This is a genomic window from Chitinophaga varians (assembly GCF_014529945.1).
Classification (GTDB): Bacteria; Bacteroidota; Bacteroidia; order Chitinophagales; family Chitinophagaceae; genus Chitinophaga; species Chitinophaga varians.
This window is the reverse complement of record NZ_JACVFB010000003.1, coordinates 576715-634385: the sequence shown is the minus strand read 5'-3', so window position 1 is coordinate 634385 and position 57671 is coordinate 576715. Positions and strand designations below refer to the sequence as shown.

54 protein-coding genes and 3 tRNA genes (2 of these 57 only partly in view) are annotated in these 57671 nt (G+C 48.9%); 29 read left to right on the top strand and 28 right to left on the bottom strand.

Annotation, left to right across the window (positions count from 1 at the left end):
• The 8 genes from hemL to hemA form a co-directional block, all read right to left on the bottom strand.
• A protein-coding gene (hemL, locus tag ICL55_RS16990) for a glutamate-1-semialdehyde 2,1-aminomutase (RefSeq protein WP_188099379.1) crosses the window boundary here: on the bottom strand, positions 1-721 show its 5' portion. Its footprint begins 575 nt before the window's first position; 721 of the gene's 1296 nt are visible here — the first part of the coding sequence; the start codon lies at positions 719-721; its stop codon lies off the left edge, out of view.
• Positions 722-777: 56 nt separating this feature from the next.
• Positions 778-1752: a porphobilinogen synthase gene (hemB, locus tag ICL55_RS16985; RefSeq protein WP_246496410.1), complete on the bottom strand. Its 975-nt coding sequence runs from the start codon at positions 1750-1752 to the stop codon at positions 778-780.
• 13 nt (positions 1753-1765) lie between these two features.
• Positions 1766-2149 carry a four helix bundle protein gene (locus ICL55_RS16980; protein ID WP_188099378.1) on the bottom strand — a complete coding sequence of 128 codons (384 nt, stop codon included), beginning with the start codon at positions 2147-2149 and terminating at the stop codon, positions 1766-1768.
• 144 nt (positions 2150-2293) lie between these two features.
• Positions 2294-3208, bottom strand: coding sequence for an oxygen-dependent coproporphyrinogen oxidase (gene hemF / locus ICL55_RS16975; RefSeq protein WP_223151480.1), 915 nt, complete (start codon positions 3206-3208; stop codon positions 2294-2296).
• A gap of 7 nt (positions 3209-3215) precedes the next feature.
• Positions 3216-4244 (bottom strand): uroporphyrinogen decarboxylase, encoded by a 1029-nt coding sequence (hemE, locus tag ICL55_RS16970; protein ID WP_188099376.1) that lies wholly within the window; start codon positions 4242-4244, stop codon positions 3216-3218.
• Entirely contained in the window at positions 4241-4990 is a 750-nt protein-coding gene (locus tag ICL55_RS16965; RefSeq protein ID WP_188099374.1) for a uroporphyrinogen-III synthase, read from the bottom strand. The genes hemE and ICL55_RS16965 overlap by 4 nt, the downstream gene beginning before the upstream one ends.
• Positions 4980-5900, bottom strand: a complete 921-nt coding sequence (hemC, locus tag ICL55_RS16960; RefSeq protein ID WP_188099372.1) for a hydroxymethylbilane synthase — start codon at positions 5898-5900, stop codon at positions 4980-4982. Before hemC ends, ICL55_RS16965 begins: the two co-directional genes overlap by 11 nt.
• A gap of 5 nt (positions 5901-5905) precedes the next feature.
• Positions 5906-7159: a glutamyl-tRNA reductase gene (gene hemA / locus ICL55_RS16955; RefSeq protein WP_188099370.1), complete on the bottom strand. Its 1254-nt coding sequence runs from the start codon at positions 7157-7159 to the stop codon at positions 5906-5908.
• A gap of 297 nt (positions 7160-7456) precedes the next feature.
• Here hemA and hemH point away from each other — a divergent pair, with 297 nt between their 5' ends.
• From hemH to ICL55_RS16920, 7 genes are all read left to right on the top strand, one after another.
• On the top strand, positions 7457-8500 hold the full coding sequence (hemH, locus tag ICL55_RS16950) for a ferrochelatase (RefSeq protein WP_188099368.1): 1044 nt from the start codon (positions 7457-7459) through the stop codon (positions 8498-8500).
• Positions 8501-8510: 10 nt separating this feature from the next.
• Complete coding sequence (gene hemG, locus ICL55_RS16945; protein ID WP_188099366.1) at positions 8511-9860, top strand: protoporphyrinogen oxidase; 1350 nt, start codon at positions 8511-8513, stop codon at positions 9858-9860.
• 62 nt (positions 9861-9922) lie between these two features.
• Positions 9923-11068 carry a Re/Si-specific NAD(P)(+) transhydrogenase subunit alpha gene (locus ICL55_RS16940; RefSeq protein WP_188099364.1) on the top strand — a complete coding sequence of 382 codons (1146 nt, stop codon included), beginning with the start codon at positions 9923-9925 and terminating at the stop codon, positions 11066-11068.
• Positions 11069-11107: 39 nt separating this feature from the next.
• On the top strand, positions 11108-11419 hold the full coding sequence (locus ICL55_RS16935) for an NAD(P) transhydrogenase subunit alpha part 2 (protein WP_168872109.1): 312 nt from the start codon (positions 11108-11110) through the stop codon (positions 11417-11419).
• Positions 11420-11439: 20 nt separating this feature from the next.
• Complete coding sequence (locus ICL55_RS16930) at positions 11440-12972, top strand: NAD(P)(+) transhydrogenase (Re/Si-specific) subunit beta (RefSeq protein WP_188099362.1); 1533 nt, start codon at positions 11440-11442, stop codon at positions 12970-12972.
• 191 nt (positions 12973-13163) lie between these two features.
• On the top strand, positions 13164-14567 hold the full coding sequence (locus ICL55_RS16925) for a methyltransferase RsmF C-terminal domain-like protein (protein WP_188099360.1): 1404 nt from the start codon (positions 13164-13166) through the stop codon (positions 14565-14567).
• A gap of 212 nt (positions 14568-14779) precedes the next feature.
• Positions 14780-15751: a DPBB and LysM peptidoglycan-binding domain-containing protein gene (locus tag ICL55_RS16920; protein ID WP_188099358.1), complete on the top strand. Its 972-nt coding sequence runs from the start codon at positions 14780-14782 to the stop codon at positions 15749-15751.
• 156 nt (positions 15752-15907) lie between these two features.
• Here ICL55_RS16920 and fmt read toward each other — a convergent pair whose 3' ends face one another.
• Positions 15908-16834: a methionyl-tRNA formyltransferase gene (gene fmt, locus ICL55_RS16915; RefSeq protein WP_246496408.1), complete on the bottom strand. Its 927-nt coding sequence runs from the start codon at positions 16832-16834 to the stop codon at positions 15908-15910.
• A gap of 20 nt (positions 16835-16854) precedes the next feature.
• A complete protein-coding gene (locus tag ICL55_RS16910) occupies positions 16855-18027 on the bottom strand; it encodes an exo-beta-N-acetylmuramidase NamZ family protein (protein WP_188099356.1) in 1173 nt (390 codons plus the stop codon).
• A 101-nt stretch (positions 18028-18128) separates the two neighbouring features.
• Here ICL55_RS16910 and ICL55_RS16905 point away from each other — a divergent pair, with 101 nt between their 5' ends.
• Positions 18129-18557: an FKBP-type peptidyl-prolyl cis-trans isomerase gene (locus tag ICL55_RS16905; RefSeq protein WP_188099354.1), complete on the top strand. Its 429-nt coding sequence runs from the start codon at positions 18129-18131 to the stop codon at positions 18555-18557.
• Between the two features lie 61 nt (positions 18558-18618).
• Here the strand turns inward: ICL55_RS16905 and ICL55_RS16900 are convergent, their stop codons facing one another.
• The 3 genes from ICL55_RS16900 to metE are packed head-to-tail and all read right to left on the bottom strand — an operon-like array spanning position 18619 to position 21551.
• On the bottom strand, positions 18619-19011 hold the full coding sequence (locus ICL55_RS16900) for an acyl-CoA thioesterase (protein WP_188099352.1): 393 nt from the start codon (positions 19009-19011) through the stop codon (positions 18619-18621).
• Positions 19012-19019: 8 nt separating this feature from the next.
• Positions 19020-19229 (bottom strand): cysteine-rich CWC family protein, encoded by a 210-nt coding sequence (locus tag ICL55_RS16895; RefSeq protein WP_188099350.1) that lies wholly within the window; start codon positions 19227-19229, stop codon positions 19020-19022.
• 33 nt (positions 19230-19262) lie between these two features.
• Positions 19263-21551 (bottom strand): 5-methyltetrahydropteroyltriglutamate--homocysteine S-methyltransferase, encoded by a 2289-nt coding sequence (gene metE, locus ICL55_RS16890; RefSeq protein WP_188099347.1) that lies wholly within the window; start codon positions 21549-21551, stop codon positions 19263-19265.
• Between the two features lie 195 nt (positions 21552-21746).
• On the opposite strand from metE, the gene pepT reads away from it, so the two are divergent.
• From pepT to ICL55_RS16875, 3 genes are all read left to right on the top strand, one after another.
• Positions 21747-22994: a peptidase T gene (gene pepT, locus ICL55_RS16885; protein WP_188099345.1), complete on the top strand. Its 1248-nt coding sequence runs from the start codon at positions 21747-21749 to the stop codon at positions 22992-22994.
• Positions 22995-23156: 162 nt separating this feature from the next.
• A complete protein-coding gene (locus tag ICL55_RS16880) occupies positions 23157-23870 on the top strand; it encodes a MotA/TolQ/ExbB proton channel family protein (RefSeq protein WP_188099343.1) in 714 nt (237 codons plus the stop codon).
• A gap of 12 nt (positions 23871-23882) precedes the next feature.
• Positions 23883-24278 (top strand): ExbD/TolR family protein, encoded by a 396-nt coding sequence (locus ICL55_RS16875; RefSeq protein ID WP_078667353.1) that lies wholly within the window; start codon positions 23883-23885, stop codon positions 24276-24278.
• A 419-nt stretch (positions 24279-24697) separates the two neighbouring features.
• Here ICL55_RS16875 and prmC read toward each other — a convergent pair whose 3' ends face one another.
• Positions 24698-25558, bottom strand: a complete 861-nt coding sequence (gene prmC, locus ICL55_RS16870; protein ID WP_188099341.1) for a peptide chain release factor N(5)-glutamine methyltransferase — start codon at positions 25556-25558, stop codon at positions 24698-24700.
• A gap of 106 nt (positions 25559-25664) precedes the next feature.
• Between prmC and ribD the strand changes: the two genes are divergently transcribed.
• Together ribD and ICL55_RS16860 are read left to right on the top strand one after the other, a co-directional pair.
• Complete coding sequence (ribD, locus tag ICL55_RS16865; RefSeq protein ID WP_188099339.1) at positions 25665-26708, top strand: bifunctional diaminohydroxyphosphoribosylaminopyrimidine deaminase/5-amino-6-(5-phosphoribosylamino)uracil reductase RibD; 1044 nt, start codon at positions 25665-25667, stop codon at positions 26706-26708.
• 43 nt (positions 26709-26751) lie between these two features.
• Positions 26752-27351, top strand: coding sequence for an IMPACT family protein (locus ICL55_RS16860; RefSeq protein ID WP_188099337.1), 600 nt, complete (start codon positions 26752-26754; stop codon positions 27349-27351).
• A 422-nt stretch (positions 27352-27773) separates the two neighbouring features.
• On the opposite strand, the gene ICL55_RS16855 is transcribed toward ICL55_RS16860, so the two are convergent.
• Positions 27774-28658, bottom strand: coding sequence for a 3-hydroxyacyl-CoA dehydrogenase family protein (locus ICL55_RS16855; protein ID WP_188099335.1), 885 nt, complete (start codon positions 28656-28658; stop codon positions 27774-27776).
• Between the two features lie 150 nt (positions 28659-28808).
• The gene (locus tag ICL55_RS16850) at positions 28809-29465 is read right to left on the bottom strand and encodes a carboxypeptidase-like regulatory domain-containing protein (protein ID WP_168872125.1); all 657 of its coding nucleotides are present in this window, start codon (positions 29463-29465) and stop codon (positions 28809-28811) included.
• Positions 29466-29593: 128 nt separating this feature from the next.
• Here ICL55_RS16850 and ICL55_RS16845 point away from each other — a divergent pair, with 128 nt between their 5' ends.
• Both ICL55_RS16845 and pyrF read left to right on the top strand, forming a co-directional pair.
• A complete protein-coding gene (locus ICL55_RS16845) occupies positions 29594-30691 on the top strand; it encodes an Mrp/NBP35 family ATP-binding protein (protein WP_188099333.1) in 1098 nt (365 codons plus the stop codon).
• 306 nt (positions 30692-30997) lie between these two features.
• A complete protein-coding gene (gene pyrF / locus ICL55_RS16840) occupies positions 30998-31819 on the top strand; it encodes an orotidine-5'-phosphate decarboxylase (protein ID WP_188099331.1) in 822 nt (273 codons plus the stop codon).
• 85 nt (positions 31820-31904) lie between these two features.
• Here pyrF and ICL55_RS16835 read toward each other — a convergent pair whose 3' ends face one another.
• Positions 31905-32342, bottom strand: a complete 438-nt coding sequence (locus ICL55_RS16835; RefSeq protein WP_188099329.1) for a YciI family protein — start codon at positions 32340-32342, stop codon at positions 31905-31907.
• A gap of 189 nt (positions 32343-32531) precedes the next feature.
• Between ICL55_RS16835 and ICL55_RS16830 the strand changes: the two genes are divergently transcribed.
• Positions 32532-33710: an acyl-CoA dehydrogenase family protein gene (locus ICL55_RS16830; RefSeq protein ID WP_188099327.1), complete on the top strand. Its 1179-nt coding sequence runs from the start codon at positions 32532-32534 to the stop codon at positions 33708-33710.
• Positions 33711-33850: 140 nt separating this feature from the next.
• Positions 33851-34864 (top strand): FAD:protein FMN transferase, encoded by a 1014-nt coding sequence (locus tag ICL55_RS16825; protein ID WP_188099325.1) that lies wholly within the window; start codon positions 33851-33853, stop codon positions 34862-34864.
• A 178-nt stretch (positions 34865-35042) separates the two neighbouring features.
• Here the strand turns inward: ICL55_RS16825 and ICL55_RS16820 are convergent, their stop codons facing one another.
• From ICL55_RS16820 to ICL55_RS16795, 6 genes are all read right to left on the bottom strand, one after another.
• Positions 35043-35663 carry an outer membrane beta-barrel protein gene (locus ICL55_RS16820; protein ID WP_188099323.1) on the bottom strand — a complete coding sequence of 207 codons (621 nt, stop codon included), beginning with the start codon at positions 35661-35663 and terminating at the stop codon, positions 35043-35045.
• Positions 35664-35696: 33 nt separating this feature from the next.
• Positions 35697-36338: a DUF4136 domain-containing protein gene (locus ICL55_RS16815; RefSeq protein ID WP_188099321.1), complete on the bottom strand. Its 642-nt coding sequence runs from the start codon at positions 36336-36338 to the stop codon at positions 35697-35699.
• Positions 36339-36570: 232 nt separating this feature from the next.
• Positions 36571-37200: an HAD family hydrolase gene (locus ICL55_RS16810; RefSeq protein ID WP_188099319.1), complete on the bottom strand. Its 630-nt coding sequence runs from the start codon at positions 37198-37200 to the stop codon at positions 36571-36573.
• A 32-nt stretch (positions 37201-37232) separates the two neighbouring features.
• Complete coding sequence (locus ICL55_RS16805; protein ID WP_246496406.1) at positions 37233-38486, bottom strand: DUF2130 domain-containing protein; 1254 nt, start codon at positions 38484-38486, stop codon at positions 37233-37235.
• A gap of 334 nt (positions 38487-38820) precedes the next feature.
• Positions 38821-38907: transfer RNA gene (locus tag ICL55_RS16800), tRNA-Leu, on the bottom strand.
• A 106-nt stretch (positions 38908-39013) separates the two neighbouring features.
• Positions 39014-40162, bottom strand: a complete 1149-nt coding sequence (locus ICL55_RS16795; protein ID WP_188099315.1) for a sensor histidine kinase — start codon at positions 40160-40162, stop codon at positions 39014-39016.
• Between the two features lie 117 nt (positions 40163-40279).
• On the opposite strand from ICL55_RS16795, the gene ICL55_RS16790 reads away from it, so the two are divergent.
• The 4 genes from ICL55_RS16790 to ICL55_RS16775 all read left to right on the top strand — a co-directional run bounded on the left by ICL55_RS16790 (position 40280) and on the right by ICL55_RS16775 (position 43531).
• Positions 40280-41299: a glycosyltransferase family 2 protein gene (locus ICL55_RS16790; RefSeq protein ID WP_188099313.1), complete on the top strand. Its 1020-nt coding sequence runs from the start codon at positions 40280-40282 to the stop codon at positions 41297-41299.
• A 578-nt stretch (positions 41300-41877) separates the two neighbouring features.
• A complete protein-coding gene (locus ICL55_RS16785) occupies positions 41878-43104 on the top strand; it encodes a PepSY-associated TM helix domain-containing protein (protein ID WP_223151479.1) in 1227 nt (408 codons plus the stop codon).
• Positions 43105-43329: 225 nt separating this feature from the next.
• Positions 43330-43405, top strand: a tRNA-Gly gene (locus ICL55_RS16780).
• A gap of 53 nt (positions 43406-43458) precedes the next feature.
• Positions 43459-43531 (top strand) — tRNA-Gly (locus tag ICL55_RS16775).
• A 197-nt stretch (positions 43532-43728) separates the two neighbouring features.
• On the opposite strand, the gene ICL55_RS16770 is transcribed toward ICL55_RS16775, so the two are convergent.
• Entirely contained in the window at positions 43729-44898 is a 1170-nt protein-coding gene (locus tag ICL55_RS16770) for a hypothetical protein (RefSeq protein ID WP_188099311.1), read from the bottom strand.
• Positions 44895-45863: a DUF2157 domain-containing protein gene (locus ICL55_RS16765; RefSeq protein WP_188099308.1), complete on the bottom strand. Its 969-nt coding sequence runs from the start codon at positions 45861-45863 to the stop codon at positions 44895-44897. Before ICL55_RS16765 ends, ICL55_RS16770 begins: the two co-directional genes overlap by 4 nt.
• A 132-nt stretch (positions 45864-45995) precedes the next feature.
• On the opposite strand from ICL55_RS16765, the gene ICL55_RS16760 reads away from it, so the two are divergent.
• Together ICL55_RS16760 and ICL55_RS16755 are read left to right on the top strand one after the other, a co-directional pair.
• Complete coding sequence (locus ICL55_RS16760; protein WP_188099306.1) at positions 45996-46868, top strand: SMP-30/gluconolactonase/LRE family protein; 873 nt, start codon at positions 45996-45998, stop codon at positions 46866-46868.
• A gap of 185 nt (positions 46869-47053) precedes the next feature.
• The gene (locus ICL55_RS16755; protein WP_188099304.1) at positions 47054-47347 is read left to right on the top strand and encodes a GNAT family N-acetyltransferase; all 294 of its coding nucleotides are present in this window, start codon (positions 47054-47056) and stop codon (positions 47345-47347) included.
• Between the two features lie 182 nt (positions 47348-47529).
• On the opposite strand, the gene ICL55_RS16750 is transcribed toward ICL55_RS16755, so the two are convergent.
• Positions 47530-48027 carry an OmpH/Skp family outer membrane protein gene (locus tag ICL55_RS16750; RefSeq protein WP_188099302.1) on the bottom strand — a complete coding sequence of 166 codons (498 nt, stop codon included), beginning with the start codon at positions 48025-48027 and terminating at the stop codon, positions 47530-47532.
• A 269-nt stretch (positions 48028-48296) separates the two neighbouring features.
• Here ICL55_RS16750 and ICL55_RS16745 point away from each other — a divergent pair, with 269 nt between their 5' ends.
• The 4 genes from ICL55_RS16745 to ICL55_RS16730 all read left to right on the top strand — a co-directional run bounded on the left by ICL55_RS16745 (position 48297) and on the right by ICL55_RS16730 (position 52963).
• On the top strand, positions 48297-48941 hold the full coding sequence (locus ICL55_RS16745; protein WP_343067806.1) for an RNA polymerase sigma-70 factor: 645 nt from the start codon (positions 48297-48299) through the stop codon (positions 48939-48941).
• 10 nt (positions 48942-48951) lie between these two features.
• Complete coding sequence (locus tag ICL55_RS35580) at positions 48952-49932, top strand: FecR domain-containing protein (protein WP_188099300.1); 981 nt, start codon at positions 48952-48954, stop codon at positions 49930-49932.
• Between the two features lie 14 nt (positions 49933-49946).
• Positions 49947-51752, top strand: coding sequence for an LA_2272 family surface repeat-containing protein (locus ICL55_RS16735; RefSeq protein WP_188099298.1), 1806 nt, complete (start codon positions 49947-49949; stop codon positions 51750-51752).
• A gap of 74 nt (positions 51753-51826) precedes the next feature.
• Positions 51827-52963, top strand: coding sequence for a hypothetical protein (locus ICL55_RS16730; RefSeq protein ID WP_188099296.1), 1137 nt, complete (start codon positions 51827-51829; stop codon positions 52961-52963).
• 154 nt (positions 52964-53117) lie between these two features.
• Here ICL55_RS16730 and ICL55_RS16725 read toward each other — a convergent pair whose 3' ends face one another.
• Entirely contained in the window at positions 53118-53978 is an 861-nt protein-coding gene (locus ICL55_RS16725) for a hypothetical protein (RefSeq protein ID WP_188099294.1), read from the bottom strand.
• Between the two features lie 61 nt (positions 53979-54039).
• Complete coding sequence (locus ICL55_RS16720) at positions 54040-54906, bottom strand: helix-turn-helix transcriptional regulator (protein WP_188099292.1); 867 nt, start codon at positions 54904-54906, stop codon at positions 54040-54042.
• 111 nt (positions 54907-55017) lie between these two features.
• On the opposite strand from ICL55_RS16720, the gene ICL55_RS16715 reads away from it, so the two are divergent.
• Together ICL55_RS16715 and ICL55_RS16710 are read left to right on the top strand one after the other, a co-directional pair.
• Positions 55018-55434: a hypothetical protein gene (locus ICL55_RS16715; RefSeq protein ID WP_188099291.1), complete on the top strand. Its 417-nt coding sequence runs from the start codon at positions 55018-55020 to the stop codon at positions 55432-55434.
• 172 nt (positions 55435-55606) lie between these two features.
• Positions 55607-57671, top strand: partial view of a phosphocholine-specific phospholipase C gene (locus ICL55_RS16710; protein WP_188099289.1) — the 5' portion only. The gene runs 467 nt beyond the window's last position; 2065 of the gene's 2532 nt are visible here — the first part of the coding sequence; it begins with the start codon at positions 55607-55609; its stop codon lies beyond the right edge, outside the window.

Below are 57671 nucleotides of genomic sequence, written 5' to 3'. Positions count from 1 at the left end.
CATCAAAGATGAGCAGGATACCATTGGCATCGCACAGTTGGCGCAGCCCTTCCAGGAAGCCCGGCTGGGGCAGGATACAGCCCATATTGCCAGCCACTGGCTCTACGATAATGGCGGCGATCTGCTCCGGATTGTCGGCGATCAGCTGCTCTACCGCAGGGAGGTTGTTGTACGGCGCCGTCAGCGTGTCATCGGCCACCGTAGCGGTGACACCGGGAACGGACTGGATACCGAGCGTGGCTACGCCGCTGCCGGCGCTTACCAGGAATGCATCAGCATGACCATGATAACAACCTTCAAATTTGATGAATTTGTTGCGGCCGGTATAGCCACGAGCCAGCCGGAGGGCTGTCATACAGGCTTCGGTACCGGAGTTCACCATACGGACCATGTCGATATTGGGGACCATGCTCACAATGAGCTCCGCAATTTTTATTTCCAGTTCTGTAGGCGCGCCAAAGGAAGTGGAGAAGGCGGCATATTCCTGGATGGCTTTTACCACTGGTTCATAAGCATGGCCGAGGATCATAGGACCCCAGGAATTGATATAATCAATATACCTGTTGCTGTCCACATCATACATGAAGGGACCCTGGGCGCGCTGCATGAATACCGGTACACCACCTACGCTTTTGAATGCACGCACGGGGGAGTTTACGCCGCCGGGGATGACCTCTTTGGCTTTCCCGAATAACATTTCACTTTTGCTGTAGCTGTACATGAAAGGAAACTATTTTATGTAGTTATTTTTTTATTTTCTTATTGCAAGATACTGAATTAAGCGTTCAGCAGTCTTACGGCATCTTTTGCGAAATAGGTGGCGATCAGGTCGGCGCCGGCACGTTTGATGCTGGTCATGCTTTCCAGAATGGCCTTGTTCTCGTCGAGCCAGCCGTTGGCTGCCGCTGCCTTGATCATGGCATATTCGCCGCTGACATGATAAGCGCTAACGGGAACGGTCGTACGGTCTTTGATAATGCGCATGATATCCAGGTAAGCCATAGCAGGTTTCACCATCACGATATCGGCCCCTTCTTCAATGTCCATCAGTGTTTCCTTGATCGCTTCGCGGGAATTGGCGTAGTCCATCTGATAGGTCTTTTTATCGCCGAAGCCGGGAGCGGAGTCCAGCGCGTCACGGAAAGGACCGTAGAAGCAGGAGGCGTATTTGGCGCTATAGGCCATGATACCTGTTTTATCGAAACCGTTTTCTTCGAGGATGTTGCGGATAGCGAGGATGCGACCGTCCATCATATCGCTGGGCGCCACGAAATCGGCGCCGGCCTGTGCATGGCTGAGGCTCATGCGGGCCAGTACTTCCACGGTAGGATCGTTCACGATTTCTGTGCCTTCCACGATACCATCATGGCCGTAGGAAGAGTAAGGGTCCAGCGCTACGTCTGTCATCACCACCATATCCGGAACAGCATCTTTGATGCCGCGGATAGCACGTTGCATTAATCCGTTCGGATTCACTGCTTCGGTGCCTTTGTTGTCTTTAACACTATCGGGTGCTTTCACAAAAAGCAATACACTTTTGATGCCGAGGCTCCATAATTCTTTGGCCTCTCTGATAGTGAGGTCCAGTGAATACCGGAAATAGCCGGGCATCGAGCTGATCTCTTCCTGCACATTTTCTCCTTCAGTTACAAACAGCGGGGCGATGAAATCGCTCGGCCGCAATATTGTTTCTGCTACCATTGCGCGAATGGCAGGGGAGGTGCGTAATATTCGGTTTCTTCTTAACATCATATTTTCAATTTTTTTATTTGGCTATTTTGATATTTTGTTTCGTTAAGGTGTCATTTGCTTTTTTTCTTGAAGCACTGAATATGAACACCAATTCTTTAGCCTCTGTTAGCAAAGGATTAATTAACGATATATGATCTGCAATACCAGTTTCTTTTAAGATCTCCAACCAATACAAAGATTCATCCGCTTCTTCCAGTACGACTTTAATTTTATAAACAAAGTCGGTTTGTGATTTAGATAGACAGACTGCTCTATAATTGGCTCCGACACTACCCGCTGATCTTATCAGCTGTTTTGCTATTTCATAAGCAGCGATATTTTTGGGTAATACTTCACAAAGACGTATCACATCAATATGAAATTTTTTCGTCCTCTCCTGGAGTTGATATTTGTTCATTTGGTTGGGTTTTGGTTAACAAACTTGTTATTGACAAATCTATCAATAAAACCCTAACCAGAGACCATATCTATCCATATCCAATTTCACCGCCTCAATTTATCCGCTTCAATCAAATAAGCAAATAATCAAATTTCTAAATGATTAAATGTTAATCCAGTCGCGTGGCTTCAGCCATTCCACGAGTTGTGCCTCGGGACTGCCGGGGGCCGGATGGAAATCGTATTCCCAGCGGGCTACAGGCGGAAGGCTCATGAGGATCGACTCTGTACGGCCATTGGTTTTCAGCCCGAACAAAGTGCCCCGGTCGTGGATAAGATTGAATTCCACATAACGTCCACGTCTATACGCCTGCCAGCTTCTGTGGGCTTCTGTATAGGGGATGTCTTTGGTTTTCTCCACAATGGGCAGGTATGCTTTCAGAAAAGCGTTGCCATTGGCTTTGGAGAAGGCGAAGAGCTCTTCGGCAGTTTTTTCCGCATTGGGACGGAGGTAATCGTAGAAGATACCGCCGATACCACGGGCTTCGTTATGGCGGTGTTTATTCACGAAATATTCATCGCAATGTTGTTTGTATTTCGGGTAGAGGTCTGTGCCGAAGGCGTCACAGGCTTCTTTGAAGGTGCGGTGGAAGTGGCTGCCGTCTTTTTCTTCGAGATAGTACGGCGTGAGGTCGGCGCCGCCGCCAAACCAGCTGTCTTTCAGCTGTCCTTCCTGATCGTATAATTCGAAATAGCGGAAGTTGGCGTGTACGGTAGGCACGAACGGGTTGAGCGGGTGTATCACGAGGGAGATGCCGCAGGCCATGAATTTGCTGTTGGTCACACCAAACTGTTGCGCCATCACTTCGGGAAGGTCGCCATGTACTACGGAGGTGCTGACGCCGCCTTTTTCAAACACGTTGCCATCGGCGATCACGCGGGAGCGGCCGCCGCCACCGCCGGGGCGTTCCCAGTGGTCTTCCCGGAAGGTGGCTTTCCCATCTATTTTTTCAAAGGCGCTGCATATTTCGTCCTGCAGGCCCCGTATAAAGGTGATGAATTCGTTTTGGATGCTCATGGTATGTTTAGCCGTGTGCTTTAACAGTTTCAACAAATGCTTTGGCATGATCTACCGGTACATTCGGCAGGATGCCGTGGCCGAGGTTGGCGATATGGCGCTGACGGCCGAAACCTTTCAGCATTTCCTTCACTGATTTTTCAATTTCAGGAATGGGCGCCAGCAGTTTAGCCGGATCGAAGTTGCCCTGCAGGGTGATATGGTCGCCGGCAAACTGGCGGGCCAGTTCCGGTTTGATGCACCAGTCGATGCCGAGGCCATGGGCGCCGGTGGCAGCCATGTCTTCGAGGGCGAACCAGGCGCCTTTGGCGAATACGATAGTCGGACAAACATCTTTCATCGCCGCCACGATCTGACGGATGTATTGCAGGGAGAAGACTTCAAAGTCCTGCGGGCTGAGCAGGCCTCCCCAGGAATCGAATATCTGTACAGTGTCTGCACCGGCTGCTACCTGTGCTTTCAGATAAGCGATGGAAGTATCGGTGATCATCTGCAGCAGCTGATGGGCTACAGCAGGTTGCTGGTAACAGAAAGCTTTGGCTTCATCAAAAGTTTTGGAGCCTTTGCCTTGTACCATATAACAGAGTAATGTCCAGGGCGCGCCGGCGAAACCGATCAGCGGCACGCGGCCGGCGAGGGTTTGTTTGGTGAGCTTCAGGGCATCGAATACATAATGCAGCCTTTCGTGTACATCGGGAACGCATAAACGTTGAAGGTCCTGCGCGCTTTTTACCGGTTGTGGCAGCAGGGGACCTACTTTTTCCACGAGTTGTACTTCCATGCCCATTGCCTGCGGCACCACGAGGATATCGGAGAAAATGATAGCGGCATCAACACCAACCTGGTCAACCGGCATCACGGTAATTTCAGTGGCCAGTTCAGGATTTTCACAGCGTTCAAAGAAGCTATATTTATCACGCAGTTTGATATAATCCGGTAAATAGCGGCCTGCCTGACGCATCATCCATACGGGGGTGCGGGAAACAGTTTCGCCTCTAAGGGCCTTCAGCAATAAATCATTCTTCAATGCGCTCATTCGTAGCAGTTAATGTTGTTAAAGTAAAATATAGCTGTTTGCATCATGTGGTCTTCCCCGGTAGCGGGCGACATGATGATTTTGTTATCGGTATATTCCCTCAGCAGGGTGGCGGTTGTGCTGCCAATCGCAAAACAAACGGTTTTTAGCGGTAACCTGTTGGCTGAAAAGTAGCTTTTTACCGCACTGGGACTAAAGAACAGGATCCCATCGTATTCATCGGCCACTACTGTAGGGGTGGCAATGTTTTCGTAGATCACGTACTCGTTGACTGTGATGCCGGCGTCGCGTAAACTTTGCGGTAGTTCATCCCTGCGCTGGTTTCCACAGAAAAAATGCACTTCGTTTACATTGCCTAATGCAATGATGGCGGCTGCCAGATCTTTGCCGTAAGAGGCTTCTGCCAGTATTTTATTATTGGGCAGCTTTTGTTGAAGCAGTTTTTTGGTGTTGCCGTCTATACAACAAATGGGATTGGCGATGATATAAAAAGTAGCGTACTGATGAAGGTAGTATTTGGTAAAAATATTTACCGCATGTGCACTGGTAAAGACAAGCGGTGTATCGGTATGATGACCGAATATGCGCGAGATGTTTTCATCCCCCACAAGGTCATTGTTGATCAGTGGTTTTATCTGAATAAAATCCTGTACATCGACAGCAATACCGTGATCACCGGCTTCGGTGATCAGGTTGCCAGACAAGGGCCTGGTACACAATACACGGTATTTGACATTATTTGGCATTTCTGATTTCAGCTACTACTTCAGCGCCACCCTGGGCCATGATTTCTTCCGCGGCGGATTGGCCGAGGTGTTGTGCCTGTTCTGTTGCCACTTCGCGGCTGATGCTAAAGAACCGGGAGCCATCGAGGCTGCAGAGTTCTCCGCTGAAGTGTACGGTGTTGTTTTGTATTTGAGCATATGCGCTGATAGGGGTGGTGCATCCGCCCATCAGGGTGCGCAGGAATTCACGTTCAATATGAGTGGACAGGGCTGTTTCCGCATCGTTAAAGGCGGCACAGGCTTCCCGGCAGAAAGTATCGTCTTCACGACATACGGCCACCACCGCGCCTTGTGCGGGAGCGGGCAGCATCCAGTCGAGATCGATGGAGTTAGCAGGGCGTACATTGATCCTTTCCAGTCCGGCTACAGCGAAGATAGCACCGTCCCAGTTTTCAGCTGCGAGCTTTTGCAGGCGGGTGTTGACGTTGCCGCGCAGGTTGTGCAATTGGTGTTGCGGATATTTCCGCAGCCACTGTGCTTTGCGGCGTACGCTGCTGGTGGCGATGTGGGCCACATAGTCCGGCTGATCGAGGAAAGACGTATCGTTTTTATATACCAGCAGATCTTTTACCGGTCCGCGCTTCAGTACGGCGGCCTGCACAATTTGTTGCGGCAGCTGTGTGGGCACGTCTTTGAAAGAGTGAACGGCAATGTCGATGCGGTTGTTCAATAACGCCAGATCGAGGCTTTTGGTGAAGATGCCTTGTACACCGATTTCGTACAGGGGAGTAACGAGGTCGATATCGCCTTCGCTTTTGATGGGCACCAGCGTTGTTTTATAGCCCTGTGCGGTAAGCAGGTCATTAACCTGGTGAGCCTGCCATAAGGCCAGCTGGCTTTCTCTTGTGCCTATCCTGATAATTTTGTCCATGATGATTAGTCCTGCTTGACTCCTGCCTCAAAAATATCATTGATCATGGCGATATACAGGTCGCTTTTGTCAGTTTCCTTGCGGACCTTACCTGCCATGAGATTGATCATTTTCTGGATAATACGGGAGGACACTTGTTCCATGTCTTCCACTTTATAGCCGGAGCCGTTTTTCTGTTGTTGTATTTCGCGGGTATGTATCTCCTGCAATTTGTCTTTGACCGCCTTGAGTACTACGGCATGTTTGCGCATTTTGTACCAATACAGGAATTCGGCCATGTGCTCATCGATGATGGCAAGGGCCTTGGGAACTTCACCCAGCCTGTTTTGCAGGGTTTCGTCCTGTACTTTCGACAGCTCGTCGACGTTGATCAGGGAGATATGTTCCAGATCGCCTACTGCCGATTCCACATTGAAAGGAATGGAGAGATCGACGATCAGTTTGGGAGAGGACTGATGGAAGTGGGATGCCAGTACCGTAGGTTCGGGGGCATTGGAGGCTACGAGTACCACGTCAGCAGCCTGCATTTCAGCGACCATATTTTCATAAGGCGCATAACGCAGTCCGTGCTGGTTCGCAAAATCGGCTGCCACCTGGAGGGTGCGGTTAATGAGGGTCACCTCTTTTACGCCCAGGTATTCTATCATGTTCTTGCAGGTGTTGCGGCCTATTTTGCCTACACCTACCAGTACAACTTTTTTATCGCGGATGTCCGGGCATTGGCGTTCGAGCAGGCGTACCGTAGCAAATGCCACTGATACGGTGCCTTTGCTAAGGCCGGTTTCTGTCTTGATCAGTTTGGAGACTTGTAATACGCTGTTGACCAGTCTTTCCAGGAAACTGCCGAGGCACTGTTGTGCTTTAGCGAATTTGGCGGCATTGCGTATCTGGCCGATGATCTCATAATCACCGAGGATCTGGGAGTCGAGACCAGTGCCTACCTGATACAGATGACGAATGGCTTCTTCACCGGATTTGATGTACGCCAGTTCTTCCAGCTGTACACGATCGCCGTTGGTTTCACGGGACAACAAATCCAACAGGTCACCAGGTGTATTGGCGAACCCGTATATCTCGGTTCTGTTACAAGTGGAGAGTACAAAGAGATCATCTAATTGCACAGTCCTGGCATGCTCCAGGAGTTGTTGGTATTGGGCCGGATTAATGGCGTATAATCCCCTGATAGCAGCGTCTGTTTTCTTATAGTTGATCCCAACGATATGAAAATTTGCTATTTCTTTTGAGTGACTGACCTGCATGTTCTTGAATAAGCTTCCGGCTGCAAAAATACTTGGATACGCCGCAAACAAAAGGGTTTAGGCTGTCATTAGTGTGTCATTTCTCCTACTGGTGTTCTGTACGACGAAAAAATGATTTTTATCAGGTTTTGCATGCTTTGGGTACTGTGGCGGATGACCGCACGAATATACGAAAAATACCACCGCATTCATTACAAACACATGACATTTGGGCCGGGAGCAGGGCTTACAGGCCCCTTTCTGAAAAAGCATTTTATGTGGATTTGTTATTTACTTTTGCAACAATTTATAAAGCACATGGTATCTAAATCTGAAGTTGGCATTATTCTGATGAACCTGGGGTCACCCGATAGCACGGCAGTTCCTGATGTAAAACGTTATCTGCTGGAGTTTCTGATGGACAAGCGTGTGATTGACTATCCATGGCTGTTCCGTAAAATACTGATAGAAGGGATCATTGTCCCGCGCCGTGCTGAGAAGTCCGCCGAAGCTTATTCTTCTATCTGGTGGGAAGATGGCTCTCCGTTGATCGTCCTGACCAAACAATTGCAGGCGGCTGTGCAGCATGATATGGACGTACCGGTGGAGATAGCCATGCGTTACGGTAATCCGCATCCGGAAGAGGCATTTGACAATTTGCTGAAAAAGAACCCACAGCTCAAAGAGGTGATCGTGCTGCCTTTATATCCGCATTACGCAATGTCTTCCTATGAAACAGCGGCGGAGTATGCAAAAGAAATCTACAAGAAGAAAAAATATAAGTTCAGGCTTTCTATCATTCCTCCATTCTATGATGAGCCTGCCTACATCGATGCCGTAGCAGAAAGTATGCGTCCGTTCCTGCAACAGAACTATGACTATGTGTTGTTCAGCTACCACGGCGTACCGGAGCGGCATATCCGCAAAGGTGATGTGACAGGGCATCATTGTATGAAGGTGACAGACTGCTGTCATGTGAAATCGCCGGCACACCAGTATTGTTACCGGCATCAGGTGACGATAACAGCAGAACTGGTGGCAGCTAAACTGGGACTGCCCCGTGAGAAATGGGGTATCTCTTTCCAGTCACGCCTCGGTCGTGAAGAATGGCTGAAACCTTATACAGCAGGATTGTTGGAGACATTGCCCAAAGAGGGAAAGAAAAAGCTGCTGGTAGTATGCCCGGCATTTGTATCTGATTGTCTGGAAACACTGGAAGAAATTGCAGTAGAAGGAAAACATTCGTTCATGAGCAATGGTGGTGATAGTTTCACCATGATCCCCTGTCTGAATGTACATCCGATGTGGGTAAACGCTATCGTTAAGTACTGCCACCAGATCATGCAAGCGGAAACCGTATAATCTTGTCCATATGCCACAGAAACCCGTTTTGATCATCGGGGCCGGTATTTCCGGCCTGAGCATCGCCTATGAGCTGCAAAAAAGAGCCGTGCCTTATCAGGTGCTCGAAGCAGCCAGTCATAGCGGTGGTGTGATACACTCATTCAATAAAGAAGGCTTTGAACTGGACGCTGGCCCGAATACGATTGCTGCTACGCCGGAAACGATGGCGTTCCTGCAGGAAATCGGGCTGGAGCAGGAGATACAGCCTGCCGCTGCTGTCAGCAAAAACCGCTTTCTGGTGAGAAACAACCGGTTGCATGCTGTGTCGCCCCACCCGTTCAAGATCATGGGTTCTGATTATATCAGTCGTGGCAGCAAATGGCGACTTTTTACAGAACGTTTCCGCAAACCTGCGCCTGTACAGGGAGAAGAGACGGTGACTCATTTTGTGGAGCGCCGGTTCAATAAAGAAATAGCCGATTATTTATTTGACCCGATATTATCCGGTATCTATGCCGGTAATCCAGACCTGATGAGCATCAGCGAAGTGTTGCCTGCTTTGCCGCGCTGGGAAAGGGAATACGGTAGCGTCACCAAGGGCCTCATGAAAGAGAAAGGCGTGATGGCGGGCCGTAAAATCATCAGCCTGGCCGGTGGTAATCAAACACTGACGCGGCGTCTGCAGGAGAAGTTGCAAACACCGGTACGTTTTGAGTGTACCGTAAAAAATATTGCGGTTTCCCCCGTTGGCGGTTATCAGGTGATTGGTGAAGAGCATGGCGGTGAAACGGTGCTGGAGGCTGACCGTATCATCCTGACTACGCCGGCCTATACTGCCGGGCGGCAGCTCGCGGGGCTGGACCAGGGCCTGGCTGCCTTATTGCAACAGGTATATTATCCGCGTATGGGCGTACTGCACCTGGGCTTTGACGCCAGCGCCCTGCCGCAGCCGCTGGAAGGCTTTGGTTTCCTCGTACCGGATGCAGAGAAGCTGCATTTCCTCGGCGCCATCTGCAATTCTGCCATCTTCCCGCATAAAGCACCAGCCGGAAAGCTGCTGTTGACCGTATTTACAGGCGGTTCCCGCCAGGAGCATTATTTCGATGAGCTGGGCATCGCGCAGTTGCAGGAAACAGTAATCAAAGAGATCCGTTCCCTGCTGGGGCTGACGGCTGCCCCGGTGATGCAGCATTTCAGCTTTATACAGCAGGCGATCCCCCAGCTGAACATCGGACATGCAAAGTTGCGCAGCGCTGTTGCCACGATGGAGCATAACTATCCCGGTATCCTGGTCAGAAGCAATTTTGTGCAGGGAGTGGCCTTACCTGCGCTGATACAGCATGCTGCGTCGCTGGCGGATACGCTGAAGAAAAATTAATCAACGATTTTGTTTCGTAGTTGCCGTTTTTTTCTTTAAATTCCATTATAAATTTCCACCAGATGATTGCAGGAATTTTAAAAGAAAAAAACGGCGAACCCAGGGTGTCCCTCACCCCTGAAATCGTGAAGCAGCTGCAGCAGATGTCGGTAACCGTGTGGGTGGAGCAGGGTGCCGGCGCACAGGCTTTCTATAACGATGACGCCTATATGCAGGCGGGCGCGCAGATCAAAACTGCCGCTGAAATTCTTTCCCAGTCAGACATTATTTTTACGCTACAGCCGCCACCGCGGGAGCTGGCGGCACAGATACCCGCCGGGAAAGTGATCCTGGGCGTATTACAGCCGCTATTCCGTCCTGAAGAGGTAGCATTTTGGGCCACCCAACAGCTTACAGCGCTGAGCCTCGATGCTATTCCCCGCACCACGCGGGCGCAGGTGATGGACGTGCTCAGTTCCCAGGCCAATATTGCCGGTTATAAGGCGGTATTGCTGGCAGCGTATAGCTATTCCCGTTATTTTCCCATGTTTATGACGGCCGCGGGCAGTATTGCGCCGGCCAAAGTGCTGATACTGGGCGCCGGGGTGGCCGGCCTCCAGGCCATTGCCACCGCCAGAAGGCTGGGGGCCGTGGTGGAAGTGTTTGATACCCGGCCGGCCGTAAAAGAAGAGGTGATGAGCCTGGGTGCCCGCTTCGTGGAAGTGGATGGCGCCGCAGATGCTTCTGCTGCCGGTGGTTATGCGGTAGAGCAAAATGAGGACTATCAACAGAAACAGCAGGCTAAAATCGCAGAAAGTATTGCCAAAGCAGATATCGTGATCACCACGGCCCAGATACCGGGTAAAAAAGCGCCGGTGCTGGTGACGCAACCTATGCTCGACCAGATGCGCAGCGGTGCTGTCATCGTAGACCTGGCCGCTTCCACAGGAGGTAACACCGCCCTTACCCGAAACAATGAAACCGTGCATTATCAGGGTGTTACCATCATCGGAGATTCCAATCTTGCCGCCTCCATGCCGGCAGATGCCAGCAAACTATACGCTAAAAACGTTTTCAATTTTCTGAAACTCATACTAACCAAAGAGGGAAACCTGCAGTTGAATTTGGAGGATGACATTGTGCGGGGCGCCTGCATCACCCATAACGGTGAAATCCTTCACGAGCGCCTGAAAAGCGCGAAGCCGGCCACCAGCAGCGTACAAAGCTGAATGGCACCGGACTGTACCGACTAATCAAATACCGCAAGCATGGAACATATTCTATCTTTTTTTCAACAACATATAGAGCTGATCTATATCGTGATCCTCTCCATTTTCCTGGGAGTGGAGGTGATTTCACGGGTACCTTCCGTATTGCACACGCCGCTGATGAGCGGCGCCAATGCTATTCACGGAGTGGTGATCATCGGTGCGATCATCGTCATGGGACAGGCGGAGAAGGACAACTATCTCGCACTGATACTGGGCTTCCTGGCGGTAATTCTGGGTACGGTCAATGTGGTGGGCGGTTTCGTGGTAACAGACCGTATGTTGGAGATGTTCAAAAAGAAAAAGAAATAACGGTTTAAAGCGCAATGTTTATGGGACTCAGTGTACTATCCATCATCTACCTGATCGGCTCTGTTACGTTTATCCTTGGCCTGAAAATGCTCAGTAAACCGGATACCGCCCGCAAAGGCAATCTGGTGGCCGCAGCCGGTATGGCGCTCGCCATTGTGGGCACTATCTTCCTCTATAAATCTGAAGGAAAACATCTGCATAACTACGGCTGGATCGCTGCCGGCCTTTTAATAGGCAGCGTCATTGGCGTCATGGCGGCGAAAAAAGTCAAGATGACGGCCATGCCTGAAATGGTGAGCATGTTCAACGGTATGGGAGGCGCCTGCGCGGCCCTGATATCGATCGTGGAATTTGATCATCTGCTGCATCCCGGTTTTAACATCAATATCCGGATTTCTGACGACGGGTCATTAGGCCGCGCGATCGGGGAGATATGGGCGGCCGCGGCTGGAGCGCTGCAACACGACCTTCGCGGGCATTTGCTGATCATTCTCCTCGGCCTGATCATTGGCGCCGTTTCTTTCGCCGGCAGCGTGATTGCATGGGGAAAACTGAATGGCCGTATCAAAGACTTTGCTTTTAAAGGCCAGCATATCGTGAACCTGGTGGTAATGGCAGTGGTGCTTATTGGCGCAGTGGTATTGATCTGGACCGTCAACGGACGCGTGGAAGCTGCCGCAGAAATCAATGCTACACATTCCCTGCTTAGCTTTCAGTTATTGTTCTACCTCGTACTGGCCTGTGCGCTGATATATGGTATCCTGTTCGTATTACCGATCGGCGGCGCAGATATGCCCGTGGTAATATCCCTGCTCAACTCATTTACCGGTGTGGCGGCCGCCTGTGGTGGTTTCCTGTACAACAACCCGGTGATGCTCACCGGTGGTATCCTGGTAGGATCTGCGGGCACTATCCTGACTATCCTGATGTGCCAGGCGATGAACCGCTCCCTGAAAAATGTGCTGATTGGTTCTTTTGGTGGCGGTAGCGCAGCTGCAGCGGCAGGAGGCGGGGAACAGGGCAGCTATAAGGAAATCAGTTTGTCTGATGCGGCCGTGGTGATGGCCTATGCCAGCAAAGTGATGATCGTCCCGGGTTATGGCCTTGCGGTAGCACAGGCGCAACATGCCTGTCATGAACTGGAAAAACTACTGGAAGATAAAGGGGTGGAAGTGAAATATGCGATCCATCCGGTGGCGGGCCGTATGCCCGGTCATATGAACGTGTTGTTGGCGGAGGCCGATGTGCCCTATGAGAAATTGCTGGAGATGGAAGATGCCAACGCTGAAATGCCTACTACCGATGCAGTACTGGTACTGGGGGCCAATGATGTGGTGAACCCGGCCGCTAAAAACGATCCTGCCAGCCCCATTTACGGAATGCCCATTCTGGAAGTGGAAAACGCGAAACTGGTAATCGTGAATAAACGTAGTATGAAGCCTGGTTATGCAGGCATCGAAAATGAGTTGTTTTTTCAACCAAAAACATCCATGCTGTTTGGTGATGCGAAACAGGTATTGCAGCAGCTGGTGGCAGAAATCAAGCAAGTATAGTGCTCGCAGAGGCGCAAAGCAGCAAAGAGCGCAAAGGCTATCAGCGAGCAGAGAAAGCAAAGGAGCGGAGATAAAGTGTGATCTTCGCTCCTTTGCTTTCTTATTTAAGACTTAAAATAATCTTTGCGCTCTTTGCTGCTTTGTGCCTTTGCGAGAACCATGAACCTTCGTATTTTTGCGGAAAAAGAGCATTGTCCAATCAATTACCCGCAGCACTGATTGCTTCTCTGGAAGGTCTTCCCGGTTTTGACCGGGCGCCGTTTGAGCAGGTGCATGCCGCCGCAGAGAAAATCACTTCCCTGAGATTTAATCCACTGAAAGTACGTACTGCGGGAACGCGGGAAAATATCCTGTCTGCCTTGTCGGCCAGTGACGCTACACAGATACCCTGGAGTTCCGCCGGGTATTACCTGCCCCAACGGCCTTCTTTTACCTTCGATCCTTACTTTCATGCAGGCGCGTATTATGTGCAGGAGGCCTCTTCCATGTTCCTCGAACATGCTGTGCGGTCAACGGTAGATCTCAGCCAGCCGCTGAAGGTATTGGACCTCTGTGCGGCGCCGGGAGGTAAGTCTACCTTGTTACAATCGTTGCTCAATGAGCAAAGTATGCTGGTGGCCAATGAGGTGATCAAGCCAAGGGCTGCTTTGCTGGCGGATAATCTCAGTAAGTGGGGGGCTGCCAATGTGGTCGTGAGCAATAATGATCCGCGTGATTTCAGCCGTATGCCCGGGTATTTTGATTTGATCGTGATTGATGCTCCCTGTTCGGGCTCCGGTCTTTTCCGCCGCGATCCGGAGCTGATACTGGAATGGTCCCCGGAAAATGTGGCGCTCTGCAGCCAGCGCCAACAGCGGATTTTGGCTGATGTGTTGCCTGCGCTGAAGGAAGATGGTATACTCATTTATTCTACCTGTTCTTTCTCAAAAGAAGAAGATGAAATGATTCTGGAGTGGCTGGCGGACCATTTTGAACTGGAAAATATTCCGCTGAACGTGCCGGACGAATGGCAGATAATACCAACGGTAACGGATACACGAAATTGTACCGGTTATCGTTTTTATCCTAACCGTCTTAAGGGAGAAGGCTTTTTTATCAGCTGTTTCCGCAAGCGGGACATGGCCCACGCGGCGAAACGTAAAGAGACGAAATTGGGCGTTGTCAACGCCAAAGAACGGGAGTTATTATCTTCCTGGATACAGTTGCCCGATGGCTATAGTTACCTGCCCCATCAGGATGAAATATTGATTTTATCACCATTGGTGGCAACAGAAATCGCATTCTTGCAACAACAGTTGTATATTCGCAAAGCGGGCGTTAAAGCCGGCCAGCCGGGAAAGAAAGAATTAATCCCCGATCATCAGCTGGCGATGAGCCCACTGGTGGCGGCTGAAGTGCCGGTAGTAGACCTGGACCTCAAAGCGGCGTTGCAATACCTCCGCAAGGAAGATCCGGGCATCGATACACCTGTCAGAGGCTGGGCGTTGATGCGTTACGGTCAGATGCCCCTGGGATGGGCCAAAATACTGCCCAACCGCATGAATAATTATTATCCTAAAGAACTCCGTATTTTGAAAGATATCAGCGGGCTGTAAAAAATGCCTGCGCTATTTGTTCCCGCTGTTACATATTTGTGAAATAGGCTGCCAACAAGTGTTTGCAGGTGTGTTGCGATCAAATGCGTCACATCATGACAAACAACAAAAAGCACATTTTTTCGTTTGTTTTATTAAATATTTTTGTCAATTTTATCGCATATATTCGTTGCCCGAAAAAGGACGGTCATTCAATCATAAAAAGAGTTAGTATGGTAAAATCGATTCTATCAATTGCCTTGTTTGGTTTAAGTGCAGGAGTGGTAAAAGCGCAGGACACACTGCTGGTACAGGGTACCACACCGGCTCTTTACATCTCTCACGTTGTTAAAAAAGGAGAGAACTTCTATAGCCTCAGCCGTGCTTATGGCGTGCCCCCCAAAGAAATTGCTGCCGCCAACAAGATAACGATGGATCAGGGTTTGCAGTTAGGACATATGCTGCATATCCCGCTGACAGCTTCCAATTTCTCCCAGAAAGCGGATGCCAGCGGAACACCGGTGTATCACAAAGTGACCGAAAAGGAAACTTTGTACCGCGTGAGTGTTAACCACAACAAAGTACCCCTGGACAACATCCGTCAATGGAACAACTTCCAGGGCGATGGTCTGAAAAAAGACGGTTACATCATTGTAGGCTACCTGAAAGGTGGTAGCGGCGCTACAGCCTCCGCGCCAGCACCGGCGCCACGCAAGGAAGTGGTGAAAAACGAACCGAAGGAACAAGCTCCTCCGGCAGAACCCGCAACACCTCCTGCTACAGAAGCGCCCCGTAAAGAAGTGAAGAAAGAAACCGAAGCCCGCCCGGTGACAGACGCTCCGGAAACAGCCCCGGCCCCGGCTCCTAAACCGGCAGCTCCGGTAGTGGCTAATGGCGACTTCGAAAAACTGTATGAGCAACAGACCAGCGGCGGTAAAAAAGCAACAACGGAGAAAGGCCCCGGTACCTGGTTTAAGAGCAATGCGGTAGGCAAATACTACGCACTGCACAACTCCGCGGCCCGTGGTACTATTATCAAAGTAACCAACCCGCTGAATGGTAAAGCGATCTACGCGAAGGTGCTGGACGTTATCCCGCAGATGAAATCCAACGCCGGCCTTATCGTGAAACTGAGCGATGGCGCTATGCAGGCGCTGGGCACCACCGACGCGCGCTTCTATTGCGAACTGAGCTACGATAATTAATTCTCGCAAAGGCGCTAAGCAGCAAAGAGCGCAAAGATTATTTTAAGTTTTAAATATGAAAACAAAGGAGCGAAGATCACCATGATCTTCGCTCCTTTGTTTCTTTGTTCGCTTATATAACCTTTGCGCTCTTTGCTGCTTTGCGTCTTTGCGTGACTAGAATCGATAGCCCCGCAGAAAAGCGGCGATATCCATGCGTTTCTTGCCTTCCAGCTGTACTTCATCCAGATAAAGGTAACCATCCGTTGCTGCGATCCGCACATACGTTTTCTGGTCTGTATCGAATTCACCGGGAGCGATGGACGGCTTGCCCTGTTCTTTATGTGCTTTGTATATCTTGATATTTTTATCCTGAAGCGTAGTCCAGGCGGCAGGATAGGGGCTGAGCCCTCTCACGAGATTGTATATTTTATCCAGTGGGTCCTGCCAGTTGATCTGACAGGTTTCCTTGAAGATCTTGGGTGCGTGTTTGATGTCCGCGGCGGCAATATTAGCCTGTGGCGTTTCCTGTGCGGTGCCGGCAGCGATGGACTGTACTGTTTTCAACAGCAGGCGCGCGCCGGTATGCATCAGCTCATCGTGAAGCTCACCCGCTGTTTCATCATCACGGATCACTACTTTATCTGCGAGCAAAATATCGCCGGTATCAATTTCATGTTGCAGTTTGAAGGTGGTCACACCGGACTCTTTTTCTCCGTTGATGATCGCCCAGTTGATCGGCGCAGCTCCGCGGTAGTTGGGTAACAGCGAAGCATGTACGTTGATGGTGCCTTCGGGAGGCATATTCCAGACAATTTCCGGCAGCATGCGGAAGGCTACCACCACCTGTAGGTCTGCCTGCAGGGCGGTCAGCTGTGCAATGAATGCAGGGTTTTTCAGCTTCTCCGGCTGTAATACCGGTAAACCTTTGCTGACAGCATATTTTTTAACGGCACTCTCCTGTAACTGCAGGCCTCTGCCGGCAGGCTTGTCGGGCGCCGTGATCACGCCAACGATATTAAATCCGTTCTCTACCAGTATATCGAGGGATGCTACTGCAAAATCAGGCGTCCCCATAAAAACGATGCGAAGCTGTTTGTCCATATGACGCAAAAGTAAATGAATTATTCCTCGTACAGCAGGTATTTTGCGCGGATGGCTTTAAACTGCCGCAGCCCGGGTTCCCAGCTCTTGCGGATATCCGCTTCTGATACACCGCTTTTGATCTGCTGCTGTAATTGTGCATTGCCCGCCAGTTTATTAAAGAAGGCATTGAAAAATTTATCTTTCTGCGGATACAGGGCATACGCCTGTAACAGCCATTTCAGCGCTATTTTACGGCCTTTCGCTGGTGTGGCTTCCGGTGCTTTGCTGAGGTCAAATCCATAACACAGCTGGTCTTTCAGCGGTGGATTTTTAGCGCCGGCCACGCTGCGGGGCGTAAAGGAAAATCCTTTCTTCGGAAACAGCGGTGAGCCAAACAGCTGAAAAGGCTTGTCGGTACCGCGTCCCAGGCTGATGGGCGTACCTTCAAAGAAACAAAGCGAGGTGTAAAGATTCACAGCTGCCATATCGGGCAGATTGGGAGACGGGGCAACAGGCAGGCGGTAATAGGTGTGGTGGGTGTAGTTTTCGCAGGGGATAACGGTCAACCGGGCTTTGACGCCTTTGCTGAGCCAGCCTTCGCCATTGAGCATTTGCGCGTATTCACCTACGGTCATGCCGTGTACAATGGGGATGGGCTGCATGCCTACAAAAGAGCGGAAGGCGGTGTCCAGTATGGGCCCGTCTACATAGTCGCCATTGGGATTGGGCCTGTCAAGCACAATAACAGGTTTATTGTTTTCTGCGGCAGACTCCATCAGCTCCTGCAGGGAGGAGATGTAGGTATAGAAGCGAGCGCCCACATCCTGTACATCGAAGATGAGCACGTCAACGTCCTGAAGGTCTGCTGCAGTGGCTTTGCGGTGTTGGCCATACAACGATACTACAGGCAGTCCTGTATTTTTATCGGTGCTGTTCCCTACTTTCTCACCGGCATCGGCCTGGCCGCGGAAGCCGTGTTCCGGGCTAAAGATTTTCGTGATATGTACCTGCAATTTCAGCAGGGTATCTACCAGATGAGTGTCGCCAATAGTGGCGGTTTGATTTACCAACAGGGCCACCCGCTTGTTTTTCAGCTGTGGAAGGTACTGGCTGGTTTGTGCTGCTCCCGGTATCACATGGGAGGCATACTGTGCCTGTGCGGAGGTGAACAGGCTGCATAAAAGCGTGCAGATGATTAATAGACGGTTCATAGTGGTAAGATACGGCAAAACCGGTATGGCAGTGAGAAAAAATGAGGAGATATAGTCTGTTTTAGTATCTTGCGGCTATTATTCACTTAAACAACTAATTTATGCAAGCTGTTAAAAACGGGGATACTGTGAAAGTGCACTACCAGGGCCGTTTAACTGATGGGACCATGTTTGATTCCTCAGAGGGCAGAGCACCGCTGGAGTTCAAAGTAGGCGCACACATGGTGATCAAAGGCTTTGAGAACGGCGTACTGGATATGAAGCCGGGCGATAAGAAGACAATCCATATCCCTGTTGATCAGGCATATGGTCCAAAGAATGATGAAATGATCATGGAATTCCCTAAAGCAAATATTCCTCCTGATTTGAACCCAGAAGTGGGCATGGAACTGCAGATGAGCAATCCTGAAGGCCATGTATTCCAGGTGAGAGTAGCTGCTGTTGGTTCTGAGTTCATCACCCTGGATGCTAACCACCCGCTGGCTGGTCAGGATCTGGTGTTCGATCTGGAACTGGTGGAAATCGTTTAAGATATTGGGTTATTTGGTCATTTTAATATTTAAATATTAAAATGACCAAATGGATAAATTTTTAAGCCGGTACTTTTATAGGTATCGGCTTTTTATTTTCATCTATCGCCACAAAGGTGAAAATACCGCTGATCGCATGTTCCCGGTGATCGAGATACATCTGCTCCACATAGATATCCACTCTTACTTTCAGGCTGGTGTTACCCACATGAATGACGGTGCCTACCAATTCAATGATGGTACCGTGCGGGATAGGTTTTTTGAAATCGATTCTGTCTGATGATACGGTAACGGTGCGCATTTTCGTGAAACGGGTAGCGGTGATAAAGGCCACTTCGTCCATCAGATGCATGGCGGTGCCGCCGAAAAGCGTGTCGTAATGGTTTACCGTGTTAGGAAATACCGCTTTGAAAATTCGGGTAACGGATTTCTCGATCTGTTCTTCGTATGCCATGGTTTGAGTTATAGCGGAGCGTCGGGCTGTTTTTCCAATACAGCTTTCAGTTCTTGTAAACAATTTTCACAGAGGCAGCCCTGATATTTTTCGCTTATTCTGAAACGTTCTTCCAGGGTGAGTGGCACCCCGCTGCACTGACAGCGATGAATACTGTTGACCCGGCATTCAAAAGTCCGGTTGCAGCGGGGGCAGGAGACGATTTCATGTTTCAGCATGTACCAAATGTACGAAATGCTGCAGTAATGGAATCACGCCAGCTGCTTCCGTACTTCACGGGCTGCCTGTACCATATTGCGCAGCGACATTTCCGTTTCCGGCCATTTCCTTGTTTTAAGGCCACAGTCGGGGTTTACCCAGAGATTGCGTACCGGCAGCAATGTAGCTGCTCTGTGCAGCAGTTTGCCCATCTCTGCTACGCCCGGCACGCGGGGAGAGTGGATATCGTATACACCCGGGCCTGTCTCATTCGGATAACTGAAGCGGGCAAAGGCTTCCAACAATTCCATCTGGGAACGCGAGGTTTCAATGGTGATCACGTCCGCATCCATGGCAGCAATGTGTGCAATGATGTCATTGAATTCGGCATAACACATATGCGTATGTATCTGCGTGGTGTCCTGCACAGGTGCTACCGACAGTCGGAAGGCGTCGACGGCCTGCCGGAGGTATGCGTCCTGGCGGCTTTTACGCAGGGGCAGCCCTTCGCGGAGTGCCGGTTCATCTACCTGAATAACCGTAATACCGGCATCTTCCAGGTCTTTTACTTCGTCCCGTATCGCCAGTGCTATCTGGAAGGCAGTGTCCATACGTGGTTGGTCGTTCCTGACAAAAGACCATTGTAAGATGGTGACCGGACCGGTGAGCATTCCTTTAACAGGTTTGCTGGTGAGCGACTGTGCAAACTGGCTCCAGGCCACCGTCATCGGCTGCGGGCGCCATACGTCGCCGTAAATAACAGGTGGCTTCACACAGCGGGAACCGTAACTCTGTACCCAGCCGTTTTGCGTGAAAGCAAAACCTTCCAGTTGTTCTCCGAAATATTCTACCATGTCATTGCGCTCAAACTCGCCATGCACCAGTACATCGAGGCCGAGTGATTCCTGCCGGGAGATAGCCTCACGGATGGCGGCGCTGATGTCCTGATCGTATTGTTCTGCTGTGATGTGTCCCTTTTTGAGATTGGAGCGCAGTTGCCGTATTTCTACCGTTTGCGGGAACGAACCAATAGTGGTAGTGGGCAACAGCGGCAGTTGCAGTTTAGCCTGTTGCAGCGGCTGGCGTTCGGCAAAACTATGTTCACGGGCAAAGTCGTTAGCCGTAACGCTTTCCAGGCGCGCTTTTACAGCGGGGATATGAATGCCGGGCGCCGTTTTACGCTGTTCCATTACCTGTTGGTTGGCAGCCAGCAGCGCGGGGTCTCCGGCAGCAATTTGTTTCAGGGAGATGACTTCTTCCACCTTCTGCCGTGCAAAAGCCATCCACTGCTTGATAGCTGTGTTTAAGTTAGTTTCATCATCAAGGTTGTAAGGCACATGCAGCAATGAGCAGGAAGTGGCCAGCATCACGCGGTCCCGGCCAATAGCCTGTATAGCACGATTGATCAGCGACAGCGACGCGGCGTAATCGTTTTTCCAGATATTGCGGCCATCCACTACTCCCAGGGATAGCTGTCTGTTTTCGGGCAAGGCATTCAGCACGGCATCCAGCTGCTCCGGTGCACGAACCAGATCGATATGCAACGCATCGACCGGCAGCTGCAATGCCAGATCTGTATTGTCTTCCAGCGCGCCGAAATAGGTGGTGAGCAACAGCTTCAGGTCAGGAAACGCGTCACGGATAGCGGTGTACGCCAGTTGATACAGTATTTTATCTGCTGGTTCCAGATCAGTAACCAGACAGGGCTCGTCCAACTGTATCCAGTCGGCGCCGGCATCGCGGAGGGCGGCCAGCAGCTCCAGATAGGCGGGCAGCAACTGTTGCAATAACGCTGTACGGGCAACGCCCGCTGTTTTTATTTTACCACAGAGAAGGAAAGTAACAGGCCCTATCAGTACCGGTTTGGTGCGGATGCCCTGGTGCAATGCTTCGGTGAATTCGTGGACAGCCTTGCGTGATTGCAGGCTGTAAGTCTGACTGGCATCAAATTCAGGTACCAGATAGTGATAGTTGGTGTCAAACCACTTGGTCATTTCCACCGCCGTAAGATCGAAGCCATTTTTCTGATAACCCCTTGCCATGGCGAAGTACAGCTCAAGACAGTTGGGGTTGGCGAAAGAGCGGCGCAGCTCCTGGAAACGCTCGGGTATTACTCCCAGCGCTATGCTCATGTCGAGCATCTGATCATAAAAAGAAAAATCGTTGGAGGGTATCAGGTCTATGCCCGACTGATGAAGGGTTTCCCAGTGTTCTTTTCGTAGAAGCCTGGCCGTTAGTTCCAGTTTCTCGAGAGAAATTTTACCTGCCCAGTAGTTTTCACAGGCTTTCTTCAGTTCTCGCTGGCTGCCTATTCTGGGGTAGCCTGGAATATTGGTAATCATATACAGGATGGTTTTTATTCCCGGCAAACCTATTATTATTGTACGTTTGTTTTGTTATCTATTTAAAAATTGGTGTTTTGTATTAAAATTTTCTATTTTACCAGAATATTTTACGGAAAGGGCTATTGTGAGAGATGGTAAAACAGAATATTTTACGGCAAAAGGGTGCACCGGTTTTTTCCTTACGTTTGCAATATGTTTACAAATTATTCATACACTGTTGATACGCGTTTTATTCGTTACGCGCAGATAGATACACAATCCGATCCGCAGAGCACCAGCTTTCCGACCACTGAAAAGCAGAAAGACCTGTCCCGCTTACTGGTAAAGGAATTACACGAGATGGGCATCACAGATGCGGAACTGGATGAACATGGTTACGTATATGCCACTATTCCGGCCAATACCGACAAGCAGGTGCCGGTGATCTGTTTCTGTTCCCATGTGGACACTTCTTCTGACTGTAGCGGCACAGGGGTAAAACCGATTGTACATCGTAGTTATGATGGCGGAGATATCGTATTGCCCGATGATAGCAGCGTGGTGATCAGTCCGCGTGAACATCCTTATCTGGCTTCCAAAAAAGGAGACGATATCATCACTGCCAGTGGTACTACTTTACTGGGTGCAGATGATAAAGCCGGTGTGGCGGAAATTATGGACGCTGCTCATTTCCTGATGACACATCCGGAAATAAAACATGGTGCTATCCGTATCCTGTTTACGCCCGATGAAGAAGTGGGCCGCGGTGTGGAAAAGGTAGACATGAAAAAACTCGCCGCTCAGTTTGGCTATACCATGGATGGCGGTGAACTGGGATCCCTGGAAGATGAGAATTTTTCCGCTGATGGCGCCCGTATCACGGTATATGGCGTGAGCGCCCATCCTGGTTCCGCGAAAGATAAACTGGTGAGCGCTATTAAGATTGCCAGCGAGATCGTAGATGCGTTGCCGAAAGACAGCCTTTCTCCTGAAACAACAGACGACAGGGACGGATTTATCCATCCGGTACGTATAAGCGGCACCGTGGAAAAAACAGAGATCGACTTTATTATCCGTGACTTCGTGACCTCTAATCTGGAATCACACGAGGCTTTCCTGCGTCGCCAGATGGAGAAAGTGCTGGAGCGTTATCCTGATGCCCGCGCCAGACTGAAAGTCACCGAACAATATCGTAATATGAAAGAGGTGCTGGACCTGCATCCGGAGGTAACAGCCCATGCCGCGGAAGCGATCCGCCGTGCAGGCGTGCAGCCGCTGAAAATGAGCATCCGTGGCGGTACCGACGGTTCCCGCCTGTCGTTCATGGGATTGCCGTGCCCCAATATTTTTACCGGTGAAATGGCCCTCCACAGCAAACAGGAATACGTCAGCATCCAGGATATGCAGAAAGCGGTGCAGACAATTGTATATCTGGCACAAGTTTGGGAGGAAAAGGCCTGATCAGTTACAAATTACGAATTAAGAATTACGAATTACGAATGGAGGGCCTCCTTATAGAGCATATACTGATTAATCTCTCGATAAAAAGTCCTCCATTCATCATTCGTCATCCATAATTCGTAATTATTTTACTATTTTAACCGTTAATAGAAGAAAATCCACATGATACTAGGGCTCATCACATTATTGCAGGATACATTGCTTACGAAGGCCGATTCTTTAGCACAGGCCGCCAATGCAGCTGCAGCACCACCACAACAGATACATCTGATAGACATGCTCATGAAAGGGGGCGTACTCATGATCCCACTGGGTATCCTCTCCATCATTGCTGTATTTGTGTTTGTAGAAAGATATCTGACCATTGCAAAGGCCGGTCGTCTGGAAGATAACTTTATGCCAATGATCCGTGATCAGATCACCACTGGTAATATCATGGGTGCCCGTTCCCTGGCTAAAAACACGCAGGGGCCTATTGCGCGGATGATCGACAAAGGTCTTCAGCGTATTGGTAAGCCAATCGAGTCCATCGAGAAGTCAATGGAAAATGTGGGCAAACTGGAGATCTACCGCATGGAGAAAAATCTGGTGATCCTTTCTATCATCGCAGGTATTGCGCCGATGTTCGGGTTTCTGGGTACTATTGCAGGTATGATCCAGACCTTCTTTAATATCTCCATCACATCAGATATTACGCTGGGTACCATTGCGGGTGGTATCTATGTGAAGATGATCACATCCGCCACGGGTCTGATTATCGGTATTGTGGCCTTTATCGGTTACAGTTTCCTGAATGCACAGATAGACAAGGTTGTTAACAAGATGGAAGCCTCTGCAGCGGAATTTACGGATATCCTGCAGGAACCTACCCGCTAAAAACCACCGCTCATGAATTTACGCAGGAGAAATAAGAAACATGTGGAAATGCACAACTCAGCATTGAATGACATCCTGTTCATTCTGCTGCTGTTCTTCCTGATTGTTTCCACACTGGCCAACCCCAACGTCATCAAGCTGATGTTGCCGAAGGCCCAGAGCAATACCAAAGCCAAACAAACGGTGGTGGTGAGCATCAACGAAAAACATGAGTTCTTCGTGGGTACCACCAAAGTGCCTTTTGAAGGCCTCAAACAAGCGCTGGCCCCGGCTGTCGCCAATGAGAAGGTAGATCCCACTATTGTGATCAATGCGGAGAAATCAGTGCCGATCGAAGATGTGGTGAATGTGATGGAAGTGGCCAAACAGATAGGCGCGAAAGTGGTGCTGGCAACGGCTAAACAATAGTTCGCGTTCACGCAAAGGCGCTAAGCAGCAAAGACGCAAAGAATAAATTTTTAAGGATTATAAGAAAGCAAAGGAGCGGAGATCACATTTGATCTCCGCTCCTTTGCTTTCTCTGCTCGCTTATATCATCTTAGCGTCTTTGCTGCTTAGCGTCTTTGCGTGAGCTTTTTACCATTCTGTCTTTGCCGGATCCCTTGCTTTCTCTGCTCGCTTATATCATCTTAGCGTCTTAGCTGCTTAGCGTCTTTGCGAGAGCTTTTTAGCATTCTGTCTTTGCGGGATCCTTTGCTTTCTCTGTTCGCTTATATCATCTTAGCGTCTTTGCTGCTTAGCGTCTTTGCGTGAGCTTTTTAGCATTCTGTCTTTGCGGGATCCTTTGCTTTCTCTGTTCGCTTATATCATCTTAGCGTCTTTGCTGCTTAGCGTCTTTGCGTGAGCGCTTTTACCATCCTGTCTTTGCCGAACATGTCCTGCCGGAGTATGACGTCCCTGAATCCCATTGACTGCAGCAATTCCACGACTTCCTGCCCCAGCGATTCATTGATCTCGAAGTAAAGGGCGCCGCCCGCATTTAGCTTCTGTAGCGCGGTGTGGGCAATATGCCGGTAGAACAGCAGCGCGTCGTTGTCTGGTACGAACAACGCGATGGACGGCTCAAAGCCCCATACCTGTTGCTGCATAGTGGCTTGTTCGCTTTGTGTGATGTAGGGCGGATTGCTGACGATCACGTCAAATGCAGGCAGCGTAGCCATTTGTTGCTCATCGAGCGCGCTGAGGCGGGAGAACGCCACTTCCAGGCGCAGCTTAGCTGCATTTTCGCGGGCCACAGCCAGCGCTTCTTCGCTAACATCGATGGCGGTCACCACGGCAGCAGGAATGTTCTGTTTTAATGCCAGCGGGATACAACCGCTGCCGGTACCGATGTCCAGCAGGTGCGGGTGGGGATGGCCCGTGAGGTCTTCGATGATCCAGGCTACCAGCTCTTCTGTTTCCGGCCGCGGAATCAGCACATGATGGTTAACGGTCAGTTCCATGCCGTAGAACCAGCCGGAGCCGGTCACATATTGCACCGGCTCCATCCGTTGCAATGCTTCTATGGCGCTTTTGAGCCGGGTATTCTGATCAGGCGTCAGTAGTTTGGCTTTGTGTACGAGGCGGTCCAGTTTATTCATGCCCGTTATATGCTCGAGCACAATATGCGCTATATTGGCCGCTTCGCGCGCATCGTATAAATCGCCTATGGCACCTGTGATATAGGTAAAGGCTGTTTGTATTGTCAAATTTGATAATTTAAGAATCAGCCGGAAATTACAAACCAGGAGGTGGTTGGCATTTTCCGTCGGCTAAAAACGTAATTTTGGCAAAAATATTACTTAACAGGGTATCATGAATAGCACAGACCATGAAATTTTTATGAGGCGGTGCCTGGAGCTGGCCGCCATGGGTCGCGGCCATGCGGCGCCTAATCCGGTGGTAGGGGCGGTGCTGGTGCATCAGGGCCGTATCATCGGGGAAGGCTACCATCGGCAATATGGTCAGGCACATGCGGAGGTGAACTGTGTCAACAGCGTTACGGCGGAGGACAAGCCCCTTGTCCAGCGGGCTACCATGTACGTAAGCCTTGAACCCTGTGCACATCATGGTAAAACGCCGCCCTGTGCAGATCTGATCGTGTCGGAGAAAATCCCGGAAGTAGTGGTCGGTTGTGTGGACACTTTCTCTGCGGTAGCGGGAAAAGGTATCGAAAAGCTGAAAAAAGCCGGTGTAAAAGTACATACCGGCGTGCTGGAGAAAGAATGCAGGGCTATCAATCGCCGCTTCTTTACTTTTCATGAGCAGCAGCGACCTTATATCATCCTCAAATGGGCCCAGAGCCGCAATGGCTTTATGGCCGGCCCCGACGGGGTGCCGGTGCGTATCTCCAACCCGTGGAGCGACCGCCTGGTACACCGCTGGCGCAGCGAAGAGATGGCTATCCTGGTAGGTACCCGCACCGCTATCCTCGACAACCCGAAACTGAATACCCGGCTGTGGCCTGGCAAAAGCCCGGTGCGACTGGTGATCGACAGAACGCTCGCCGTGCCCCGTACCCATCACCTGTGGGATGGCAGTATTCCCACCATCTTCCTCACAGCGCAAAAAGCGGAGGAAGGAACCGTGGAGATGATACAGCTCGATTTTACCACGCCATTATTGCCTCAACTGATGCAACACCTCTACCAGCGCCAGATACAGAGCGTACTGGTGGAAGGTGGTCCTTATGTGCTGCAACGTTTTCTGGAAACAGGCCTCTGGGATGAAGCACGCGTTATAACGGGGACGGATACACTATCCGATGGACTGGCGGCACCAGCCGTGCGGCAGGCGATAGTAGCGGAAAGTCTGCACCTGGAAGGGGACCGTATCGACATTTACCGACGTGGTGAATAGTTGTGGTTAAAATAAGAATATCTGGTTTTTCTAAAATATATAGATGGAGGTTTATTTTACTATTGATAAAACCGCTGTTGCTGAATTCAAGGACAGGGGCAGCAAATTTCTGGCTTACGTATTTCCCGTGAAGACCCCTGAAGCGGTGAAAGATTGTCTGATGGAAGTGAAAAAGGAGCATCCCAAAGCTACCCACCATTGTTATGCTTACCGCTTAGGTACGGATGGATTGCAGTTTCGCGCCAATGATGACGGAGAGCCTTCCGGTTCTGCGGGCAAACCTATCCTCGGACAAATAGACAGTAAACAGGTAACAGATGTGCTGATTGTGGTGGTGCGTTATTTTGGCGGTACCCTGCTGGGCGTTCCGGGGCTGATCAATGCTTATAAGCTGAGCGCTGCCATGGTATTGCAACTGGTGCCGGCTATTCAGAAGAACATAGAATCAAAATATCATCTCACGTTCGATTATACCATCATGAATGATGTGATGATCGTGGTGAAACAAAACAATTGTACGGTGCTGTCGCAGGAGCTACAGCTCTTTTGTACTATGGACATAGGAGTGCCCCGGGCGAACGAAGAGCTGTGCCTTTTACGCCTTCGTGACATTCACGGACTTGAGGTAAAGGCAGTGAAGTAACGGTAGGGTGTTTCCCCGTCAGGTGAAAATCGGCTAACAGTTCAAAACAAAGAAAAGGAGATTGTGAGGCTTCCGGGGTGTCCAATTTAACGCATGCTCTTTTTAATAACAGCATGCCAGCCACTACGGCTGCTGTGATTAAGAAGAATCGATAACGTTTCAACATAGTTGTAATATTAGGGTGATAACGAAGGACGATAAAGAATATGCCAGAAATAGATTTGTTGAAAATGAATAAGTTACACAGTGAATAGGTCGATGAGATTGTCCGAACACGAAAGCCGAACGTCCAAAACCGGACAAAATCCATTACAAATTACGAATTAGGAATTACGAATGGAGGGCTTTCTTATAGAACGGTTAATAATTAACATTTCTATAAGAAAGCCCTCCATTCGTAATTCGTAGTTCCTAATTCGTAATTAAAACCGCGGGCTTACCACGAGGTCCTTGCTGCCAGGGGTATATTTGTAGAAACCCTCTCCGTTTTTCACGCCGAGGTATCCGGCAGTGACCATGTTAACCAGCAGGGGGCAGGGGGCATATTTCGGGTTGCCAAAGCCATCATGTAGCACGTTGAGGATGGAAAGGCATACGTCCAGCCCGATGAAATCAGCCAGTTGCAGCGGTCCCATTGGATGCGCCATACCGAGTTTCATCACGGTATCTATTTCCGCCACGCCGGCCACGCCTTCAAAGAGGGAGTAGATGGCTTCATTGATCATGGGCATGAGGATACGGTTGGCAATAAAACCGGGATAATCGTTCACCACACACGGTACTTTGCCCAGTTTTTCGGACAGGGCCACAATTTCCTGGGTGATGCTCTTGTCCGTAGCATAACCGTTGATAATCTCCACCAGTTTCATCACCGGCACCGGATTCATGAAGTGCATGCCGATTACTTTTGCCGGCCGTTTGGTGGCAGCGGCTATTTTGGTGATGGAGATGGAGGAAGTATTGGTAGCCAGAATAGCGTCCGGATGGGCGTGTTGATCGAGGTCCTGGAATATTTTCAGTTTCAGCGCTACATTTTCAGTCGCTGCTTCCACTACGAGCGACACTTCTCTTACGCCGTCAGGGATAGAAGCGAGGGGATTGATGTTGGCAAGCGTCTGTGCTTTTTGTTCTTCGGTAACAGTGCCTTTGGCTACCTGTCTGTCGAGATTCTTGCTGATGGTTTGTATGGCCTTTTCGAGGGCTGCAGCTGATACATCTATCAGGTTTACCGCATAGCCGTTCTGGGCAAATACGTGCGCGATACCATTACCCATGGTGCCTGCGCCTATAACCGCTACTTTTTGCATGGAGATTATTTTGGTTCTGATAAGAAAGCAATTTAATCAATTACGAATTACAAATGACGAATGACGAACGGAGGGTCCTTTAATGGAAAGGTTGTTGAAGTGACCTCCCTGTAAGAGAGCCCTTAATTCGTCATTTGTAATTCGTAATTATTAATAATCGTCTTTTCGTTTGAAGTCGCCCCGTTTCCAGGCCTGAATAAACTGGGCCCAGGCGAGTGGGTTGAAGATGTTCTGTGGTGGTGGCTGGCCGGCATAGTACAGGGACTGCGCCTGTTTGTTGAGGTACATGTTCGTGCCTTCTGCGCCGTCTACGGGCGTGAAGCGGGTCATAGCCCTCAGTCGGGCGTTCTCCGTGTTTTTGCGGGCTATTTCGTAGGCATCATCGGGGATGTCCATACTGGCGAAAGCCCGTTCAAACTCCTGCCGGTTGAGGTAGGGTTTGATGATGGTTACCGGAAGATAGGTGGTATCTTCCACCATCAGTTGTATCAGGGAGAAATTATTGCCTTTGAGTGTGGTCGGGATTTTATAATCTTTCTTTTTGAAGCCTACGGCGCTGAAAGTAAGGGTGTCACCCTTAAAAACCACGATGGAGAAAACGCCGGCGGAGTTGGAGATGGTACCGCGGCCCTGGCCTCTGACGAGGACACTGACTGCCGGAACGGCCCGCAGGCTGTCAGCTGTCATGGTGATCCCTGAAATTTGAATAACACTGTCCCGGAAATCCGCGATTTGGGCTTTCAGCAGGAAAGGAGATAAAAGGAACACCAGGATAAGTGACAGTATGTAGGATCTTTTGTGATGCATGCCGGCCCTAAGATATAGAAATTTAAATTACTTGTCTCCCTGCGATGGATGAACGCGAAGAAGAGTTTGTAAATTAACTTCCAATTGGGTTAACTTTGCAGACAGGAATAGAATTTTAACAACAATTTATGATGACGAAAGAGCAGATTTTACAGGCCCTGAGCAACGTCGAAGAACCCGATCTGGGAAAGGATCTGGTGACGTTGAACATGGTAAAAGATATAGAGATAAACGGCAATAAGGTGAAGTTTACGGTAGTGCTGACAACGCCGGCCTGCCCGTTGAAAGATCTTATCAGGAACGCCTGTGTCAATGCCATTCATATGATGGTGAGCAAGGATGCGGAAGTGGAAGTAGTGATGACGGCCAATGTGAGCTCGCGTCGTACGGAAGGTAAAGGCGTATTGGCTGGCGTAAAAAATATTATTGTCGTGGCCTCCGGTAAAGGTGGTGTGGGCAAATCTACCGTGGCGGCCAATCTGGCGCTGGCACTGGGCCGTGATGGCGCCCGTGTGGGCCTGATGGATGCTGATATCTACGGACCGTCCGTTCCCATTATGTTTGGCCTGCGTGGCGAAAGACCGATGATGGTGAATGTGGAAGGTAAAGGCATGATCCAGCCGATAGAAAAATACGGCATCAAAGTAATGTCCATCGGTCTGCTGATCGATGAAAGACAAGCCGTGGTTTGGCGTGGCCCGATGGCCAGCAGCGCGCTCAGACAGTTTCTGACTGATGTGTACTGGGGCGAACTGGACTACCTCGTGATTGATATGCCTCCCGGCACCGGCGATATCCACCTGACACTGGTACAGACAGTACCGGTAACCGGCGCGGTGATGGTGACCACACCACAGGATGTGGCACTGGTAGACGTACAAAAAGGCATCGCTATGTTCAACGGACAGCAGATCAATGTGCCGATCCTTGGACTGGTGGAAAACATGGCTTATTTCACACCGGCAGAACTGCCTGAGAATAAATACTATATCTTCGGAAAAGAAGGTGGTAAAAAACTGGCAGAAGACCTGGAAATACCATTCCTGGGCCAGATCCCGCTGGTACAGAGCATCCGTGAGGGTGGCGATAGTGGCCAGCCTGCGATGGCCAGCGATGATAAGATTACCCGCAAAGCCTTCCTGGACGTGGCCGGCGCCGCTGCCAGAAGCATTGCGATGCGTAATGCCAATATCGCCCCCACTAAAATTGTGGATGTGATCGTATAAAATTTGCTCATTTAGGCATTTAAATATTTACTTATTTAAATGACCAAATGTCTAAATAACAAAATATTAAAATATTACAGCGAACATGACGTGGTATTTTCCACGGCATTTTCGCTGTTTTTTTTGGAAAATCTACATTCTTTTTTTCCTTATCTTTAGTTGAATCTTCCTCCGAAATGATTGTCGGTAAAGCATAACGGCCACAACAAATACACCACAGCAAAATATTTTAGAGGTAATCATAATATGTTTAAACTGCTGCAATGCTTAAGTTTTACTTAACTTTGCGCCCCAAATAAACCGACTATGAATCGACAGGAATTGGTGAATCTTATTAAGGAAAAACAATCTTATCTGTGCGTAGGATTGGATACAGACATGCAAAAGATTCCAAAACACCTGCTGTCTCACGCAGATCCGGTGTTTGCCTTTAACAAGGCAATTATTGACGCTACCAAAGACCTTTGTGTGGCGTATAAAATCAATACGGCCTTTTACGAATGTATGGGCATCCGCGGATGGGAAACGCTGCAGCGTACGATAGAATACATCCCTTCCGGCATCTTTACCATTGCTGACGCTAAACGCGGCGATATCGGCAATACCTCTACCCAATACGCCAAAACTTTTTTTGATACGTATAAGTTTGATTCCGTTACGGTAGCTCCTTATATGGGGAAAGACAGCGTATTACCGTTCCTTCAGTTCCCGGAAAAATGGACCATTCTCCTGGGACTTACTTCCAATGAAGGCAGCCAGGACTTCCAGCTGCAACAGGCGGGAGACGAGCTGCTGTTTGAAAAAGTGATGAAAACAGCAATGGAGTGGGGTACACCAGACAACCTGATGTTTGTGGTAGGCGCCACACAGTCAGCTCAACTGGGATATATCCGTAAAATGGTGCCCGACCACTTTTTCCTGGTACCGGGTGTAGGTGCGCAGGGAGGCAGTCTGCAGGAAATCTCCACGCAAGCCATGAATAAAGATTGCGGCCTGCTCGTGAATGTGAGCCGCGGTATCATTTATGCCGGCAACGGAGAAGATTTTGCCACCGATGCCCGTAATGCAGCCCAGCAATACCAGCAGGAAATGGCCACTTACCTGAATCAGACCACTGTCAGCCTCTGATACTGACAATAGCCGTTGGCGTTAGCTTTTAGCTGGCTGTGAAAAATTTTTCCGGAAGGCTGAAAGTTAACCGCCACTCAGGCATCTATTTAAACACACAATTTTTTTGTGTCCACCACGGAAGCACCTCAAAACGTAATCTCCCTGCACGCACCGCCGGATCTTCCTTCACCAGCTGCACTGCTTCCAGACTATCCCTGCAATCGAGTATAAATATTCCTTTCATATCGCCATCGTTGTCAAACGGACCGGCTACCAGCAGTTTGCCGGTTTGCGTGAGTTGTCGTATATGTTGCAGATGCGCCGTCTGAATACCAGCTGCTGCCACTGCCGGCTGGTCGCGGTGTGGGCCTCCTTTAAGCAATACCATCCAGTAACGTTTCATGTCTGGGTCGGCATTGGTCTTGCTGCGGGCTTCATGGATAGATGGTGATACTGATTGCAAAGCAGCGGGATGAAAAGATACCATCACAATCACCAGAAATCCCAGCAGAAAAATTGCAGGAATAACTTTGCTTGCCATACGGGATTTTTACCGAAGGTAGGTAATCAATCATGAATTGTGAATTAGAATTAAATTAAGTAATTGTGATGAATGATTGATAACTAATATGTTAGCGAGGCCCACCATTAGCCGTTACCGTTATTACCGGGGTATCGTCCGTCGTTCGTAATTCGTAATTGGTTATATTGGGTTATTAAACCCGAACAGATGTCTAAAGATTTATTCCAGTCACCGGATTATTATGCTGTAGATGGTTTGTTGACAGAAGAACACCTGTTAATCCGCGATACAGTAAGGCAGTGGGTGAAGAAAGAGATCTCACCCATTATTGAAGATTATTGCCAGCGTGCTACGTTCCCTTCGCAGATACTGAAGGGGCTCGGCGAACTGGGCTGTTTTGGCCCTACTATCCCGCAGGAATATGGCGGTGGCGGGATGGACCATATCGCCTACGGCCTGATGATGCAGGAGCTGGAACGGGGCGACAGCGGTATCCGTTCTACCGCTTCTGTACAGGGCTCCCTGGTGATGTATCCCATTTTTACTTTCGGCAGCGAAGCGCAGAAAAAGAAATACCTGCCTAAACTGGCCACCGGCGAATGGATGGGCTGCTTCGGCCTCACCGAGCCAGATCACGGTTCCAATCCGGCCGGCATGATCACCAACTACCGCGAAGATGGCGACCATGTGATCCTCAACGGTGCTAAAATGTGGATATCCAACGCCCCTTTCGCACAGATCGCTGTCGTATGGGCTAAAGATCCTGAAGGCGCTATCCGCGGCATCATCGTGGAACGTGGCATGGAAGGCTTTACTACACCGGAAACGAAAGGCAAATGGAGCCTGCGCGCCAGCGCTACCGGTGAACTGGTATTCGATAACGTCAGAGTGCCTAAAGAAAATATACTGCCGCTCGTCAAAGGATTGAAAGGACCGCTCAGCTGCCTCTCTTCTGCCCGCTATGGTATTGCATGGGGCGTGATCGGCGCGGCCATGGACTGTTACGACACCGCCCTGCGTTACTCAAAAGAACGTATCCAGTTTGGCCGTCCTATCGGCGGTTTCCAGCTTACGCAAAAGAAACTCGCTGAAATGGTGACGGAGATCACCAAAGCACAGCTGCTCAACTGGCGCCTTGGCGTATTGAAAAATGAAGGCAAGGCCACACCGGCACAGATCTCCATGGCTAAACGCAACTCCTGCGAAGTGGCTACCAAAATTGCCCGCGATGCCCGCTCTATCCTCGGTGGTATGGGCATCACCGGTGAATTCCCGGTAATGCGGCATATGATGAACCTGGAGAGTGTGCTTACCTATGAAGGTACACACGAGATCCACCTGTTGATCACCGGTATGGATGTTACCGGTTTTGATGCGTTTAAATAACCTGTATTTCCCCGTTAAAATACCGGCAGCTATGCATTCCCTGCATGTCTGCCGGTATTGTGTTTGATGGTGGTTGTTGCTGAAAACCCCAACACAAAATACTATCTTACCTGTCCATTATTCATGTTATCTGTTTTTTTATGAAGATGATTTTATTGCTTCTGATGAGTGTATGCGCCATGGCTGCGGTGCAGGCGCAGGAACAACCGTTGAAACTGGTGGCTTGTGAAGGAAAGGCGCAGGGCACTTATTACATTGTGAAATACCTGGCTCCGGACACCGCTTCGCTGCAGGGCCGTATCGACTCCATATTTGCAGTGATAGATCACTCGTTGTCATTGTACAAGCCCGGCTCTCTCATCAATCAGTTCAATGCTTCCGGTGAGGTGAAAATGGACGAACATATGCGGAATGTGGTGGAGAAAGCAATCTATACCAGTAAGGCCACCAACGGTATTTTTGATATCACGGTGAAACCGCTGGTATATCTATGGGGCTTCGGTGTCAGCAAACCTTCTTTCAGGGGCGTGCCGCCGGCAGACAGTATCAAAAAGGCATTGTCGTATGTGGGTTACCGTTATCTGTCAGTAAAAGGGGATCATCTCACTACCATTAAAAAAGGGGTACAAATAGATTGCAATGGCATCGCACAGGGATATACGGTAGATGTACTGGGCCGGTTTCTGGAGCAACAGGGCATTCAAAATTACCTGGTAGACGTAGGAGGGGAGCTGTGTGCCAAAGGAGTGAATCAACAGGGCAAGAACTGGCGTATCGGTATTGAGCGCCCGGCGCCCGGCGACACCACGTATGAACCGATACAGGCTATGGTGGAACTGAAAAATAAAGGTATCGCCACCAGCGGTAATTATCGACGCTTCTTCGACCAGGGCCGTACGCGTTTTGCGCATACCATCGATCCGGTGACGGGCATAGCCCTGCACAATCAGATCATCAGCGTGACCGTCATTGCGAAAGACTGTTTTACGGCAGATGCATTTGACAACCCGCTGATATTGATGGGCGTGGAAAAAGGATTAAAGTTTATTGCACAACATCCGGCATACGGACTGGAAGCGCTGTATATCTACAAGGCAGCGGATGGTAGTATCAAAGAGGCCAGAAGCCCGGGATTTTTATATTTGAGTATTTAGTTATTTTTTTATTTAAAAGGCAGCGAAGACCATCTTTTATTTTAAGGGGATCTTCGCTGCCTTTTAAATAAAAAAATAACCAAATGCGCAAATGACCAAATGAAAAACCCCGCTTCGTATACACGGAGCGGGGCACATCCTCACTATTCCTCTTTCATGAATATGGATAAAAAATGTTTTAGTGTATGTGTACCTTAATACCAATATTTCCCTGAATGCTGTTGAAGCTGGTGATTTCATTGTATTTGTACGGCGCGTAGTTGTAACGCACATTAGCATTGAACATCACTGGTGAATACTGGCCGAAAGGCACGTTGATACCTATTTCCGGGCTGACCATAAACTGCCAGCTGTTTTTCTTGTCTACAAACTCACCCCAATATTTTTCATAGTTCATATTGGCAGCACCAACACCGAGCACACCGTAAGGAATAACGGCGCTGGTGGCTGGCGTAAAGGCATAGCCTACCGTTGCCTGCAGTGGTATCACCTGCAGGGTGCGGGACTGTACCGCAGATACATCTCCTTGTTTATCGGAGTATACCGCGCGGGGCAGTCTTTCATAAAAATCCTGATAGCCGCTGCGTACACCTACAGACAAGCGATCATTCAACATATAGGACAGACCTGCGGACCAGCCACGGAAGCTGGTTTTATTAGCGTAGTCTTTCACAGAACCAAAAGGTTGGGCAATGGAGTAGTTGAGGTCTATGGACAAAGGCGGACGGCTTTGCGCAGACACAGCCTGTGCAGCGATACATCCCGCGAAAATCAGCAGCCAGTTTTTTATCTTTTTCATCTCTCTATCAATTTTAAATTTTCGGAATGGACTTTATTTGCTTTTGCTCAGGTAAGCTGATTGTGCAAAGGAAGCCTGTACCATGGGATCCACGTTGTTGGTGCTCCATACTCCGGAGCCACGCCAGAGGGAGTTCCAGATAACGTTGAACTTGTCGTTCTTCGCATTTTTCAGGTCGAAGAGATCGATCGCTGTTTGTCTTTCATTTACCTGGTACACAGTATAGTAGGAAGGCCAGTACCAACCACCGCCGGGGTAACCCCACCAGCCAGCGTCCCAGTAGCCGGGACCGCCCCACCAGCCCGGATTCCAGCCGATGCTTGTGTAGGAGTTGTCAATACGGGTAAGGTTAATGCCCAGATCAGGTTTGGCGGATTTGTCCACCAGTGTATAACCTCTCTGTTTCATCGCGGCCGTTACGGAAGCGATCAGTTGTTTGTCGTAAGTGGTCAGTGCCTTCCTGGCAGAATCACTGTTTCTGCTGAGCACAGCCACGGAATCGACGATGCTGAAGGTAGCATAGGAAGTAAAATCAACGGTACTGTCGTGGTTAGTGATATAAATCCTGGACTCCTCGTCTGTCATATCTTTCAAGGGGTCTTTACGGCAGCTGCTGATGGAAATCATTGCCACGAGCGCGGCAACAGCACTTAGTAAATACATTGTTCTTTTCATATCCTCGCGTATTAATTTTTATGATAGGTCTCTTCCGTAAAGGTTAACAGCGGAATGCGTGTCAAATGTTAACATATAATGCCGGCTGGCACGCGGCTGCATGGAAGTTTCCGTTATTTCCTATTATTCAACGCTTTGGATAGAAAGATGTTACAGGAAGTTTACTGGTTAATTGTTAAGGGAATCCTAAAATGGAATTTGGGTTAACAAAATGAGCTTTTAACAAAGATGACTAATTTAATATGTTTTTAGAAACTAATGCATCTTTTAACTGCTCCGGATGAACGAAATGTACGCTGTCGATTCCTTGTTCTTCTGCGGCTTTTACATTGCGGAGATTGTCATCGATAAACAGCGCATGTTCTGCATCAACCTGGTAGCGGTTGAGCAACAGCTGATAAAAAGAGGGAAAGGGTTTGCGTTGTTTTTCGCGGCCGGACACCACGATGCCATCAAACCATTGCAGGAAGGGGAATTCCACCAGGGCAAGGGGGAATGTTTCGTTGGACCAGTTGGTGAGTGCGTATAGTTTGTATTTACCACTCTCTTTCAGTTGGCGGAGCAGTTGCACTGATCCCGGAATTTCTCCGTTGAGCATTTCTTTCCAGCGGCCATAATAGGCACGTATCTGCGCTTCATGTGCCGGATGGTTGGCTACCAGCATTTCAGTAGCTTCCTGCAGACTTCTGCCGGCATCCTGTTCTTCGTTCCAGTCGGATGTGCAGATGTTCTGCAGAAAATTATCGATTTCTGCTTCTGTCGCAAATATTTTGCGATAGAGATAACGGGGATTCCAGTCGATCAGCACCGATCCCAGGTCAAAAATAATTGTGTCGTACACGTTCTTCGTTTGGCTTTTCATAGGTTAATAAGACAATTAGAAAGCAATTGGGTTTAAAGGCTGTCGGGTATTTCATCAGCAGCGTCTTCCAGTAGTTTAAGATCTACGGAGTCGCTACCGGCAATACCTTCAATAGAGCCTTTGATATGTGCAGCGTTGAGTAGTACTTTTTCCAGTTGTTTTTCGCGGGCTTTCCACAGTTTTTCCATGGCATCGCGTTCGCGTTGGATGGAGAGTTTCATGGCCATAAAGCCTTCACGGATAGCCTTCCATTGCTCGGCGAATTCGCTGCTGGTGAGGTAACCGTAAAGCATATGCATTTTATCTCCCTTGTTTTCCTGAGTGCGGATACTGCCGGCGATTTTGATGATACCATCGCGCAGCACATAAGCGAGTGATTTTACTTCTGCGAAAGTACAGATCCAGATCCCTTCTTTTTCACCGAAACGTTCCATATCGCGGGGCATGGTCTGCGTAACGAGGATGGCCACGTCTATACCCTGGCTACGCATGTCGGCTTTCAGTTTCTCTACCCATTCGCGCGCAAATTCTTTGGTCCTTTTGCTTTCGTAAATAATACGGCCGCATTCCTGCCCAAAGGAATTACGTATCAGCTGGACACAGTCGGCCCCGCGCACACCTTTGCCCACCGGCGTCACTTCATCAAACGGGAAGGTATTGCGGAGCATTTCTTCGAGCACCAGTTCCTGCACCTCGCCCTGCAATTGGGTAGAGCCTTGTTCTGCGCGGCGTTTCATTTCTTCCGCCAGTTTACGCTGGTCTTCCAGTTGTTTTTCCAGTTCGCGCATGCGCATCTGGTATTCGGTATCTTTCAGCTTGTTGCGCTCTGTTTCTTCTGTGCGTATTTTTTCGGCCAGCTCACCACGGGCTTCCATCAGTTTTTTCTGCAGATCGAGTTCCAGTTCCTGCTCTTTGTTTTTCAGTTCCTGCTCTTTCCGGAGGAAATCCAGTTCCTGCCTGCGGGCTTCGCGCAGCCGGGCTTCCTGTTCCTGATTGGTTTCGCGGAGGGTGGCCAGCTGGTTGTCGAAATCTGCGGTGATGGATTTACGCAGTTCTTCCGACAGGCTTTCCTGTAAACGCTTTTTTTCAGATTGTACCCGTTGGATGACTTCCTGTTCCTGTTGTTGCCGGAGCTGCTCTATCTGCTGGCGTTCCTGTGCCATGCGGTTTTTCTCTGTCAACAGGCCGTTTTTTTCGGCCTGCAGGGAATCGAGGCGCTTGCGCCATTCAGATTCCATTTTCCCCCTCATTTCTTTCTCAATGTCTGCGGCAAATGCATCTTCCATGACAAACTGGTGTCTGCAATTGGGACAGGTAATAGATGTTCCCATAATTTCAGTACAAAAATTACGTAAAGATAGGGTTTAGAAAGTTTGCCGGGAACGAATAAAAAAAGGAAGGAACATGACTTCCTTCCGGTCTGGAATAAATGGCACAAACAATAGCAAATAAGGTTTTACAATAAGATAGCTCAATTTCCTGTCTGGGGGCTAATGCTAAATTCATGCTTTATTATTAGCGGAGTGTTAAGGAATGATGATGGAATTGTTAAGAAAAGGGGGGAAGAAGGGAGGATTTAAAAACAAAAAAGCTCAGTGTAAAACACTGAGCTTCAATTGTTGGTGCGAAGGAGGAGATTCGAACTCCCAAGCCCTTTCAGGCACTACCACCTCAAAGTAGCGCGTCTACCAATTTCGCCACCTTCGCATCTTTCTGGTAGAATGGGCTGCAAAAATAATGGCTTTTTAGAAATAAGCAAATTTATTTATGCTTTTTCTCAAAAATGTGTCTTTTGTTGCAGCGCTGAAATCGGCTACTTCCTAAGCAGGATGCGGAAAGTAGTGCCTTTATTTATTTCTGAAGATTTTACAAAAAGTCTTCCTTTATGATACTCTTCGATGATTCTTTTCGCTAAAGAGAGCCCCAGGCCCCATCCTCTTTTTTTGGTGCTGAAGCCGGGTTTGAATACTTTTTCGAAGTGCATTTTGGGAATGCCTTTACCGGAATCGGCGATATCGATGGTCACGAAAGTGGGGTGGTTTTCGATATTGATATCGATATGGCCACTGCCTTCCATGGCATCGAGTGCGTTTTTGAGCAGGTTTTCCACAACCCAGTCAAACAGCGGGGGGGAGATCATGACGGGTAATTCCTTCTCGGTAGAATGAACGGCGAAGCGTACTTTCTGCGGCGCTCTTTTCCGGATGTAGGCGGTCATGTTTTCGATCTGTTCAAGGACATTGCGTTCTTCCAGTTTAGGCACGCTGCCTATTTTGGAGAAGCGGTCGGTGATCAGTTTGAGCCGGTCTACGTCTTTGGCGAGTTCTGTCACCATCATGGTATTGGCTTCGTTTTCCCGGAGGATTTCCAGCCATGCTTCCATGGAGGAGAGGGGGGTGCCCAGCTGGTGGGCGGTTTCTTTGGCGAGGCCTACCCATACCTGGTTTTGGGTGGCGCGGTTGGTGCTGGACAGGGCAAAGAGCACCAGGGCGATGAAGAGTGTTACCACGCCCAGCTGTATATAAGGGTAGTAGCGGATTTGTTTCAGGATAAGGGAGTCGCCGTAATAAATATAGTTGTACAGTTTATGCCGGGCATCAACCTCCATGATAAAGGGAGGGTGTTGTTTTTTAAATATCGACAGCTGTTCCTGCAGGTGGGCCGGATTTTGCGCGATACGTAAGGAATCGATGTTGCGGCTGTCGAGGATATGTCCTTGTTCATCGGTCAGGATGAGCGGGATGGTGGTGTTGGTGGTCACTATTTCCGTGGCGAGGTTAAGGTTGGCGTCGGGGGCTGACTTGAGCAGTTCCCGGTTGGCCTCTACCCAGGTGGCGACCTTTTTCCGTTCTTCATCCTGTATTTTTTTTGTCAGGTTGCTGACGAACCATATCGTGGTCACGATAATGAGCACTGCTATGGAGGCCAGTACGAACTTCCACCCGATGTATTGTCTAAACATATAACTAATTTAAGCCTTATTCCGCTTTGATGATTCGGGATGATTAGCAAATATTAGAATCCTTTGTTGCATATTTGCATCTCTTATTTTATTATTCACGCATAAACGTAATATCATTTGCACATATTGCCGTCGGTTGCTGTCGTTATATTAAATTGGAACGGAAAGGCTTTTCTGGAGAAGTTCCTGCCGTCTGTGTGCCGCTCTACTTATGGTAATTTACAGCTGGTGCTGGCTGATAACGCTTCTACTGACGACAGTGTGGCGTTTGTGGAAGCTCACTACCCGTCGGTTCGGATTATCCGTAATCCTTCCAACGATGGTTTTGCGGGTGGCTATAATGAAGCGCTGGCGCATGTGGAAGCTGATATTTATGTGTTGCTGAACCAGGATGTGGAGGTAGAGCCGGGGTGGATAGAGCCGGTGGTGGCACTGATGGAATCTGATTCCCGCATTGCTGCCTGTCAGCCTAAGATGCGGGCCTATCATCAGCCGGACGAGTTTGAGTATGCCGGTGCTGCCGGTGGTTGGATGGACGTACTGGGCTATACTTTTTGCCGGGGCCGCATTCTGTATACTACCGAAAAAGATGAGGGCCAGTACGACGACATGCAGGATATCTTCTGGGCTACGGGCGCTGCGCTCTTTATCCGGTCGGCCTGTTTTCATGAAGTGGGTGGCTTTGACCGCGATTTTTTCGCGCATATGGAAGAAGTGGACCTCTGCTGGCGTTTGCAAAGGGCGGGTTATCGTGTTTGTTACTGCCCTGGTTCAAAAGTGTTCCACGTAGGCGGTGGCAGCCTGCCACAGGGCAATCCCCGTAAACTATATCTCAATTTCCGCAATAACCTCATGATGTTATGGAAAAACCTGCATAGTGAAGACCGATGGGTCGTGCTCTTCCAGCGTTTTTTCCTCGACATTCTCGCCGGCGTTAAAAGCCTGGTGTCCGGCAAACCGAAAGACATGGTGGCTATTTATCGTGCTTACCGCGACTATTACCGGTGGCGGAAAACCTACGTCAATAAGCATGAGCTGCCGGAAGTGAAGCTGATGAAGATGAAAGGTGTTTTCCACGGAATCATGATCTGGCGCTATTATTTCCTTCGAAGGAAGAAGTTCCGGGAACTGATATAAAAAATCAGCCAATCCCCGGTTTTCTCTCTAAAATATCCCGATAACTAAATAAATAAATCCAAAATATTTGTTAGGTTTGCACCGGAAATAATCTGAATATGGAACACAATACCGTAGAAAATAAGAATGACATCACCCGCAACAGGGTTTCCCGCTCCCGTTTCTTTTATTATGTGGGTCTGTTTTGTTTAGTGGCGTTTTTGCTCGGAGGCTGCTACAATCTGTACAAACATAAATATCAGGGTAAGCCTGATGTGACTGTTCAGGAAAGTTCCTTGTATAATCCAAAATATAAGTAAGTAATATAAGCGACCTGCTTAGTTACTGCCAAAACATAATTATCCGGCCTCCCGCGGTTTTCCCCGGGAGGTTTTTTTTGCCCCTGATTCTTCTGATTCTTCTGAATTTCCCTGATTTTGCCCCGTTTTTCCGAATTTCCCCGGTTTTATCTGCCTGTGTGAGCTGCCTGTGTGTAGTGGATGCTTTTCCCTTTCGCGTAAATTATATTCCCGATGCGAGTAACCTGTTAACCGATAAGCGGGGAATTTTGTAGTGTCGGGTAATTCCGGCATGGCTTTATGATAACAATGGTCCAACGGAAAAAGAAGGAAGCGCACAAACCCGGTAAAAAATCTTTAGCGAGACTGGTGGTCGACAAGCTGCATTTGTGGCTGGGACTGGCTTCCGGCATTATTGTACTGATCATCGCCGTCACTGGCTGTTTGTTTGTTTTCCAGCGGGAAATCAATGAAGTGATTTACCACAAAGAGATGTTCGTGACGCCGCAGGAGCATACCCTGCCGCTCAGCGAGCTGCGGGTGAGCGCCCAGCAGGCGTTGGGTGACAAACCTATCCTTTCCGTGACCACCTGGCGCCTGCCGGACCGCGCCTGGGAATTCATGGCCTATAAAGCCAATGATACCGCGATCACTTATTTCGGTTGTGTGGAATATTATGAATCTGTACTGGTAGACCCTTATACCGGCGCCATCAATGGTCGTATCAATTACAAATACAGCTTTTTCCCGATTGTGAAAATGATACACTGGAGCCTGCTGCTCAATACCCGCTACGGTCAACCGATAGTAGGCTGGAGCACTGTCGTGTTTGTCATTTTGCTGATCACTGGTTTGATCATGTGGTGGCCGAAACGCTGGACCAAAGCCGCCCGCGACCAAAGCTTCAGGATTAAATGGAAAGCCAGTTTCAAGCGGGTCAATTATGACCTGCATAACGTGCTTGGTTTCTATAGCCTTATCATAGCCCTGGTGCTGGCCCTTACGGGCATGGTATGGGCCTTTACCTGGTTTGAGAAGGCCGTGTATGTAGCTGCTGCGGGCACTACTACACCGCCGGCAGTGAAACAGGTGAGTTCTGGTCCTGCTACGGCTACCACCACCGGTAATCCGCTGGATATCGCCTTCAATACCGCTCAGCCGTTGATAAAAGACGCTACCCGTGTTTTCGTATATCCGGCAGCGTACCCTGAAGGCGTGCATACTATTGGCGGGTACAGGGGCAAGGATATTTATTTTGGCAGCGATGAGTATCAGTTTGACCAATACACGGGCAAAATGGTGGGGCATAACGAATACAAAAAGAAGAACCGGGGTGAGAAACTGATCGCGATGAATTATGATATTCATGTGGGTGCTATTGGTGGACTGCCGGGAAAAATTATTGCGTTTGTGATCAGTCTTATTTGTGCTTCCCTGCCGGTAACGGGCTTCTATGTATGGTGGGGCAAACAGAAAAAATCAAAAAAACAAGCAGTGAAACCTGTTGCGCGATTGAATACTGTATAAAATTGTAATAATTTTTGTTTCGCTTAAACCCTCTGTGGTATTGGTTTTGGGGAGATGATTTACAATTGTGTGCAACTATTTTTTTAAAAACTTTGAAAAAATATTTTGTGTTTTCAGTCCGTTTCCTATCTTTGCAATCCCAACGAAAACGCCACACGGCAAACAAACACGCCGAAAGCGCCAACAGTCGGGAAGTTCTTAAAAGTTTTATGTTTTAAAACACCTGCGGAAGTAGCTCATTTGGTAGAGCACGACCTTGCCAAGGTCGGGGTGGCCGGTTCGAGCCCGGTCTTCCGCTCCAAGCCGGAATGCTTTAACAGCATCAACCGTCAAAAAAAGTTCTTAGTCAAAATTGCGGAAGTAGCTCATTTGGTAGAGCACGACCTTGCCAAGGTCGGGGTGGCCGGTTCGAGCCCGGTCTTCCGCTCTAAAGCCTGATCATATTACATGATCAGGCTTTTTTTTTGCCCCCATGTCTCCCAGTGTTAAAACCCCGGGCAAAGATGTTCTTTCGAATGAAGCACCCGGTATTTATGGGTGGTAAGCATCTTTGTTCTGGGCTTCTTCATAAAAAAAGCGCACCGTTACCGATGCGCCGCTTATTGTTCAATATCATTTTACTTGTTAGAAATCGCCGCTGGCGCCGCCGCCACCGCCTGAACCGCCGCCAAAATTGGTGGTATGGGTATCTGTAGGCCTTGATCCCGGCGTGAATGTCTGCGCAATGATCAGTGACTCCACTTTCAGTCGGTCTGCCATGCCCGGTTCGTCAGAGGCTGCGTAGGTGAAGCCATTCTTCGGCGTATGCAGGTACCTGATCAGTGCCCATGCACCACCGGTGAGTACCAGTCCGCCGATGACCATGGCCGTTTCCAGTGGCATCACGCTGTGGTAATAACGGACTGTAAATACGATCATGGCGATTAAAATGATGCCTGTACGCAGCAACACTGCATCTTTTTTCCGGACGCCCAGGAAAATATACAATGGGGGAATGATCACGGTGAGTATCCAGAACAGCCATCCGCCGGGGATACCCTGGCCGGGTTGAAGTTCCAGCATAAACATGGTGTTGGTCACCTCCCTGACCACAAAATAATTGCCGGCCATATAGAGCGTTATCAGCGACAGGATGCGGAGCAATGTGAGGCAATCGGCGTAATGCCGGAGGGCCGTGCGTTTTACCAGCCGGGTTGTAATCAGGTAAGCAGCCAGTGATAGGGCCATGAGCAGGAATGGCAATACCGGGGTGCTGTGAGGGATCAGCATCGCCTGCCAGAAAATGAGCAGCAGAAAGGAGAGGTAGGCCACCGCCGCCGATGCCATATCAGCATAACGCAATGTGCCCAGTACTGTAAGCCCGAAAACGACCAACGCAACGGTACTCCCGGAAGTGTTGTGAGATTCGAGGAATATGCCTGTGCAGAGCAATCCGACGGCGCTCCACAGCAAGGATTCGTTTATCCCTGACCGGTAGGAGCCTTTCTGGCTGATGGCAAATTCCAGTGCGCCTATGCAAAGGAGGGAAGCTATGATCAGCATCGCCCGGATGGCAGACATGGAGTCACTGGTGATCGTCAGTAATAGCAGAAAGCCGGTGCTGAAAGCCACCACGATAGTGGTGAGTATAAAAAGGCCTACCCGGGTGATCGGGTTAGGCATGTAAAGTTTAGCCGGATGTGCGGTGCGTATCGCTTCCAGCGTTTCAGGGCTGATGCATCCCTGCCGGTGCGCTTTGGCAGCCTCGGTTTGTATATCGAGATGGTCGAGGGTAGTAGTAGGCCAGGCAATCATGGTTGTTTGATTTTTTTGCTGAGGTTAACTAAGAAGAAAATAACCGCTACCGTGGACACGATCATATATAAGAATCCTACGTAGATATCGTCCACGTGATTGAACATGGCCCGTGCCAGGAGAATGCTAACGGCCACATAGCCATAGAGTACGGCGAGCAGTACAAAATAAAACGAGTGGTCACGGAAGGCGCGGGACCAGGTGAGGTATACGCCAACGGCGGCGGGCAGGAACCATACCAGGTACCAGCTGTCGAACATGCACATGCCGGCAATAGTGGCAATGAAGAAGATATGCACACCGAAGTTGCGGTAGGTAAAGGCGAAGTGTTTTTTGAAGTCGCGTTTTTCCGATAGTTCCGCCATGGCCACCAGACCTATACCCAATGCCACGCCGGTGTATATCAGGGTATGGTTGCTGAAATCATTTTGTGACAGCACCTGGAACGGCGTGATAGCGATACCTGCCCAGGCAGCGAGGTTGGTAACGGCCATCGACAGGATACCGAGATGATCGAAGTAATAGGCCGTGGCAAACAGTACCACCATGGGAATGAAAGTAGCGAGGCCATAGGCCGTACCGAAAGCGGTGTACTGGTATTGCAGGTACCCGATAAAGGTGACGAAAGTAAGGCTGCCTAACAGTAACGCATAATCGTAGAATGCATTGGGCGATTCCGTTTTCTCCCGGGAGAAGGGAGGCCGGTGCCGGAAACAATAAGCATAACAGCCGATGCATAGCAGTGCGATGAAAAGAAGAATGACCTGGTGACCGATGGTATCAATGTTTTTGTATACCAGGATGCCGAGGCCTCCGCTCAGTAATAGTACACCAAGGTACAGGGCAGTTTTGATTTCCCAGTGAAGGGAGAAAAGGCGGGTGGTTTCGGTATGGGTAACACGTTGCATTTCCTCGTCACTGATCAATCCTTCTTTTTGGAGTTTGGAGAAAGTATCAATGTTCATGGGGTGAAAATACGAATTACGAATTATGAATTACGAATTCAGGGCTGTTTTCTGTAGAAGTTACTAAATAAACGTCTTGCATAGGTGGCCAAAATTCCGTAAATCGTACATCGTAATTTGTAATTTCACGTTATGGAGATTTATCAGTCAACATTATTTTCCCAGGGGCCTTTTGAGTTAGGTGAAGGTGCTTTCTGGTGGCCGGAACGTTCTTCCTGGTGCTGGGTGGATATCCTGGGCCATTCCCTGTATATGATGGACAGCAAAGGTCATCGTACCCAATATCATATAGGCGAGTACGTGAGTATGATGGTGCCGGTGCAAGGCAGTAATGAGCTGTTGTTGGGGCTTCATGGCCGTGTGGCGCGCTTTTCGCCGGAGCAGGGCCTGGGCCGTACGGTGGCCGTGTTGGACGGTAACCCGAGCCTTCGTTGTAATGATGGCAAGTGTGATCCGGCCGGCCGCCTGTGGATAGGGACCATGCACCTGATCACGCAGCGGGACAACGGAGCTTTGTATTGCCTGGACCATAATCGTCCGCCGGTTATCAAAATCCCGCAGGTCAGTATCTCTAACGGTCTGGTATGGCATGGCGACCGGATGTATTTTAACGATACGGTGACTAATAAGGTGCAGGAGTACGCTTATGATGTAAATTCCGGGGAAATCCGTTTTCTCCGTAATGCGGTGCTGATTCCGGGGGAACTGGGGTCTCCTGACGGGATGACGATCGATACCGAAGGGATGCTGTGGATTGCGCAATGGGGCGGCGGAGGTGTGTACCGCTGGAATCCTGTCAATGGCGAGTTACTGGGGAAGATCGAGGTGCCCGCGCCGCATGTGTCCTGCTGTGTTTTCGGAGGCCCTGATATGCAGGAAATGCTGATCACGACGGCGAGGGAGCATATGACACCCAAACAGATTGAAGCTTATCCAATGAGTGGAAACGTGTTTCACGCGAGGCTACCTTTTAAAGGCTTGCCTGTCAGTCATTTTAAATATTAGTTTAATATACATATAAATGTTTCACGGGAGTGTCGTATTTTTTTCGTACTTTTGCAAGTATGAACAGGCATTTTTAGGGTATTTTAATACCATTCGCAGCACTATCTTATCCAACTTCCCTTTATAGAATTACTTCCCTTTAGTACGCTACTGAAACATTGAAGTGTATAAACTAATGAACAGTCATGAAGGATTTCAAAATTATCGACAACAAAGAAGCCAGGCAGTTTGAGGCGCATATCGCCGGACAGCTGGCAAAGGTTATTTATGAGAGAAATGGCAGCCGCATTTTCCTGACTGGCGCAGAAGTGCCACCAACATTGGAAAAACAAGGTGTACTGCCGATGATGCTGGGTAAAGTGATGGAGGAAATTTCTGCACAGAATATCCGGATGGTTCCTTCCAGCAAAAAAGTGGCGGAATACGTACGCAGCAATCCAAAATGGAAAACGCTGCTCGCGCACGGACTCCATATCTAATTTAGATATTTAGTTATTTAGATATTTAGTTGGGCTGTTTTACCTATCGGGCTGTCGCAGAAAAGTTACTTTTTCCGAATGGCGGTTGGAGAGGAGTATCTTCAATTGCTACAAACATTCCAATACATAAAACAGCTCAACCAAATAACTAAATATCAAAATAACTAAATATCCAAATGCTGTTATTTGAGTCCCAGTTTGGCTTTTACCGGCGTCATCAGATCGTCGGCATCCGCGCCTATTAATACTTCGTCTTTGGAATTATCGATCACCAGCGTATAACCTTTCTCTGTAGCGACTGCTTTCAGGGCTTTTTTAGCTTTGTCCATGATCGGTACCAGTAACTGTTGATCTTTGAGTTGTAACTTCTCTTCCATCCGCTGGCGGTAGTCCTGAATGCTGGCCTGTGCGTCTTGTAATTCTTTTTCTTTCAATTCTTTTATCTGTTGGGTCCATTTGGTACCCAGACTGTCATATTCCTGCAGTTTACGCGTATACTCCGCTACCAGATATTGTCCGTCTTTAGCCAGCTCCTGCTGATATTTTTGCAGTGTGTCAGTCGCCTGTTTAGTCTCGGGCATAGCGGCAATTAATTGCTGAAAGTTGATATAGGCGGTTTTCTGCGAAAATGCTGCTGTGCTCAGGAGCAGCAGGAGCGTGACAGTGCAAAAATATTTCATGATATAGTTTTCAGCAATATTATGGAATAGATATATAAGAGAATGTTAAATTGTTCACGCAAAGGCGCTAAGCAGCAAAGACGCGAAGAATTTGGTTATTAGCATGATAATTTTTGAAAGACATCGTTCCGCTTTTATGATTGGTCTTTTTCTTTTAAATAATTTAGTATTTATTTTAATATATTTTTCTGCACCTTTGCGCCTTGGCTGCTTAGCGCCGCTGCGCAAAATTTTTTTAGTTCTCCCTGTAGGGGTAAAAACAACTACAGGTGTCGTCTAAGAAAGCATTTCAATTGGCAGAAGGAATTATCTTTGACTATAGTTATCAAAACCTACGCATGGAGTTGCAACATCCAGGTGATACTTCGTTACTGGAAAAAGAAGACGTATTAACTTTTGAACAGGCATTTAAAACCCATTTTAAAGGCTTGCATGCCTATGCCTGTACCATATTGAAAGATGAAATAATGGCTGAGGAAATGGTGCAGAATGTATTCTGTAAGCTGTGGGAGAAATCAGGAGATATTAAGATCAAACAAACGGTCTCCGGTTATCTGTACAGAGCGGTATACCATGAGAGCATCAATTACCTGCGGCATCAGAAAGTAAAAGCTACGCATCAGGCACATACCCAATATCAGATGAGCAATAACAGGGATACCGGCAATACTTCCGGAAAAGTGACCATGCGGGAACTGGAAGAAAAACTGGACAAGGCACTGCGCGCGCTGCCCGAAAAATGCAGGACCGTATTCCAGTTGAGCCGCTTTGAAGAATTAAAATACCAGGAGATCGCTGATAAGCTCGATATCTCAGTAAAAACGGTGGAGAATCAGATGGGCAAAGCACTAAAGTTGCTACGGCTCAACCTGGTGGATTTTCTTCCCCTGCTGTTAATATTGCTCCATCTCTAAACCTTCTACCGTGAAAAAGCAAACTGACCATATAAACGACGATCTGCTGGTGAAATACATGCTGGGCATCACCACACCGGTAGAAAAACAATCTGTGGAAACATGGATGGCTACAGATGCGGCCAATGCTAAATACTACGAGCATTTCCGGCTTATCTGGGACGAAAGTAAAAAACTGGCGGCTGTCAGCACCGTCAGTGAAGACGATGCCTGGAAACGCTTCCAGCAACGGGTAGGCGCCAACGAAGAAGCAGGAGGAGCCCGTATCATCAAAACCGATTTCTCCACCTGGCGCCGTAACCTCGCCATAGCAGCCACTTTGCTGGTATTGCTGGGAGCTGCCGGGTTCTGGTTTATGAAAGCCTCCGGTCCGCAACATACGATCTACGCCAGCAACGCGGTAAGACTGGATACATTACCGGACGGTTCATTTGTGACGCTGAATAAACAATCTTCTATCAGTTATGCTAACTCGTTCGAAAAGGAAAGGCATGTAAAACTGGAAGGCGAAGCCTTCTTCAATGTGGCACAAGATCCGGGCCGTCCTTTTGTGATCAAAGTAAACGACGTGACCGTAAAAGTACTCGGTACTTCTTTCAACATCAAAAGCAGCAATGGCAAAACAGAAGTCATCGTGGAAACAGGTGCGGTGGAAGTAACCAAACAACACCACAGCGTGCAGCTGCAGCATCATGAAAAGGCCACTGTTACCGATCAGGACACGGCGCCGGTGAAACAGGAAAACACAGACGAGTTGTATAACTACTACCGCACACAAACATTTGTATGCAACAATACACCGCTGTGGAAACTGGTAGATATCCTGAATGAAGCTTACAATGTAAATATCGTGATTGCCAATTCCAGCAAGCGTGACCTGCCGATCAACGTTACCTTCAGTAACAGTTCACTCGACAGTACCCTGAAAATTATCGGGCTCACTTACGGCATCACCGTAGAAGAAAATGGAACTAATATAACCCTAAAGTAATTGCAGCCTAACGTATGCCGTTTAGCAGAACATTGACAATATTGATACTGATCATCACCTTCTCGTTCCAAGTACAGGCACAGGGCCTGCTCAACAAGACCGTGACGGTGGAAGCAAAAAAACAGAAGTTATCAGAAGTACTGAATATCATTTCCAGACAGGGCAATTTTTATTTCTCGTATATCAGCAATATTCTGCCACAGGACAGTCTGGTCAGTATCTCGGTGAAAAATAAAACGGTCCGGCAAACGTTGGACCAGCTGTTGGACGGAGAGTATCTCTACAAAGAATCGGGCAACTATATCATTCTCTTTAAAAAATCTCCCGGGCAAAATTATTACCAGGTCACGGGATTCGTCACGGATAGCAAAACAGGACAACGAGTACCGAATGCGAGCGTGTATGAACGACAGCAACTCATCTCTACTTTAACCAATAATGACGGTTATTTCAGGCTGCGGTTACGGGATAAAACCCCTACCGCAGCCATCAGCATTAGTAAGGACCTGTATACAGACACCTCTGTGCTGGTACATGCAGGCCAGGACCAGGAGGTGGCGGTGAATATTTCACCGGTAGCGTATCAGCTACGGGTGGTGGAAATTACCGGTCATAATATGAAGGTGGAAAAAACCTGGTGGGGCCGAACGATGTTATCGTCCCGTCAGAAAATGCAGAGTCTTAACATCGGTAGTTTCTTCGCCGATAAGCCTTATCAGGCTTCGCTTACGCCGGGATTGGGCTCACACGGAAGGATGAGCAGCCAGGTGGTCAACAAATTCTCGATCAACGTTATTGGGGGGTATACCGCTGGTGTAGATGGTTTCGAACTGGGCACCGTGTTCAATATTGTGAAAGGTAATATGCAACATGTACAGATTGGTGGCGTACTCAATGTGGTAGGTGGAAAAACCAACGGCGTACAGATTGCCGGTGTTCACAACCAGGTGCTGGATTCCATGCGCGGTGTGCAGATAGGTGGCGTGAGCAATATTGTAGAGAGTAGTACAAATGGTGTGCAGATTTCCGGCGTTATCGGCCAGATACGCGGCGATATGGAAGGTATGCAGGCACAGGGCGTTTTGGGTATTGTAAAGGGAAATACAGTGGGCTGGCAGGTATCAGGTGTTGGAAACTATACCGGCGGAGAAATGTCCGGAGCACAGATCAGCGGCATCTACAACTATGCGGGCCGCGGCGCCAGCGGTGCGCAGATATCATACATCGGTAATATCAGTCATGGTACCGTGAGAGGCGTGCAACTCGGATCGCTTTTCAACTATGCCAGACACCTCAAAGGTGTACAGATAGGCCTGGTAAATATTGCAGATACTTCTTCCGGTTATTCCATCGGTCTTGTCAACATCGTAAAACATGGTTATCATAAACTGGCGGTGTATACGAGTGATGTAATCAACTACAACGTGGCGTGGAAAACCGGCAGTACCAAGCTATACAGCATTTTGCTCGCTGGCTTCAATACCGGCGACAGAAAAGTATATTCTTTCGGATATGGTATCGGCAGGGAGTTTAACTTCAACAAACATTTATTTCTGGCTGGAGAGATCACTGCGCAAAATATGTATACCGGTACCGAGGAAACCTCTCAGATGATCAGAATACAACCATTGCTGAACTTCAGGATTTCTAATAAAGTGTCCATCTTTGCAGGGCCTTCCCTGGCATTTCATCTGTATGATGAATGGAACCCCAAACCCGGCTATCTTTCAGAGATTCCGGGAGCTGGTTATCATCCTTTTAAACTGGGAGATTCAGGCAACGGCTGGGTAGGTTGGCAGGCCGGCATTACCATCTTCTGATTTTTGTTTGTAGCTGCATAGGGGTAGTTGTTCCTTCACGTGTCGTTAATCAGTACGCATTAATACACACAGATATGAGAACAGATACCTTGACCAGAATTACCGTTTTATCCCTCCTGACCGTTATCAGCTTAACTGCAAAGGTATTGGGACAATCAGCTATCAGGCCTGCACATGTGGGAATTGTTTATCCACTCAGTACCAACGGTACACAGGCCGCAGAATATACCAACCGTTTTTCACTGCATGCCATTGCCGGCGTATCCGGGGGCGAAACAGGTGCAGCGATATCCGGTATATCCAATATCATTAAAGGAAGTGCCAATGGAGCTGCTCTTGCCGGCTTTTCCAATCATATCGGCCTGTTACAAAATGGCGCCGCTATTTCAGGGTTTATGAACTCGGTGAAACAAACCTCGAAGGGTGTAATGGTGACGGGCTTCATTAACCTGGGAGGAGAGATGCACCGCGGATATCAGGTGGCCGGCTTTGCGAACTTCGCACGTAAAAGTGATGGCGCCAGCGGACAGATATCCGGTTTCATGAACCATACCGACAGCGCGAGCGTGGCTGTTACGGGCTTTATCAACAGCCATCGCTCCGCAAAGGTACAGATCGGCGGTTTCCTTAACCTGGCCAAGGATGCGAATATACAGGTAGCCGGTTTCATGAACGTCGCTAAAAAAGTGAAGGGCGTGCAGGTAGCGGGGCTCCTGAATATTGCCGATAGCAGCGACTATTCGATTGCGTTGATCAACATTGTGAAACATGGTGAAAAACAAATCAGTCTCAGCATCGATGAAACCTCCAATACGATCCTTGCCTTTAAGTCCGGTGGCCGCGTCCTGTATGGCATTTTGGGCGTAGGATATAATTTCAGGAATGATTCTGCCACACGCTATGTTTTTCAGGGTGGTATAGGTGCGCATCTGTATGTGAATTCCCACTTCCGTATTAACATGGAGGTCACCAATACTACTAATACCGATTTTCATAAATTGGTATACAATAAAAGCACCTTTGGCGTTTATCCTGCATACCGGTTCGGCAATAACATAGAAGTATTTGCTGGCCCTACTTTTAATGACATACGCACCAAAGACGGCGTGGGTGAGGACATGGCGCCCTACTATATATGGTCAAAACGCCGGAACGATAAGTTCAACGGTATTTATGTAGGCGGTGTTGCGGGTGTACAGGTACGATTGTAGTCACGCAAAGGCGCAAAGCAGCAAAGACGCAAAGATGATATAAGCGAGCAGAGAAAGCAAAGGAGCGGAGATCAAATATGATCTCCGCTCCTTTGCTTTCTTATAATTCTTAAAAAAACCTTTGCGTCTTTGCTGCTTTGCGCCTTTGCGTGAACTAACGTTTTAGCAGGAGAACATTGCCTTCCATCATAGCGGGCGTGATCACCTCTCCGTTTTTGTTAAGCGTGAAATCGGCCGGGCCGGAGATGGGCTCTTTATTAACGGTGGTTGTTTTACCGGTTTTGAGATCAACTTCCACTATTACTCCTTTCTTTTCAAACGCTACCCAGTCGGAGACCAGGAGGGTATTGTGTTTGGTGAGCATGATGCCGTCGTAGTAACCGGTGCGGTCGGTAAGGCGGACAAATTTTTTGTTTGCCGCGGTCAGGTCCACGTAACCGATTTCACCATTGGGAGTACCGGCAGCGCCGAAACCGCATACGTACAGGCGTTTCCGTTGGTTGTCATAAATAACGCCGTTGGCGCCTTTCACCGGATTGTCGAATGACAGTTCCTCGTAGCGTGGATGAGCGCCCAGGTGTACGATGTATACCTTGCTGATGTCTGTGGCGGAAACAAAAACCGTGGAGTCGTTCATCGGTGCGATGTCGTTGAGCAGGGTGCTGCCTGTAGCCGCCATATCGAGGGTGAATACTTCTTTGCCGGTTGATACATCGAATCCTCTGAGCTTGTCCACATCCGGTGTGTAGAGGATGTTATGCAATATCCAGGTGCCTTTGGGAGAATCCAGTCCGCTGGCGAATACTTTTACTTCTCCCTGGCTGTTCATTTTATACAGTACGCCATCGCCATCCTTTTTGGTAGGGTCGCCACCAGTATCGGAGATATAATAGTCACTACCGTGAATGTATACACTTTCCGGGGCTTTCATAGCGGTGCGGTTGAGTTGTTGCATCTGACCAAATCCTGTACTGGCGGCGGTCAGCAGGGGAAGCAGCAAATAAATTGTTTTCATAATGTTGAGTGTTTAAGGCAAAGGTAGGGGCACTCCGGGGCAGCACGATAACAGAAAGCGTTCAGAAAATAGCAATTTTAGCCCGTTGTGCATTTTTAGGCGTATCGCCGTAGCGGCTTTTGTATTGTTTGATGAAATAGGAAGTGCTGTCAAACCCACATTCATCCGCTACTTCGTTGACATTTTTTTGTGTATGCCGCAGCAGATAGTCGGCATGTTTCAATCGTTCATCATTGATCCATTTTTTAGGTGGCGCATGGTATATTTTGGCGAATTCTCTTTTAAACACAGAGAGGCTTAATCCGCACAGGGCGGCGTATTCCTGCAGGGACAAAGGTTTTAGCAGATGTTCCCGGATAGTGAGTGTGAGATTTTCTGTGCTGGTGTCAAACATGTGATGCAGGAAAGCCAGTACCTGCGCGCGATGCGGGCCGGCCAGCAATAACAGGAATACCTCCTGTATTTTCAGTTCCAGCAGTTTACAGGTATTTTCGTTGGGGCGTTCCATATAGCTGATGATACTGTTGCGCACATTGACCAGCTGTTCAGAGCAGGGCAACACCATGGGGATATTTGTACGCGCTTTCCGGATATCATCCATTTCTTCCAGAAAGGAGCGTAAGAGGTGGTCATCTACACAGAGCATCAGTCCCTGGAAGGTGCCCTCTTCTTCCGGCAGCAGGGCAGACATGAAGTAGGTCCCTCTTTTAAGCAGTATCAGGTCGCCTGCGGCGGCCACAATTTCTTCGTCCGGCAGATGGATGTGCTTACTGCCTGAAATGATGAACACGAGTGTATTTTCGGTAAGGAACCCTTCGGCTTTGGCCTGATGCTCCACCAGTTTGAACCATGCCAGCGCAGATTTGCCGGCGCGATTGATATACATGCCCGGATAGCTGCCGAATTCCTGCGGTAAGCGATACAACATACAACGCAGATTTTAAAAATGAAGATTTTTACAAATATCAGGATTTCTTCATTTATCGGAGTAATATTTATGGCATCGTATTTGAATAAATCCATACCAAACACCTTGTATATGAAAAGATGGCTATACTTATTACCCCTGCTCATGATTGCCGCGGTATTCTCCAGTTGTACTAAGACCACCAATGAAGTTATTCCCAACAAAACAATCTTCTTTACGATGACTCCTGATCAATGGAAGTTGGACGACAAAGGGGTCTATTATATGCAATTCAATAATCTGCCTGAACTAGACCAAAACTCCAACCAGCTTGATGGCGTGGTAGTATCCCTGGCACGGCAGCAGAACGGACAGTTTGAATTGTATGAACTTTTACCGGAAGTGTTTAATAACGAGTCTTACAATGTGATACATCAGACCGGTGTGTTGATCGTGGAGCTTCGCGGGCCCAATAATACAGTGGCTCAGAAGCCGAATGTGACCATGAAGTTTAAGATCGTGATCATTCCATCCAGAGACGTATCCTGAATTTATTCGAAGTCAATACGAAGGGCTTTCGCAGCAATGCGGGAGCCCTTTTTCGTTGGCCATATCCGACCATTCTTCCTTTGTTAATTGTGACATAACATACTTTTTGTTATTTTAAGCCGCTTAAAGCATACCTGTTGGATGCTGACAGCTGAACAATAAAAAGTATTTCATGAACACCAGAAGAGATTTTATCAAGAAAGCAGCCCTGCTGTCTGGTGCCGCCGGCGTAGCCGGGACCCTGCCGGGGTCCATCCAGCGTGCATTGGCCATAGACCCCCATCCCGGTACCACCTTCCACGATGCGGAACACATCGTGGTCCTGATGCAGGAGAACAGGTCGTTCGACCACTGCTATGGCACCCTCAGAGGGGTGAGAGGGTACAATGACCCCCGCGCTATCCGCCTTCCCAACAACCATCTCGTATGGTTACAGACCAACGATAAGAACGAAACGTATGCCCCTTTCCGGTTGAATATCCGGGATACCAAAGCTACCTGGATGAGCAGCCTGCCGCATTCCTGGGCCAATCAGGTAGATGCCCGCAACAATGGCCGTTATGATAAATGGCTGCAGGTAAAACAGTCCGGTAATAAAGACTGGGCGCCGATGCCGCTCACCCTGGGTTATTACAACCGTGTGGATATTCCTTTTTATTACGCCATGGCAGATGCCTTCACCGTTTGTGACCAGAACTTCTGTTCTTCGCTGACCGGCACCACGCCGAACCGTCTGTATCTCTGGACCGGCACCCTGCGCGATGAACAGAAAGCCAGCGCTAAAGCCAACGTATGGAATGAAGATGTGGATTACGGCGCGGAAGCGCACTGGACTACCTTTCCCGAAAGGCTTGAAGACAACGGCATCAGCTGGAAGATCTACCAGAATGAAATCAGCGCCGCTGGCCTCGAAGGCGATAAGGACGGTATGCTGGCCAATTTCACCGACAATCCTATCGAGTGGTTCTCCGCATTTAATGTGCGGTTTGCCACCGGCCATATACAATACCTGCAACGCCGCATACAACAGCTGCCGGAAGAAATCGCGAAGCTGGCAGCCGCTATTCCTGCTGCTGAAGGAGAAAAAGCGAAGAAACTGCAACAGCAACTGGAGCAGAAAAAGCAGGAACTGGAGAAAGTGAAGAAAGATGCGGAAACATTTACCGCAGCTAACTTCGCCAAACTGCCGAAACGCGCGCAGAACCTGCACAATAAAGCATTTACGACCAACATCGCAGATGCGGATTATCATGAACTGGAAACACTGCGGTATAAAGATGGCGATGTGGAAAGGACGGTGCAGGTGCCTAAAGGCGATATCCTGCATCAGTTCCGCACCGATGTGAACAACGGTCAGCTCCCTACGGTTTCCTGGCTGGTAGCCCCCGGTGAATTCTCTGATCACCCCGGCTCTCCGTGGTATGGTGCCTGGTATGTGTCTGAAGTGCTGGACATCCTCACGCAGAAAGAAGAAGTGTGGAAGAAGACCATTTTCATTCTTTGTTATGATGAGAATGATGGTTATTTCGATCACGTACCTCCTTTTGTAGCGCCTTTCAAACCCGGTACAGGACTGGTTTCCAAAGGTATTGACACCGCAGTGGAATATGTTACCAAAGAAGAGGAGCAGGCCAAAGGCCATGTGGGCAAAAATGCTGTTCGGGAAAGTCCCATTGGTCTGGGATACCGTGTGCCATTAGTGATTGCTTCGCCGTGGAGCCGCGGCGGTTATGTGAATTCGCAGGTGTTTGACCATACTTCCATCCTTCAGTTTATGGAAGATTTCCTGCAACATAAAACCGGTAAAGCCATTAAAGAAACGAATATCTCCGCCTGGCGCCGTACGGTATGTGGCGACCTGACTTCTGTTTTCCGTCCTTTCAACGGAGAAAAGGTGAAAGTGCCTTTCCAGGAAAGGAATGAGTTTATCGAAAGTGTATACAACGCCCGTTTCAAAAAGCTGCCGGACGAATTCAAAAAACTCACTGCCGCCGAAATTGAGAAGATCAATACTAACCCGGCCAAAGCCGAATGGATGCCGCGGCAGGAAGCCGGTACCCGTGTTTCCTGTGCGCTGCCTTACCAGCTGTATGTAAACGGCAAGCTGGGTGCTGATAAAAAAACATTCGACATCAGTTTTGCCGCATCCAACGAGGTGTTTGGCAAAAAAGCCGCCGGCTCACCATTCAATGTGTATGCGCCCGGCAAATACCTACAGGCAGACAGTCGTGAGATGG

What these genes read in the sequence shown, in the direction of transcription:
- hemB (WP_246496410.1), bottom strand. Translation starts at nt 1,752, where the DNA reads ATGATGTTAAGAAGAAACCGAATATTACGCACCTCCCCTGCCATTCGC.
- ICL55_RS16980 (WP_188099378.1), bottom strand. Translation starts at nt 2,149, where the DNA reads ATGAACAAATATCAACTCCAGGAGAGGACGAAAAAATTTCATATTGAT.
- hemF (WP_223151480.1), bottom strand. Translation starts at nt 3,208, where the DNA reads ATGAGCATCCAAAACGAATTCATCACCTTTATACGGGGCCTGCAGGAC.
- hemE (WP_188099376.1), bottom strand. Translation starts at nt 4,244, where the DNA reads ATGAGCGCATTGAAGAATGATTTATTGCTGAAGGCCCTTAGAGGCGAA.
- ICL55_RS16965 (WP_188099374.1), bottom strand. Translation starts at nt 4,990, where the DNA reads ATGCCAAATAATGTCAAATACCGTGTATTGTGTACCAGGCCCTTGTCT.
- hemC (WP_188099372.1), bottom strand. Translation starts at nt 5,900, where the DNA reads ATGGACAAAATTATCAGGATAGGCACAAGAGAAAGCCAGCTGGCCTTA.
- hemA (WP_188099370.1), bottom strand. Translation starts at nt 7,159, where the DNA reads ATGCAGGTCAGTCACTCAAAAGAAATAGCAAATTTTCATATCGTTGGG.
- hemH (WP_188099368.1), top strand. Translation starts at nt 7,457, where the DNA reads ATGGTATCTAAATCTGAAGTTGGCATTATTCTGATGAACCTGGGGTCA.
- hemG (WP_188099366.1), top strand. Translation starts at nt 8,511, where the DNA reads ATGCCACAGAAACCCGTTTTGATCATCGGGGCCGGTATTTCCGGCCTG.
- ICL55_RS16940 (WP_188099364.1), top strand. Translation starts at nt 9,923, where the DNA reads ATGATTGCAGGAATTTTAAAAGAAAAAAACGGCGAACCCAGGGTGTCC.
- ICL55_RS16935 (WP_168872109.1), top strand. Translation starts at nt 11,108, where the DNA reads ATGGAACATATTCTATCTTTTTTTCAACAACATATAGAGCTGATCTAT.
- ICL55_RS16930 (WP_188099362.1), top strand. Translation starts at nt 11,440, where the DNA reads ATGGGACTCAGTGTACTATCCATCATCTACCTGATCGGCTCTGTTACG.
- ICL55_RS16920 (WP_188099358.1), top strand. Translation starts at nt 14,780, where the DNA reads ATGGTAAAATCGATTCTATCAATTGCCTTGTTTGGTTTAAGTGCAGGA.
- fmt (WP_246496408.1), bottom strand. Translation starts at nt 16,834, where the DNA reads ATGGACAAACAGCTTCGCATCGTTTTTATGGGGACGCCTGATTTTGCA.
- ICL55_RS16910 (WP_188099356.1), bottom strand. Translation starts at nt 18,027, where the DNA reads ATGAACCGTCTATTAATCATCTGCACGCTTTTATGCAGCCTGTTCACC.
- ICL55_RS16905 (WP_188099354.1), top strand. Translation starts at nt 18,129, where the DNA reads ATGCAAGCTGTTAAAAACGGGGATACTGTGAAAGTGCACTACCAGGGC.
- ICL55_RS16900 (WP_188099352.1), bottom strand. Translation starts at nt 19,011, where the DNA reads ATGGCATACGAAGAACAGATCGAGAAATCCGTTACCCGAATTTTCAAA.
- ICL55_RS16895 (WP_188099350.1), bottom strand. Translation starts at nt 19,229, where the DNA reads ATGCTGAAACATGAAATCGTCTCCTGCCCCCGCTGCAACCGGACTTTT.
- metE (WP_188099347.1), bottom strand. Translation starts at nt 21,551, where the DNA reads ATGATTACCAATATTCCAGGCTACCCCAGAATAGGCAGCCAGCGAGAA.
- pepT (WP_188099345.1), top strand. Translation starts at nt 21,747, where the DNA reads ATGTTTACAAATTATTCATACACTGTTGATACGCGTTTTATTCGTTAC.
- ICL55_RS16880 (WP_188099343.1), top strand. Translation starts at nt 23,157, where the DNA reads ATGATACTAGGGCTCATCACATTATTGCAGGATACATTGCTTACGAAG.
- ICL55_RS16875 (WP_078667353.1), top strand. Translation starts at nt 23,883, where the DNA reads ATGAATTTACGCAGGAGAAATAAGAAACATGTGGAAATGCACAACTCA.
- ribD (WP_188099339.1), top strand. Translation starts at nt 25,665, where the DNA reads ATGAATAGCACAGACCATGAAATTTTTATGAGGCGGTGCCTGGAGCTG.
- ICL55_RS16860 (WP_188099337.1), top strand. Translation starts at nt 26,752, where the DNA reads ATGGAGGTTTATTTTACTATTGATAAAACCGCTGTTGCTGAATTCAAG.
- ICL55_RS16855 (WP_188099335.1), bottom strand. Translation starts at nt 28,658, where the DNA reads ATGCAAAAAGTAGCGGTTATAGGCGCAGGCACCATGGGTAATGGTATC.
- ICL55_RS16850 (WP_168872125.1), bottom strand. Translation starts at nt 29,465, where the DNA reads ATGCATCACAAAAGATCCTACATACTGTCACTTATCCTGGTGTTCCTT.
- ICL55_RS16845 (WP_188099333.1), top strand. Translation starts at nt 29,594, where the DNA reads ATGATGACGAAAGAGCAGATTTTACAGGCCCTGAGCAACGTCGAAGAA.
- pyrF (WP_188099331.1), top strand. Translation starts at nt 30,998, where the DNA reads ATGAATCGACAGGAATTGGTGAATCTTATTAAGGAAAAACAATCTTAT.
- ICL55_RS16835 (WP_188099329.1), bottom strand. Translation starts at nt 32,342, where the DNA reads ATGGCAAGCAAAGTTATTCCTGCAATTTTTCTGCTGGGATTTCTGGTG.
- ICL55_RS16830 (WP_188099327.1), top strand. Translation starts at nt 32,532, where the DNA reads ATGTCTAAAGATTTATTCCAGTCACCGGATTATTATGCTGTAGATGGT.
- ICL55_RS16825 (WP_188099325.1), top strand. Translation starts at nt 33,851, where the DNA reads ATGAAGATGATTTTATTGCTTCTGATGAGTGTATGCGCCATGGCTGCG.
- ICL55_RS16820 (WP_188099323.1), bottom strand. Translation starts at nt 35,663, where the DNA reads ATGAAAAAGATAAAAAACTGGCTGCTGATTTTCGCGGGATGTATCGCT.
- ICL55_RS16815 (WP_188099321.1), bottom strand. Translation starts at nt 36,338, where the DNA reads ATGAAAAGAACAATGTATTTACTAAGTGCTGTTGCCGCGCTCGTGGCA.
- ICL55_RS16810 (WP_188099319.1), bottom strand. Translation starts at nt 37,200, where the DNA reads ATGAAAAGCCAAACGAAGAACGTGTACGACACAATTATTTTTGACCTG.
- ICL55_RS16805 (WP_246496406.1), bottom strand. Translation starts at nt 38,486, where the DNA reads ATGGAAGATGCATTTGCCGCAGACATTGAGAAAGAAATGAGGGGGAAA.
- ICL55_RS16795 (WP_188099315.1), bottom strand. Translation starts at nt 40,162, where the DNA reads ATGTTTAGACAATACATCGGGTGGAAGTTCGTACTGGCCTCCATAGCA.
- ICL55_RS16785 (WP_223151479.1), top strand. Translation starts at nt 41,878, where the DNA reads ATGATAACAATGGTCCAACGGAAAAAGAAGGAAGCGCACAAACCCGGT.
- ICL55_RS16770 (WP_188099311.1), bottom strand. Translation starts at nt 44,898, where the DNA reads ATGATTGCCTGGCCTACTACTACCCTCGACCATCTCGATATACAAACC.
- ICL55_RS16765 (WP_188099308.1), bottom strand. Translation starts at nt 45,863, where the DNA reads ATGAACATTGATACTTTCTCCAAACTCCAAAAAGAAGGATTGATCAGT.
- ICL55_RS16760 (WP_188099306.1), top strand. Translation starts at nt 45,996, where the DNA reads ATGGAGATTTATCAGTCAACATTATTTTCCCAGGGGCCTTTTGAGTTA.
- ICL55_RS16755 (WP_188099304.1), top strand. Translation starts at nt 47,054, where the DNA reads ATGAAGGATTTCAAAATTATCGACAACAAAGAAGCCAGGCAGTTTGAG.
- ICL55_RS16750 (WP_188099302.1), bottom strand. Translation starts at nt 48,027, where the DNA reads ATGAAATATTTTTGCACTGTCACGCTCCTGCTGCTCCTGAGCACAGCA.
- ICL55_RS16735 (WP_188099298.1), top strand. Translation starts at nt 49,947, where the DNA reads ATGCCGTTTAGCAGAACATTGACAATATTGATACTGATCATCACCTTC.
- ICL55_RS16730 (WP_188099296.1), top strand. Translation starts at nt 51,827, where the DNA reads ATGAGAACAGATACCTTGACCAGAATTACCGTTTTATCCCTCCTGACC.
- ICL55_RS16725 (WP_188099294.1), bottom strand. Translation starts at nt 53,978, where the DNA reads ATGAAAACAATTTATTTGCTGCTTCCCCTGCTGACCGCCGCCAGTACA.
- ICL55_RS16720 (WP_188099292.1), bottom strand. Translation starts at nt 54,906, where the DNA reads ATGTTGTATCGCTTACCGCAGGAATTCGGCAGCTATCCGGGCATGTAT.
- ICL55_RS16715 (WP_188099291.1), top strand. Translation starts at nt 55,018, where the DNA reads ATGAAAAGATGGCTATACTTATTACCCCTGCTCATGATTGCCGCGGTA.